The sequence below is a fragment of the Stenotrophomonas sp. STEN087 genome, from assembly GCF_056759115.1.
In genome coordinates this window covers 1-57,069 of the sequence record NZ_JBRRCR010000001.1, presented here as the reverse complement: position 1 = coordinate 57,069, position 57,069 = coordinate 1, and the positions used below count along the sequence as shown (strand labels likewise).

General features: G+C 64.9%; 48 protein-coding genes and 1 pseudogene (1 of these 49 only partly in view). 30 read left to right on the top strand and 19 right to left on the bottom strand.

The features are described from left to right. On the bottom strand, nt 1-534 hold the 5' portion of the coding sequence (locus ACVOK1_RS00245; RefSeq protein WP_481560651.1) for a TetR/AcrR family transcriptional regulator. 123 nt of this gene lie to the left of the window's left edge; 534 of the gene's 657 nt are visible here — the first part of the coding sequence; the start codon lies at nt 532-534; its stop codon lies beyond the left edge, outside the window. 347 nt (nt 535-881) lie between these two features. Here ACVOK1_RS00245 and ACVOK1_RS00240 point away from each other — a divergent pair, with 347 nt between their 5' ends. Next, the gene (locus ACVOK1_RS00240; RefSeq protein WP_481560741.1) at nt 882-2,981 is read left to right on the top strand and encodes a TonB-dependent receptor; all 2,100 of its coding nucleotides are present in this window, start codon (nt 882-884) and stop codon (nt 2,979-2,981) included. A gap of 55 nt (nt 2,982-3,036) precedes the next feature. On the opposite strand, the gene ACVOK1_RS00235 is transcribed toward ACVOK1_RS00240, so the two are convergent. The 5 genes from ACVOK1_RS00235 to ACVOK1_RS00215 all read right to left on the bottom strand — a co-directional run bounded on the left by ACVOK1_RS00235 (nt 3,037) and on the right by ACVOK1_RS00215 (nt 6,998). Next, complete coding sequence (locus ACVOK1_RS00235; protein ID WP_481560650.1) at nt 3,037-3,432, bottom strand: hypothetical protein; 396 nt, start codon at nt 3,430-3,432, stop codon at nt 3,037-3,039. 117 nt (nt 3,433-3,549) lie between these two features. Continuing rightward, entirely contained in the window at nt 3,550-4,233 is a 684-nt protein-coding gene (locus ACVOK1_RS00230; protein ID WP_481560649.1) for a type 1 glutamine amidotransferase domain-containing protein, read from the bottom strand. Between the two features lie 99 nt (nt 4,234-4,332). Beyond that, nucleotides 4,333-4,938: a TetR/AcrR family transcriptional regulator gene (locus tag ACVOK1_RS00225; protein WP_200751080.1), complete on the bottom strand. Its 606-nt coding sequence runs from the start codon at nt 4,936-4,938 to the stop codon at nt 4,333-4,335. Nucleotides 4,939-5,069: 131 nt separating this feature from the next. Continuing rightward, entirely contained in the window at nt 5,070-5,948 is an 879-nt protein-coding gene (locus ACVOK1_RS00220) for a LysR family transcriptional regulator (RefSeq protein ID WP_481560648.1), read from the bottom strand. A gap of 15 nt (nt 5,949-5,963) precedes the next feature. Next, complete coding sequence (locus ACVOK1_RS00215) at nt 5,964-6,998, bottom strand: YeiH family protein (protein ID WP_481560647.1); 1,035 nt, start codon at nt 6,996-6,998, stop codon at nt 5,964-5,966. 166 nt (nt 6,999-7,164) lie between these two features. Between ACVOK1_RS00215 and ACVOK1_RS00210 the strand changes: the two genes are divergently transcribed. The 8 genes from ACVOK1_RS00210 (at nt 7,165) to ACVOK1_RS00175 (ending at nt 15,717) form a co-directional block, all read left to right on the top strand. Next, the gene (locus ACVOK1_RS00210) at nt 7,165-8,352 is read left to right on the top strand and encodes a YbfB/YjiJ family MFS transporter (RefSeq protein WP_481560646.1); all 1,188 of its coding nucleotides are present in this window, start codon (nt 7,165-7,167) and stop codon (nt 8,350-8,352) included. Nucleotides 8,353-8,513: 161 nt separating this feature from the next. After that, nucleotides 8,514-8,762, top strand: a complete 249-nt coding sequence (locus ACVOK1_RS00205; RefSeq protein WP_108768908.1) for a hypothetical protein — start codon at nt 8,514-8,516, stop codon at nt 8,760-8,762. Between the two features lie 83 nt (nt 8,763-8,845). Continuing rightward, complete coding sequence (locus ACVOK1_RS00200) at nt 8,846-9,136, top strand: hypothetical protein (RefSeq protein ID WP_481560645.1); 291 nt, start codon at nt 8,846-8,848, stop codon at nt 9,134-9,136. A gap of 6 nt (nt 9,137-9,142) precedes the next feature. Then, on the top strand, nt 9,143-9,787 hold the full coding sequence (locus ACVOK1_RS00195; protein WP_481560644.1) for a hypothetical protein: 645 nt from the start codon (nt 9,143-9,145) through the stop codon (nt 9,785-9,787). 145 nt (nt 9,788-9,932) lie between these two features. Then, nucleotides 9,933-10,730 (top strand): DUF4198 domain-containing protein, encoded by a 798-nt coding sequence (locus ACVOK1_RS00190; RefSeq protein WP_481560643.1) that lies wholly within the window; start codon nt 9,933-9,935, stop codon nt 10,728-10,730. 30 nt (nt 10,731-10,760) lie between these two features. Then, nucleotides 10,761-11,666, top strand: coding sequence for an EF-hand domain-containing protein (locus ACVOK1_RS00185; RefSeq protein WP_481560642.1), 906 nt, complete (start codon nt 10,761-10,763; stop codon nt 11,664-11,666). Nucleotides 11,667-11,778: 112 nt separating this feature from the next. Then, entirely contained in the window at nt 11,779-13,230 is a 1,452-nt protein-coding gene (locus ACVOK1_RS00180) for a DUF2271 domain-containing protein (protein ID WP_481560641.1), read from the top strand. Nucleotides 13,231-13,356: 126 nt separating this feature from the next. Then, nucleotides 13,357-15,717 carry a TonB-dependent hemoglobin/transferrin/lactoferrin family receptor gene (locus ACVOK1_RS00175; RefSeq protein ID WP_481560640.1) on the top strand — a complete coding sequence of 787 codons (2,361 nt, stop codon included), beginning with the start codon at nt 13,357-13,359 and terminating at the stop codon, nt 15,715-15,717. A 156-nt stretch (nt 15,718-15,873) separates the two neighbouring features. On the opposite strand, the pseudogene ACVOK1_RS00170 reads toward ACVOK1_RS00175, so the two are convergent. Next, nucleotides 15,874-16,839 (bottom strand): annotated as a pseudogene (locus tag ACVOK1_RS00170) (AMP-binding protein); the annotation flags it as partial. Further along, entirely contained in the window at nt 16,770-17,222 is a 453-nt protein-coding gene (locus ACVOK1_RS00165) for a triple tyrosine motif-containing protein (protein ID WP_481560740.1), read from the bottom strand. The gene ACVOK1_RS00165 and the pseudogene ACVOK1_RS00170, both read right to left, overlap by 70 nt. A gap of 2,032 nt (nt 17,223-19,254) precedes the next feature. Here ACVOK1_RS00165 and ACVOK1_RS00160 point away from each other — a divergent pair. From ACVOK1_RS00160 to ACVOK1_RS00140, 5 genes are all read left to right on the top strand, one after another. Then, on the top strand, nt 19,255-19,596 hold the full coding sequence (locus tag ACVOK1_RS00160; RefSeq protein ID WP_108768896.1) for a hypothetical protein: 342 nt from the start codon (nt 19,255-19,257) through the stop codon (nt 19,594-19,596). An 80-nt stretch (nt 19,597-19,676) separates the two neighbouring features. Next, nucleotides 19,677-21,008: an alginate export family protein gene (locus ACVOK1_RS00155; protein ID WP_481560639.1), complete on the top strand. Its 1,332-nt coding sequence runs from the start codon at nt 19,677-19,679 to the stop codon at nt 21,006-21,008. Then, complete coding sequence (locus ACVOK1_RS00150; protein ID WP_481560638.1) at nt 21,002-22,645, top strand: MFS transporter; 1,644 nt, start codon at nt 21,002-21,004, stop codon at nt 22,643-22,645. Before ACVOK1_RS00155 ends, ACVOK1_RS00150 begins: the two co-directional genes overlap by 7 nt. A gap of 526 nt (nt 22,646-23,171) precedes the next feature. After that, a complete protein-coding gene (locus ACVOK1_RS00145) occupies nt 23,172-24,125 on the top strand; it encodes an alpha/beta fold hydrolase (RefSeq protein ID WP_481560637.1) in 954 nt (317 codons plus the stop codon). A gap of 88 nt (nt 24,126-24,213) precedes the next feature. Further along, nucleotides 24,214-24,639: a hypothetical protein gene (locus tag ACVOK1_RS00140; protein WP_481560636.1), complete on the top strand. Its 426-nt coding sequence runs from the start codon at nt 24,214-24,216 to the stop codon at nt 24,637-24,639. Between the two features lie 55 nt (nt 24,640-24,694). Here the strand turns inward: ACVOK1_RS00140 and ACVOK1_RS00135 are convergent, their stop codons facing one another. Continuing rightward, nucleotides 24,695-25,255, bottom strand: coding sequence for a fasciclin domain-containing protein (locus ACVOK1_RS00135; protein ID WP_200751050.1), 561 nt, complete (start codon nt 25,253-25,255; stop codon nt 24,695-24,697). A gap of 312 nt (nt 25,256-25,567) precedes the next feature. On the opposite strand from ACVOK1_RS00135, the gene ACVOK1_RS00130 reads away from it, so the two are divergent. The 6 genes from ACVOK1_RS00130 (at nt 25,568) to ACVOK1_RS00105 (ending at nt 31,743) form a co-directional block, all read left to right on the top strand. Then, on the top strand, nt 25,568-26,935 hold the full coding sequence (locus ACVOK1_RS00130; RefSeq protein ID WP_481560635.1) for a putative bifunctional diguanylate cyclase/phosphodiesterase: 1,368 nt from the start codon (nt 25,568-25,570) through the stop codon (nt 26,933-26,935). Between the two features lie 62 nt (nt 26,936-26,997). Continuing rightward, on the top strand, nt 26,998-28,257 hold the full coding sequence (locus tag ACVOK1_RS00125; RefSeq protein WP_481560634.1) for an SHOCT domain-containing protein: 1,260 nt from the start codon (nt 26,998-27,000) through the stop codon (nt 28,255-28,257). Nucleotides 28,258-28,476: 219 nt separating this feature from the next. Then, a complete protein-coding gene (locus ACVOK1_RS00120; protein ID WP_481560633.1) occupies nt 28,477-29,775 on the top strand; it encodes a chloride channel protein in 1,299 nt (432 codons plus the stop codon). A 290-nt stretch (nt 29,776-30,065) separates the two neighbouring features. Next, nucleotides 30,066-30,425 carry an HVO_A0114 family putative DNA-binding protein gene (locus ACVOK1_RS00115; protein ID WP_481560632.1) on the top strand — a complete coding sequence of 120 codons (360 nt, stop codon included), beginning with the start codon at nt 30,066-30,068 and terminating at the stop codon, nt 30,423-30,425. Between the two features lie 98 nt (nt 30,426-30,523). Next, nucleotides 30,524-31,336: a serine hydrolase domain-containing protein gene (locus tag ACVOK1_RS00110; protein ID WP_481560631.1), complete on the top strand. Its 813-nt coding sequence runs from the start codon at nt 30,524-30,526 to the stop codon at nt 31,334-31,336. Next, nucleotides 31,333-31,743, top strand: coding sequence for a hypothetical protein (locus ACVOK1_RS00105; protein ID WP_481560630.1), 411 nt, complete (start codon nt 31,333-31,335; stop codon nt 31,741-31,743). Before ACVOK1_RS00110 ends, ACVOK1_RS00105 begins: the two co-directional genes overlap by 4 nt. 38 nt (nt 31,744-31,781) lie before the next feature. Here ACVOK1_RS00105 and ACVOK1_RS00100 read toward each other — a convergent pair whose 3' ends face one another. Then, nucleotides 31,782-32,669 carry a LysR family transcriptional regulator gene (locus ACVOK1_RS00100; RefSeq protein ID WP_481560629.1) on the bottom strand — a complete coding sequence of 296 codons (888 nt, stop codon included), beginning with the start codon at nt 32,667-32,669 and terminating at the stop codon, nt 31,782-31,784. 147 nt (nt 32,670-32,816) lie between these two features. On the opposite strand from ACVOK1_RS00100, the gene ACVOK1_RS00095 reads away from it, so the two are divergent. Together ACVOK1_RS00095 and ACVOK1_RS00090 are read left to right on the top strand one after the other, a co-directional pair. Further along, nucleotides 32,817-33,542, top strand: coding sequence for an SDR family oxidoreductase (locus ACVOK1_RS00095; RefSeq protein ID WP_481560628.1), 726 nt, complete (start codon nt 32,817-32,819; stop codon nt 33,540-33,542). A 34-nt stretch (nt 33,543-33,576) separates the two neighbouring features. Then, nucleotides 33,577-34,992 carry an MFS transporter gene (locus ACVOK1_RS00090; protein WP_481560627.1) on the top strand — a complete coding sequence of 472 codons (1,416 nt, stop codon included), beginning with the start codon at nt 33,577-33,579 and terminating at the stop codon, nt 34,990-34,992. A 50-nt stretch (nt 34,993-35,042) separates the two neighbouring features. Here ACVOK1_RS00090 and ACVOK1_RS00085 read toward each other — a convergent pair whose 3' ends face one another. Continuing rightward, nucleotides 35,043-35,807 (bottom strand): EAL domain-containing protein, encoded by a 765-nt coding sequence (locus ACVOK1_RS00085; RefSeq protein ID WP_481560626.1) that lies wholly within the window; start codon nt 35,805-35,807, stop codon nt 35,043-35,045. A 94-nt stretch (nt 35,808-35,901) separates the two neighbouring features. Further along, nucleotides 35,902-37,473: a cryptochrome/photolyase family protein gene (locus ACVOK1_RS00080; RefSeq protein WP_481560624.1), complete on the bottom strand. Its 1,572-nt coding sequence runs from the start codon at nt 37,471-37,473 to the stop codon at nt 35,902-35,904. A gap of 109 nt (nt 37,474-37,582) precedes the next feature. On the opposite strand from ACVOK1_RS00080, the gene ACVOK1_RS00075 reads away from it, so the two are divergent. The 3 genes from ACVOK1_RS00075 to ACVOK1_RS00065 all read left to right on the top strand — a co-directional run bounded on the left by ACVOK1_RS00075 (nt 37,583) and on the right by ACVOK1_RS00065 (nt 39,578). Beyond that, entirely contained in the window at nt 37,583-37,729 is a 147-nt protein-coding gene (locus ACVOK1_RS00075) for a DUF2256 domain-containing protein (RefSeq protein ID WP_481560623.1), read from the top strand. Between the two features lie 89 nt (nt 37,730-37,818). Further along, nucleotides 37,819-38,916 carry a hypothetical protein gene (locus ACVOK1_RS00070; protein WP_481560622.1) on the top strand — a complete coding sequence of 366 codons (1,098 nt, stop codon included), beginning with the start codon at nt 37,819-37,821 and terminating at the stop codon, nt 38,914-38,916. A 215-nt stretch (nt 38,917-39,131) separates the two neighbouring features. Further along, nucleotides 39,132-39,578, top strand: coding sequence for a nucleoside 2-deoxyribosyltransferase domain-containing protein (locus tag ACVOK1_RS00065; RefSeq protein ID WP_481560621.1), 447 nt, complete (start codon nt 39,132-39,134; stop codon nt 39,576-39,578). Between the two features lie 68 nt (nt 39,579-39,646). On the opposite strand, the gene ACVOK1_RS00060 is transcribed toward ACVOK1_RS00065, so the two are convergent. After that, nucleotides 39,647-40,147 (bottom strand): hypothetical protein, encoded by a 501-nt coding sequence (locus ACVOK1_RS00060; protein WP_481560620.1) that lies wholly within the window; start codon nt 40,145-40,147, stop codon nt 39,647-39,649. Between the two features lie 164 nt (nt 40,148-40,311). Here ACVOK1_RS00060 and ACVOK1_RS00055 point away from each other — a divergent pair, with 164 nt between their 5' ends. Continuing rightward, complete coding sequence (locus ACVOK1_RS00055; protein ID WP_481560619.1) at nt 40,312-41,037, top strand: hypothetical protein; 726 nt, start codon at nt 40,312-40,314, stop codon at nt 41,035-41,037. A 37-nt stretch (nt 41,038-41,074) separates the two neighbouring features. Here the strand turns inward: ACVOK1_RS00055 and ACVOK1_RS00050 are convergent, their stop codons facing one another. Then, entirely contained in the window at nt 41,075-42,106 is a 1,032-nt protein-coding gene (locus ACVOK1_RS00050; RefSeq protein WP_481560618.1) for an MDR family NADP-dependent oxidoreductase, read from the bottom strand. Between the two features lie 88 nt (nt 42,107-42,194). Here ACVOK1_RS00050 and ACVOK1_RS00045 point away from each other — a divergent pair, with 88 nt between their 5' ends. Next, nucleotides 42,195-42,827: a TetR/AcrR family transcriptional regulator gene (locus ACVOK1_RS00045; protein ID WP_481560617.1), complete on the top strand. Its 633-nt coding sequence runs from the start codon at nt 42,195-42,197 to the stop codon at nt 42,825-42,827. 204 nt (nt 42,828-43,031) lie between these two features. Here the strand turns inward: ACVOK1_RS00045 and ACVOK1_RS00040 are convergent, their stop codons facing one another. Both ACVOK1_RS00040 and ACVOK1_RS00035 read right to left on the bottom strand, forming a co-directional pair. After that, nucleotides 43,032-43,508 (bottom strand): hypothetical protein, encoded by a 477-nt coding sequence (locus ACVOK1_RS00040; protein WP_481560616.1) that lies wholly within the window; start codon nt 43,506-43,508, stop codon nt 43,032-43,034. 57 nt (nt 43,509-43,565) lie between these two features. Beyond that, on the bottom strand, nt 43,566-44,366 hold the full coding sequence (locus ACVOK1_RS00035) for a hypothetical protein (RefSeq protein WP_481560615.1): 801 nt from the start codon (nt 44,364-44,366) through the stop codon (nt 43,566-43,568). 151 nt (nt 44,367-44,517) lie between these two features. Between ACVOK1_RS00035 and ACVOK1_RS00030 the strand changes: the two genes are divergently transcribed. The 3 genes from ACVOK1_RS00030 (at nt 44,518) to ACVOK1_RS00020 (ending at nt 55,171) form a co-directional block, all read left to right on the top strand. Then, complete coding sequence (locus ACVOK1_RS00030) at nt 44,518-45,726, top strand: hypothetical protein (RefSeq protein ID WP_481560614.1); 1,209 nt, start codon at nt 44,518-44,520, stop codon at nt 45,724-45,726. 257 nt (nt 45,727-45,983) lie between these two features. Beyond that, complete coding sequence (locus ACVOK1_RS00025) at nt 45,984-49,043, top strand: hypothetical protein (RefSeq protein WP_481560613.1); 3,060 nt, start codon at nt 45,984-45,986, stop codon at nt 49,041-49,043. After that, entirely contained in the window at nt 49,040-55,171 is a 6,132-nt protein-coding gene (locus ACVOK1_RS00020) for a DEAD/DEAH box helicase (RefSeq protein WP_481560612.1), read from the top strand. Before ACVOK1_RS00025 ends, ACVOK1_RS00020 begins: the two co-directional genes overlap by 4 nt. 76 nt (nt 55,172-55,247) lie before the next feature. Here ACVOK1_RS00020 and ACVOK1_RS00015 read toward each other — a convergent pair whose 3' ends face one another. From ACVOK1_RS00015 to ACVOK1_RS00005, 3 genes are all read right to left on the bottom strand, one after another. Continuing rightward, entirely contained in the window at nt 55,248-55,826 is a 579-nt protein-coding gene (locus tag ACVOK1_RS00015; protein ID WP_481560611.1) for a histidine phosphatase family protein, read from the bottom strand. A gap of 103 nt (nt 55,827-55,929) precedes the next feature. Continuing rightward, nucleotides 55,930-56,055 carry a hypothetical protein gene (locus tag ACVOK1_RS00010; RefSeq protein ID WP_481560610.1) on the bottom strand — a complete coding sequence of 42 codons (126 nt, stop codon included), beginning with the start codon at nt 56,053-56,055 and terminating at the stop codon, nt 55,930-55,932. A 262-nt stretch (nt 56,056-56,317) separates the two neighbouring features. Further along, nucleotides 56,318-56,674: a hypothetical protein gene (locus tag ACVOK1_RS00005; protein WP_481560609.1), complete on the bottom strand. Its 357-nt coding sequence runs from the start codon at nt 56,672-56,674 to the stop codon at nt 56,318-56,320. Nucleotides 56,675-57,069 lie beyond the last annotated feature (395 nt).

The window sequence follows — 57,069 nt, the reverse complement described above, 5'->3', positions numbered from 1 at the left end:
GTCGGCATCACGCGCGCGCTCACCGTCTGACAGCCCGTCTTCCCGCGTGCTGGCGTACAGCGTCTCGGCAACCGCGACGCAATGGAATGCCACGGTCGACAGCAGCCAGCGTGCCTGCTGTGCCGGCAGGCCATAGGCGGCGGCAACAGACGCCTGATGCTCGGCGATGCGCCCGCTCATCGAAGGCGAGGCCAGCGAGCGCCGCAGCAGGTAAGGCGTAAGGCCGGGGTTGGCGATGACAAGGTCCCGCAGCGAGGCGATGAAGACGATCAGATAGTCGGGCAGGGCCTGCCCGTTGGCGGCATCCACCGGCGGCATCTGCCAGCCGTCGAAGATGGCCTCGGCCACGGCACCTTTCAGCGCTTCCAGGTTGGAGATGTGGTTGTAGAGGGTCATGTGGGTGACCCCCAGCGACGCGGCCAGACCGACAAAGGTCAGGTCACGCAGGCCCATGGCCATCCCGGTCTCGACGATGCGTGCATGGCTGAGTTTCTTCGGGCGCCCGCGTGCGGGGGCCTGTTCGCTGTCCTTCATCGACCTTCCATTGTTGCGGGCGCGGCCACGCGGCGACCTTGCCGGTTGGCTTGACCATTTAGTTTATAGCAATGATAATTAATCGCATCGCGCGGCACATCGCCTGCGCCAGGGCGTGATCGTAGCAATCGCGTCCACCCGCTCCCAGCCAGGCATCGGCCCAGCCAACAACCTCCGCCTGCGTCAGCACTCCCTCGATCGTCGGGCTCCGCGCCACGGCGCAGGCCTCGTCATGCCCAGGAACACCAATGACGTCCGATGTCCGTTGCTTTGCTCCCTTCTCCTGCCTGCGCAGGCGTGCCGCTACTCCGCTGCTGTTCGTCCTTGGCGGTCTGCTCATCATTCCCATGCCTTCCGCGCTGGCCCAGGCCATTGCGTTGGCCAACGACCGTTCGGCCGAGGTCTCCACCCTGGATTCGGTCAACGTCCGCGAGACCAAGGCCGTCACCGATCCCTATGCCGGCGGCCAGGTCGCGGCTGGCGGTCGCATGGGGCTGCTCGGCAACCGGGATTTCATGGATACGCCGTTCAACACCATCAGTTACACCGAGGCCTACATCGCCGATCGCCAGGCGCGTGACATCACATCGGTCATTGCCGCTGCCGATCCGACGGTGTTCACCAACAACGCTTCGGGCGCATGGAGCGAGAACTATTCGATCCGCGGCTTTGCCTCCAGCACGACGGACATGACCGTGGATGGGATGTTCGGGATGGCGCCGTTCTACCGCACCTCGCCGGAGATGTTCGAGCGCATCGACGTGCTGAAGGGACCGTCGGCGCTGCTCAACGGCATGCCGCCGAGCGGTTCGGTGGGCGGCACCATCAACCTGATTCCCAAGCGCGCAGCAGATGCGCCGCTGACCCGGGTAAGCATGGACTACGGCTCGGACGCGCAGTTCGGCGGTCACGTGGATGTCGGCCGCCGCTTCGGCAGCAGCAAGCAGTGGGGCGTGCGTTTCAACGGTGTGTATCGTGATGGCGAGGGTGCCATCCGCCACCAGGACAAGGCTTACCAGCTGGGGTCGCTGGCTCTGGACTGGCGCGGCGAGCGCAGCCGTGCATCGCTGGATGTCTACAGCGCCGAGGATCTCATCCACGGCCCGACCCGCGGCGTGAGCCTGGATGTGGGCGTGGCCGTGCCGAGGCCGCCGCGTGCCGATGTGTTGATCAACCCGGTGTGGGGCAGGGTGGAGAGCCGTGACAAGGGAGCGATCGCGCGCGGTGAGTTCGACTTCAATGATCACCTGATGGGCTATGCCGCCTTCGGTGCCAGCGAGACGAACTACAGTTACAACGGCGCCATCAGTGCCCTGGTGCTCAACGACGCCGGCGACTTCCGCACCACCGTGGCCCAGCTGGCATTCCATACCCGCAAGCAGTCGGCGGATGTGGGGGGGCGTGGCAGTTTCCAGACCGGTCCGGTCAGCCACCAGGTGGCGGCCAATGCGACCGCCTACCAGCACAAGCAGGACGACTACGGCCGCCGCAGCGTACCCGAGGCCAGCTGGGTGACCAATCTGTACGCCCCGACCTGGAACGAGGCGCCGCCGTTCATCACCCCGCACATCATGCATACCGAGGTGAAGCTGCGCAGCGTGGGCGTGGCCGACACGATGGGGTTTGCCGGGGATCGCCTGCAGGTGACCCTGGGGGTACGCCGCCAGCAGGTGCAGAGTGATGCGTTCGACATCAACACCGGTGCACTGTCTTCGCGCTACAAGCAGAGCGCCACCACGCCTGCCGCCGCGGTGCTGTTCAAGCTGGGCCGCAAGGTGTCGGTGTATGCCAACAGCATCGAGGGCCTGAGCCAGGGCGCGACCGCGCCCACCACCGCGGCCAATGCCGGTGAGGTGTTTCCGCCGTTCAAGACCCGGCAGAAAGAGCTGGGCCTGAAGCTGGACGCGGGGCGCTTTGCGCATTCCTTCAGTCTGTTCGAGATCAAGCGGCCCAATGGCTATACCGACCCCGTCTCGAACATCTATTCGTTTGGCGGCGAGCAGCGCAACCGCGGCGCGGACTGGAGCTTCTTCGGCTCGCCGCTGGAGGGCGTGCGACTGATGGGTGGCGTGGCCTATGTGCAGCCCAAGCTCACCCGCACCCAGAGCGGCATCAATGAAGGGAAGCTGGCCACCGGCCTGCCGAAGGTGCAGGGCAAGGTGGGCGCCGAATGGGACCTGCCGATGCTGGAAGGTGTCAGCATCAATGGGGGCATCACGTCCATGTCCCGGCAGTTCATCAGCGCCGACAACACGCAGTGGGTGGCCGGGCACACCGTGTATGACCTCGGCGCGCGCTACAGCACGCGGCTCTCGGGTCGTCCGCTGACACTGCGCGGCACGGTCAACAACCTGACCAATACCGCTTACTGGGGGCAGCCACTGCTGTCCAGCCTGGCGCTGGGTGCACCGCGGACCTATACGCTGTCGGCGACCATCGATTTCTGAGGGTGGCGCGCCCATCCGGCAGCGTCGCGTTGCCGGATGGATGCGCGCGCAGGCCTCAGAGCCTGCCTTCGGCCGCGTAACGGGCGGCGCCCCGGTCCACCAGCGCCTGCAGCTCCTGCAGCAGTGGCTCGTCACAGCGGTCGAAGTTGAAGCAGGACTTGCCCTGCATGCGCTGCTTCAGCGCAGGGCTGATGCCCGCCAGCAGTTCGGAATGGTCATAGACGGGCATCAGGTGGAAGGCGTGCTTGCGCCCGGATACCTTCACCGCGCCGAAGAACTGCGCCTTGCCATTGGCGGCCGGCGTGCGGCAGTTGGCGTAGAAGTGCTGATCTGTGTCGTGGACCACGAGCAGGCCATCGCGATGACGCAGCAGCATCTGGCGCAGGGCGCTGAACAGATCGGGCGGTTCCGTCTCGGTGGACGTTGTGGGTGTCGCCTGGGTGCGCTTCATGGGAACTGCCCGGTGTGGGGAACGTTCTGGGAAATACGCAGCGTGCCTCTGCGCGCACCGTAGCACGGCGAAGTGAAGCGGTCCGGGTGTGAGCGCCGGACCGCTCCTTCATGGCGCTCAGGCCTTGGCGACTGCCTGGATCAGCACCGCGGCGGCTTCTGCCGACGAGCCCGGGTTCTGGCCCGTCACCAGCAGGCCATCGCGGCGCACGTACGAACCCCAGTCCGGGCCCTTGCTGTAGTTACCGCCCAGGTCCTTCAGCATGTCCTCCACCAGGAAGGGCACGACCTGGGTCAGGCCCACTGCGTCCTCCTCGGTGTTGGCAAAGCCGGTGACCTGCTTGCCGGCGACCAAGGGCTTGCCATCGGGCGCCTTGACCTGGCGCAGCACGCCCGGTGCGTGGCAGACCAGGCCGACCGGCTTGCCGCTGGCAACGAACGATTCGATCAGCGCGATCGAGTGGGCATCATTGGCCAGATCCCACAGCGGACCGTGGCCGCCGGGGTAGAACACGGTATCGAAGTCGGCAGCGTCGACGCTGTCCAGGCGTACGGTCGCGGCCAGCTGCGCCTTGGCGTCGGCGTCGGCCTCGAAGCGGTGGGTCAGTTCGGTCTGGAACGCCCGCTCGTTGCTCTTCGGGTCCAGCGGCGGCTGGCCGCCCTTGGGCGAGGCCAGCACGATCTCCGCGCCCGCATCCTTGAAGGCGTAGTAGGGGGCGGCCAGTTCTTCCAGCCAGAAGCCGGTCTTGTGCCCGGTGTCGCCGAGCTGGTCGTGCGAGGTCAGAACGATGAGGACTTTCATGGTGGTGCTCCTGTTGGAAGGGTGATGCAGTAGACCGGTCGTCTAGCGGTCGGTCGTAAAAAAACACTCCGCAGGGAGTGTGTCGGATGCACCCCTCACTCAGCGTGAGGGATGCAGGATCTGTCGGGTGGTAAGCCGCGCGTTCTCGAAGGGCTGCGGGCCGCGCACGATCTTGACCATGATGCTGGCGCCCAGCCACAGCTGGTAGAGGCTTTGTGCAAGCGCGGCTGCATCACCGTTGCTGGCCAGAGAGCCGTCGGCCTGGCCACCTTCGATCGCCCGGGTCAGGCGCTCGATGATGCCGGCCGTGCCACTGCGCAGGGCCGCTCGCATGGCCGGCGAGAGGTCAGCCACTTCGGCGCCCAGCTTCACCGCCAGGCACTTGCCCTGGCAGTCCTCGAAGGACTGGCTCTCCATCCAGGCGGCAAAGTAGCGCTCCAGCTGCTCGGCCTTGTTCTGGCCGGCGCTGCCGAAGATCTGGTCCATCTCGGCCAGGTACTCGTCGAAGTAGTCCTGCAGCAGGGCTTCGCCGAAGGCCTCCTTGGAGCCGAAGTAGTGGTAGAACGAGCCCTTCGGCACGCCCGCGGCGGTCAGCACCTCGTTCAGGCCGACCGCCGAGAAGCCCTTGCCGCCCATGGTGCGGCGGCCGCTGGCCAGGATCTTCTGGCGGACGTCGGTGCCTGCAATGTCGGGAGCGGGGTTCATGGGAGCCACGATACTCCCGATTAGACCGGTCGTCTAGTTCTACCTCAGGCGCGTGCGCTTGCCCAGCTTTTGTAGAGTCGAGCCATGCTCGACTCAGGCCCTGCAGCCGAGCATGGGCTCGGCTCTGCAGATCAGCCTTTGCGCACCCGCTGCAGGAAGGCCTCGACCGCCGGCACCTGGTAGGCCCCCTCGCGGCGCAGGATGCTGAGCGGCCGTTGCAGGCCCAGCGCCCGCACCGGAAGCCGGACCAGACTGCCGTCCTGCAGGTCACGCACCACGCTGATGCTGGGCAGCCAGGCAATGCCGCCGCCGTGGATCGCGGCCTGCTTCAGCGCCTCGGTATTGCCGAACTCCACGATGCTGCCGGTCTGTACATCCAGCTGCTCCAGCAGCTCGCCGATCAGCTCGCGGGTGCCCGAGCCGGGCTCACGCATCAGCAGCGGCAATCCGTTGATGTCGGCCGGGTTGGCGCGTCTGCGCCTGGCCAAGGGATGCTGCGCACCCACCACGGGAATCAGTTCGTCGCGGCTGAATTCCTCCGCAACCACGCCTTCGACGCGGATCGGGCCTTCCACGAAACCCACGGTGAAACGCAGGTCCGCCACGCCCTGTGCAACCTGTTCGGTGTTGCCGACGAACAGGGAAATGCCCACCTGCGGGAACAGGGTGCGGAACTGTGCGACGAAACGCGGCAGCACATAGGTGCCGATGGTGTTGCTGGCGCCCATCGACAGCTGCCCGGCGCGGGCATCGGCGAAATCACGCATCGCCGCCTGCGCGCTGTCGGCCACCGCGAACAACCGCGCCGAGTAGGCATGCAGCACCTTGCCCGGTTCGGTCAGCCGCATGCCGCGCGGCAGCCGCTCGAACAGCACCACCCCCAGGCGCCCCTCGAAATCCTTCAGCTCCCTCGACAGCGCCGGTTGGGACACGCGTACGCGGATCGCAGCGGCGGAGATGCTGCCGGTCTCGGCGATGGCGTGGAAGATGGCCAGGTGATGGAGGTTCATGCGCGCGGGTTTCGGTCAGAGCTGCCCGATAAAGTACTGCACCACGAGGCTGCTGGTCGCCACGGCCACCCACACACCTAGGCCAAGCGCGATGGGGCGGATGCCGGTGGCGGCCATGCGCCGCAGGTTGGCGGAAAGGCCGATGGCGGACAGCGCGAACACGATCAACACTTCAGCCAGGGTACGCAGCACCGGCAGCGCGGCTTCAGGTACCCAGCCCGCGGTACGCAGGCCCGACGCCACCAGGAACCACAGGATGAACCACGGGAAGATCGCGCCGAGATTGAAGCCGCCCGCACTGCCTGCCGTGTTGCTGCGGCGCTTGGCCAAGGCCGCCATCACCACGGTCAGCACCAGGCAGACCGGGATGATCAGGGTCGAGCGGGTCAGCTTGACGATGGTCGCGTAGCCACCTGCCAGATCACTGTAGGCGTAGCCGGCGGCCACCACCGACGAGGTGTCATTGATGGCCGTGCCCGCCCACAGGCCGAAGCCCAGGTCACTCATGTGCATCAGGTGGCCGAGCAGCGGGAACAGCAGCACCGCCACCAGGTTGAACAGGAAGATGGTGGAGATCGAGAACGCCGTATCGTGGTCGTCGGGCTTGAGGATGGGCGTGACCGCGGCAATCGCCGAGCCACCGCAGATCGCCGTACCCACGCCGATCAGCACGGTCATCTTGCCGTCCACGCGCAGCCAGCGGCCGAGCAGCCAGGCGCTGAGGAAGGCCACCGACATCGTCACCAGGGTCACCGACAGGGATGACATGCCGGTCTTCAGCACCTCGCCCAGGCTGAGTCCGAAGCCCAGCGCGATGATCGACCACTGCAGCACCTGTTTGCCGCCGAAGCGGATGCCGGCATCGAAGCGGCTGCCTGGCGCGAGCAGGTTCTTCAGCACGATGCCGAGGACGATGCCGAACACCGGACCGCCCACCAGTGGTAGCCAGTGCCCCAGCACGAGTGCGACGGCGGCGACGGCGGCCGTCAGCAGCAGGCCGGCGTAATGGTGCTGGATCCAGGACGGGGTGGGGGAGAGCGGGCGGTTCATTTCAGCAGTTGCGTGGGATGGGATGGCCAGTGTGGTCGCCCGCCAGCCATGCATCCAATACAAATAATGCAGTCATTCCATATCGAAATGGCATGGCATCGGCTGCGGCCCAGCGCTGTACCATCGGCAGCGCCCCCCGGATCCGGCGAAGACGGCACACGATGCGATGAACCAAGCTGCTGTTGATGGAAACACCACGCCGTTTCGGGTCATCTTCGCTGGCATCTGCGCGCTGGTGCTGACCGTCGGCCTCGCCCGATTCGCCTACACGCCGATGCTGCCGATCATGAAGGCGCAGGCCGGCTTGGACTACGTCGCCGCCGGTTGGCTGGCTGCCATCAACTACGCCGGCTACATGGCCGGCACGCTGCTGGCGGCATCGGCGGGCGATCTCCGCCGGAAGTACGTGCTCTACCGCATCGGCCTGGTGGTGGCCGTGGCCAGTACCGTGGCCATGGGACTGACCCGCGACCCGGTGGCTTGGGGCGTGCTGCGGTTCCTGTCGGGGCTGTCCAGCGTGGCCGGGCTGCTGCTGGCATCTGGCCTGGTATTGAACTGGCTGCTGCAGCGCGGGCGGCGCCCGGACCTGGGCCTGCACTTTACCGGCATGGGGCTGGGAATCGTGGTGTCCGGTGCGGCGGTGGTGTTGACCCTGCCTGCGCTGACCTGGTCGGGGCAGTGGATCGCCTTGGGCGTGCTGGGCCTGCTGTTCTTCGTGCCGGCCTGGCTGTGGATGCCCGCACCGGCATCCGCGCCCAGCACCGCGGTTGCGCAGGGTGCAGCTCCACCGGCCACGTCCGCCGCGTGGATGCGCCTGCTCAACGCGGCCTATGTCTGCGCGGGCTTCGGCTTCGTCATCGGCGCCACCTTCATCGTCGCCATCCTTGAAAAGCTGCCCGTGCTGCAGGGCAGGGGCGGCTGGGTCTGGGTTGTCGTCGGCGTGGCCGCGCTGCCGTCCACCTTTGCCTGGGACCGCATCGCCCGCCGCTTCGGTGCCACCCGGGCACTGCTGCTGGCCTACATAATGCAGGGCATCGGCATGCTGCTGCCTGCGGTCTCGTCCGGCACGGCCATCAATCTGTTGTCGGCAGCGCTGTTCGGCGCCACCTTCGTCGGCATCGTCAGCCTCACCCTGGCGCTGGTTGGCCGCCATGTGCCGTCCAATCCCTCCAAGGCCATGGCGCGCATCACCCTCGGCTATGGCGTGGCACAGATCATCGGTCCGGTCATCGCCGGGTACATGGCCAGGGCGACCGGCAGCTACCAGGGCGCGCTGCTGGCCACGGCGGTACTGATGGGCTGCGGGGCGCTGCTGCTGTATGTGGCGGATCGCAGGGAGCGCGGTCACGCTTGACGGCCAGCGCAGTCGACGCTGAAGATCGGCACCACGCGCCGACGCTCAAGGATTGAACATGTCTGGCTTCATCGGGGACCTGCTGGAAGGCATCGCGGATTTCTTCATCGATGTCTGGATGCTGCGCGCGTAGCGCTCCATATCTGGGCCGAGGCGATCCAATGAACATTCTCTGGGCCACGGCAGCCGCCATCGCACTGGCATGCGCCGGGTTCCTGGCCTGGCGCGGGTCGGTCGGCGGTAGCGGGCTGTTCCAGGCATTTCTACTCGGCGCGGCAGCGTCCATCGCCTGCGTCATCCTGTCGGTTGCGATGGGCGGGCCCAGGCGAAGGCTTGTCGCCGGCCTGCTGCTGGCCGGCTACGGGCTGGCATTGATCGGCTTCCTGGTCGCCGTCGGCAATGTTCGCTGAGGGGCGGCGGCGCGGTCACGCTTGACGGCCAGCGCAGTCGAAGCTGAAGATCGGCACCACGCGCCGACGCTCAAGGATTGAACATGTCTGGCTTCATCGGGGGCCTGCTGGAAGGCATCGCGGACTTCTTCATCGATGTCTGGATGCTGCGCCGCCATCGCACGGTGAAGGGGCGGCCGTCGAACCGCTGGGATGAGGACGCGGCCGATGTCGTGGTGTTCAACGGCTGGGTGATCGCGGTTTCGGTCGCGGTACTGGTTGCCAGCGTCGTGATGTTCTTCGTGCTGAAGCTGCCGGTCTGGATCAGCCTGCTGCCCATTGCCGCCGGTGCCGTGTATGTCGGCTACCGGTGGATGGCGCTGGTGCGCGCATAGCATGCCATGACGATCGCGCGTCCCACGACGGCGGCCACGGCGCTGGCCGCACTGCTCACGGCGGTCGCGCTGGCTGGATGTGGCGACGGATCGACGAGATACCGCATCGACGGTGCGCATGGTCGCTTCTGCGTGCCCGATGCCATCAACATCAGCCTGGCCGCTGCTACCGTGGACGGTGCGGTGGATGGCAGCTTCGCGATCACCAGCCACTGTCGCGAGGATGGCGACGCCTGCATCGACCCTGACGTTCTGATTTCGTCCGCCGTCCATTCGAAGCGTAGTTTCAGCGGACGGCGCTTTGTGGACTTTGGGCCAGGTGCCTATATCCACGACATCGCCGTTTCCCGGTCAGGCGAGGCCCAGCGCCTGGATGACGGGCTCCTCGCCATTCCCGATCCAGGCGAGCGCGACGCGTGGTTCATCTGGCGCCAGCACGGCAGGCCGCATGCGGCCGTGGAGGGAGACGACGAACTGATGGCCTCCTGCTCCTTCGCGCCGATGCACCAGCGCTATTCCTGTCAACGCATGCTGCGCGGACCCGACTACACGGCGAACTACGCCTACATGGCCGAGAATCACCTGCCCACGTCATTCGCATCGCGGGACAAGCGCGTGCTGAAGATCATCGATGGACTGAGGTGCGAATAGCTGCGGTCGGGACACGTCCCGGGAGACAGCGATACATTTCGCCAGATTTCACCAATTGATAACTAATCTCATTGGCATAGCATTCCGTCCGCCAGCCCCGGACCTTCGTCTCGCCAGCGCCCACGCTCACCGACACGAAGGTCCCATGAAGACTCTTTCCCTGCTCGCCGCCGCAGCGCTGGCGATGGCTGCATCCCTGCCGGCACACGCCCATACGCCCTACCTGGTGCCCAGCAACTTCGCGCCGCGGGCAGGGCAGACCGTTGCCATCGACGCCTCGTTCGCCGAGACCTTCTTCGTCCCTGAAACCGCGTTCGATGACAGCCAGTTCACCGTGACCGGCCCGGATGGCAAGCAGGCGCCGCTGGCCTCGCAGGTGATGAAGACCCGCACCGTGGCCGAGTACACGCTGCCAGCAGGCACGGGCACCTACCGCCTCAGTACGGGCCAGCGCCTGGGCGCGCTGTTCCGCACCTGGGAACAGAATGGCAAGCGCGAGAGTTCGCGCGACCCGGCGGTGAAGATTCCGGCCGGTGCCAAGGTGATCTCCGATTTCCAGTCGCTCACCCAGGCCGACAGCTACGTCACCGTCGGCAATCCCGACCGCGCCGCGCTGGCGCCGCGCAACAAGGGCGTAGAGCTGGTACCGGTCACCCATCCCAACGATCTGTACGTGGGCGGGACCTTCGATTTCATCGTGCAGTACGACGGCAAGCCGCTGGCCGACCACGCCGTGGAAGTCACCGAGGCGGTGTGGAGCTCGGACCGCACGCCGCAGGTGGTCAGCCTGAAGAGTGATGCCGCCGGGCACGTGCGCTTGCCGCTGTCCGCAGCCGGCACCTGGATCGCGCTGACCCGCCACCGCACCGCTGCGCCCGCCGGCGCGCCGGTGGCCGAGTACAGCAACAGCGTCACGCTCTCGTTCCGCGTGCTGAATCCCTGATTTCCCCGTAACACCGCCTTCGAGGTCGACATGAAAACCACCGTGCTTGCCAGTGCGTGCGTTGCCGCGCTGCTGCTTTCTTCCGCTGTCTCCGCACAGACCGCGCCCGCCCCGCGTCCGCTGGTGGGAGGCCACGGCAACAACGTGCTGGCATTCATCGCCGAGCACGATGACAACGGCGATGGCCGGGTGACCTGGGAAGAGTTCGAGACCTTCCGCCGCACCCGCTTCGATGCCACCGATACCGACAAGAACGGCACCATCGAAGAAGCCGAGTACGTGGCCGAGTTCGATGCCCGCGTGGCCGCCGAGATCGAGCGCGAACGCGCCGCCCAGGCCGAGCAGACCAAGGCCCGTTTCGCTGCGCTGGACACCGACGAGAATGGCCAGGTCTCGCGCGCCGAGTTCGATGCCGCCGGTGAGAAGACCTGGCAGGGTGGGCAGAAGGCGCTGGCCAGCAAGGGCGCGGATGCCAAGGCCGCACCGCAGCGCGAAGCGAAGACCGCGGCCGGCGCGCAGCGCTTCGACAACCAGCAGCGCAGCCGCCTGGGTATGCCGACCAGCCACACCGCGGCCGGCTTCCTCGAGCTGTACGACGAGAACGGTGACGGCAAGGTCGACCGCGCCGAGTACCAGCGCGTGCGCGATGCGCAGTTCGCTCGCACCGACAGCAGTGGCGATGGCCAGCTGAGCCTGGATGAGTACCTGGCCGAGTTCGAGACCCGCGTGGACCGCCGCATCGATGCCCTGGACCAGGGCGGCGACCGCCAGGTGCACGTGCGCTTTGGCGTGCTGGACGGTGACAAGGATGGCCACATGAACTTCGCCGAGTACCAGGTGTCGGGCAAGCGACTGTTCGAAACCGCCGACCGCGACAAGGATGGCGTGGTCGATGCGGCCGACGCCAAGGTGCCAGCACCCGCACCGCGCCGTTGATTGCCCGGGTCACCCCGCGCGGGTGACCCGTCGTTGCAACCGTTGTTCTTTCTGCTGACCGGGCCGCCTGCATCAGGTGGTCCGGGAGGCCCCGTGCCTGATCGAGCCCTCGATGACGTCCCTTTCCAACCTGCTGTTGGCGACCTGCGTGACGCTGTGCGGACTGCATGCCGGCAGCGCCAGCGCTGCCGAACTGCACTGCGATGATGTGCTCGGCACCTCGCTGGACCTGCGCATCGACGCGCCTGCAGCGCAGGCGGCGGCTGCCCAGCAGGCGGCGCTGGCCGAGATCGAGCGACTGGATGCCGTGCTCAGCCGCTGGCGCGCGGACAGCGAGCTCAGTCGCTTCAATGCCAGCAGCGGACCCCAGCAGCTTTCCGGCGATCTGCGCGCCGTGCTGCGTCTGTGCGAGGAATGGCGGGCACGTACCGAAGGGCTTTTCAGCTGCCGCTTGGGTACGCTGGCACAGCGCTGGCGGCAGGCCCAGGAGAGCGGCGTGCTGCCGACGCGCGAGGAGCTGCGTGCTTTGGCTTCGGCTGCGGCCAATGCCGACGTCAGCCTTGATGACCGCGCGCCGGTGACCCGTCCGCAAGCGGTAGTGTTCGATGTCGATGCCCTCGCCAAGGGTTACATCATCGATCGCGCTCTCGCCGCCGCGCGTGCAGCGGTACCTGCCGCCACCGCGATCGCTCTGGATATCGGCGGCGATGCCCGTTACCGGCAGGCCAGCGGGGCAGGGCAGCCCTGGCCGGTGGGCGTGGCCGATGCCCGCGCACCGCGTGACAACCGGCCCGTGCTCGCCACCGTGGCGCTGCGCTCGCAGGCCATCGCGGCCAGCGGCCATGCGACTCGGGGCTACACGGTGGGCCGTCGCCAGTACAGCCACATTCTCGACCCCTGGTCGGGCTGGCCCATGCAGTTCGCACCGTCGGCGACGGTGGTGGCGCCCGATGCCAGCAGCGCCGATGCGCTGGCCACTGCGCTGTCGGTGATGCCGATCCGCTCCGGGCTGGAACTGGCCGATGCGATGGCGGACGTCGCCGCACTCATCCTCAGCGACACCGGTACTGCCTTCGCCTCGCAGCGTTGGCCGTCCTTGCTGGTGGCCACCGACGGTGCAGCCGCTGCGCCCGAACAGCTGGTCATCGACTACCAGGTGCCGCAGCTTGAAAGTGAGCGCTATCACGCGCCCTATCTGGCGATGTGGATCGCCCGCGAGGATGGCAGCCCGGTGCGCCAGCTGCTGGTGCTGGGCGAGCGCTCCCGCTATCTGCAGGATCTGCCGCAGTGGTGGCGCCGCTACGGCCGCGACGATCTGCCGGCCATCCAGGGCATCGCCCGGCCGACCCGCATGCCCGGTCGCTATTCGGTGGCCTGGGATGGTCGCGATGATCGCGGCCAGGCGCTGCCGCCGGGTGCGTACCGCGTGCAGGTCGAGGCCGCGCGGCAGGGCGGGGGGCACGAATTCCTGTCCGTGCCGATCGATACCGGCCAGGGCGGCGGTCTCCCCGCCAAGGCGCAGGGCAGCAGCGAGATCGGCAGCCTGCAGGTCTCCAGGCCCTAGCCACACCCCATTCCCGATTACTCCCAGCAACGCAGACCGCGCCGCACCCCGGCGCTCCGCAGCCAGGAACGCCCCGGGCCACATCGCCCACGGGCACAACCACCTTCCACAACTGCGGAGTTCCCGATGAAACTGCAACCCTCACTGCTGGCCCTTGCCGTCGCCACCAGCCTCGCCGTGCCGGCCCTCGCCCGTGCGGCCGCGCTTGAAGCCGACAGCACCCTCGACACCATCCAGGTGACCGAGACGCGCAAGAAATCCGACAACCAGAAGGTCACCACGCTGTCGGCCAAGAACCTGCAGCAGCAGGGCGCGCAGAGCATGGAGGACGCCATCCGGTACGTGCCCGGCGTGGAAATGGTCGATCTCGGTCGCGCCGGTTTCAACGGCTTCAACATCCGCGGCATGGAAGCCGACCGCGTGTCCATCACCCTGGACGGCCTGAGCTTCCCGCAGAGCATGGACCCGGGCACCTACCAGCCCTATGAATTCTTCCGTTCCGGCCGCGGCAGCGTCGATCTGGAAGCAGTGAAGACGGTGGAGATCATCAAGGGCGCCGACGCGATCACCGCCGGCAGCGGTGCGCTCAGCGGCGCGGTGATGTTCACCACCAAGGACCCGGCCGATTTCCTCAAGGCCAGCGGCAACGACAGCTTCGGTTCGGTGAAGTACGGCTACACCGGTTCCAGCGACGAGAACATGGGTTCGCTGACCCTGGCCAACCGCACCGGCAGGTTCGAGTCGCTGCTGGTCTACACCAAGCGCGATGGCCACGAGACCGAATCCTGGTACGACACCACCATCGATCGCCTTGGCCCGGGCCGCCGCACGCCCGATCCGGTCGACCGCGAGAGCGACAACCTGCTGTTCAAGGTCAACTTCCTGGCCACCGACACCCAGACCCTGGGTGTGGTGTATGAGCGCGCGCGCTCCACCAACGATCTCGACAACTGGACCCGCAGCGATGGTACCGGTTCGTACTTCTTCCGCAGCGCCGAAGACCGCAGCGATCGCGACCGCTACGGCCTGAAGTACACCTGGCGCGCGGACAACGCGCTGTTCGACAGCATGGAAGCCACCGCCGACTACCAGAAGAACTACATCCAGGGCCAGACCAACGTGCTGGTGGCCAACGGCACCGCGGCCACCTATGGCACCCGCTGCTCGACCACCGATCCGTGCTCGCGCCAGGAAAACCGCTGGGACACGCAGAAGCGCAACCGCGTCGCCCTGGACTTCGACAAGAGCCTTGAAGCCGCCGGCCTGCGCCATGACATCGTCTACGGTGCCGCCTGGCAGCAGGCGAAAATCCACTGGAACTCCGTGGACTCGCGCTGGGGCAACGATGGCAGCCTGTTCACCCGCGATACCGATCCGTCGCTGTGGCCGGACACCCGCGAGACCGACCTGACCGCCTACGTGCGTGACCGCGTGCGCCTGCTCGACGACCGCCTCAGCCTGACCGGCGGCCTGCGCTACGACAGCTACAAGTACACCCCGGAGACCTCGGCCGGTAGCAATGGCCAGTCGGGCTACGAGGACGACGCAGGCAGCGTCGGCGTCTCCAAGTTCTCTTCGCCAACCTGGAACCTGGGCGCCGAATTCAAGTTCACCGACACCCAGTCGCTGTGGGTGCAGGGCGGCCGCGGCTTCCGCGCGCCGGGCGTGAATGACATGTACGGCAGCGCGTCCAGCACCGACTACACCCGCGTGTCCTTCGGCGCCACGGTGTCGTTGCCCGATGGCAGGAGCAACCCGGACCTGGATGCCGAGCGCAGCCTGAACCTGGAAATGGGCTGGCGCTTCCAGAGCGATCGCCTGCGCGTGGGCGTGTCGGTGTTCCGTGACAAGTACAGCAACTTCATCGACACCGCCCAGTACCTGGCCGACGAAGGCATCCAGTACCGCAACAGCCGCGGCGTGGTCAGCAACGGCTACACCTACACCATGCCGATCAACCGCGGCGACGTGGAAGTGAAGGGCGTGGAAGCCGAGGGCATGTGGCTGCTGGCCGATGACTGGCTGGCCCGCGTGGCCTACTCGTACAACGAAGGCACCGACAACGACGGCGAGCCGCTGGCCAGCATCATCCCGGCCAAGGCCGTGGGCGGCCTGACCTACAACGCGCCGTCGCGCCGCTGGAGCGTCACCGCCAACATCACCCACCAGCAGCGCAAGGACCCGTCGGACTACGGCAAGAGCATCACCAACGGCAGCTACGGCGTTGAAGTGGTGCCGGTCTACGCCTACAAAGCGCGCGAGTACACCCTGCTGGACGTGTTCGGCAGCTACGCCATCACCCCGAAGATCAACCTGACCGCCGGCGTCTACAACGTGCTCAACAAGGAGTACTACCTGTGGAACCGCGTGCGTACGGCGGGTGCCGGTACCGCGATCTTCCAGGGTGCAACCAGCCCTGATGGCATCGGCCGCTGGTCGCAGCCGGGCCGCAACGTGCGCTTCACCCTGAGCTACGACTTCCTGTAAGCAGGGCAGGGGTCGGATCCCTTTCCGCAGGAAAGGGCTCCGACCCCGTTGCACAAGAATCATCCACGCGCGGCGTGGATCTACTGAGGGAGTTCCGCCTTGGTAGATCCACGCCATGCGTGGATGAACCGGCCGGTCCACGCGGTTTGGTTGGCGTCAGACGGTGCTTGGATCATGTAGACCGCGCAGCTTCTTCTTGTTGATCTTGCCCACGCTGGTCCGTTCCAGCGACTCCACGAACGCAACCCGTTCGGGAATCGCATAGCGCGAAAGATCACCGGCACGGCTGCGCGCGGCGATCAGCTCGATGATCTCGGCTTCGCTCACCTCGCGTCCCGCATGCCGCACCACCAGGGGCAGGGGACGCTCGCCCCATTTCGTGTCGGCGATACCGATCACCGCCACCTCGTTCACCGCCGGGTGCAGGGCGATGATGTCCTCCAGCGCCAGCGAGGAGATCCACTCGCCACCGGTCTTGATCACATCCTTGATGCGGTCGGTCACCCGCAGGTAGCCACCGGCATCGATGTTGCCGATATCCCCGGTGTGCAGGTAACCACCGGCCCACAGCGCGGCCGATGCATCAGGGTTGTGCAGGTAGCCCTGGGTCAGCCAGGGCGCGCGCACCACCACTTCACCGGTGGCGACACCGTCGTGGGCCACGTCCTGCATCTCCGGATCGACGATGCGCAGATCCACCAGCGGCACCGGAATGCCCGCCTTGGTCCGCAGCGAGAGTTCCTCCTCCGCATCGTCCAGCGCGTCCACATCGATCTGCGCCAGCGTCAACAGCGGGCAGGTCTCGGACATGCCATACCCCCCGAAGATGTCGACGCCCAGCGCCAGCGCACGCTGCGCCAGTGCCCGTGGCAGGGCCGCGCCGCCGATGATCACCTTCCACTGGCTCAGGTCGATCTGTGCCGCGCTGGGGTGTTCCAGCAGCATGTGCAGGATGGTAGGCACGCAGTGGGAGAACGTCACCTTCTCGCGGTCGATCAGGGCCAGCAGGTTGCCGGGCAGGTAGCGGCCCGGATAGACCTGCTTGATGCCCATCAGGGTCGCCACGTAGGGCACGCCCCACGCATGCACATGGAACATCGGGGTGATCGGCATGCCTCGCTGGCCGCGATGACCTCGAACGTATAGGTGCCCGGGCCGAGATTGGTGTAGTAGGCGGTGGTGGCACTGCCGGCATCGCGCCAGCCCGCATCGACGCGGGACAAGCGGTAGCGGTAACGATTGCGTTCCGGCCGCGCGAGGGACTGGGCGATGAAATCGATCTGCAGCTGGGTGATGCCGGCGGGGATCGTCGCGCCGTCCGCCAGCGGCGCCTGCTCATCGCCATAGTGGACGTTGCCGATGCTGGTGACCGGCGCCGAGCGGCTGCGGTTCGGTTTCAGGGTGTCCAGCCATGCCAGGCCCTGGTTGGTGCCCAGCCACAGCAGGCCATCCGGCGCAAGCTGGGCGGTGGGCAGCGGCCCGCTCTGCAGCGCAACGCCCGGCATGCCATCGACATCATCGAACAGGCGCGGGGAGACCACGACGCCCTGGGTCGCGCTTTCCAGTGCGGTGGAAAGATCGAGCCGCACAAGGCCGCGGCCGCCATTGAGCCAGAGCTGCCGTGAGCGATCCACCACGATGCCGGTGATGCCTTCCAGCACGCCGGCAATATCGGTGCGGACGGCGCTGAACGCCGAAGCGCCACGGCGGATGGCCAGGCCTTTCTCACCTGCGACCAGCAGCAGGTTACCCTCCGCCAGGATCGCGGTGATCGGCCCGACGTCCAGGCCGTCCTTCTTGCCCAGGGTCTGCAGCCGCGTACCGTCGTAGAGCGCGACGGCGCCATCGGCAAACCCGGCGATGAGGCCGCCGCGACCATCCGGCGCCAAGGCGCTGCAGCTGTTGCGCTGCAGGTCTACCGGGCTGAGCCACGCGCCGTTGTCGTAGTGGCTGAGCAGGGTGCCCTGCACGCAGGCCCATGCTTCGTGCGCATTGGGGAAATACAGCGCCTGCGGCTGCAGGCCTTCGGCCGTACCCGGGAACGGGATGCGTTGCAGTTCGCGCCCGCGCCGCAGCACCAGGTTGGTCCATTCAAACTGCCAGAACGGTGTGCGGTTGGCGAGCGCCGCGGCCTGCAGGCCGGCGCGCGACAGGTCCACCGTCTGCCGCTGCAGCGCGTAGGGCACGGGATCTTCGCCATAGCCGAGCAGGTCGCCCGCGGAATTGCGGCTGACCACACGATACGGATCGTTCGGCCCCTCGGTGAGCGTGCGAACGCTCTGCGCGCGGAAGCGGCTGAGGCCGAGATTGGTGCCGATCCAGATGTTGCCTTCGCGATCCTCGAACACCGGCACCGCAGCTGGCGAGGTCAGGCCCTGGGCGACGTTGAAGGTTTCCATCGCCACCGCGGTCTTGCCGTCGAAGATTACCCGTGCGGTGCCGCCGATGCCGTCGATGCCGCGCATCGGCGCCCACATCACGCCATCGGAGGTGAAGACGAGGCGGCTGGCAACGATATCGGGAAGGCGGCGCGCCTCACGCTCGGTCTCCGGCAGCATGCCGTGGGCATCGGCAATCGGCATCGTGCCGCGGCCGCGGTCGGCCAGCCAGATTTCGCCGGACGGACTCTCGGCCAGCGTGGACATCTGTGCAACGCCGATGCCGGTGGCGATGAATCGCGCGCCGCCCTTGGGGATGTACCAGACCTGCTGCCCCACCAGTGCCCAGAAGGTGCCGCGTGAGTCATTCAGCAGCCAATGGCCACGTCGCTCGGGCACGCCCATCGAGGCCGGCAGCTTCTCCCAGCGGCCGTTGATGAAGCGGCGAAGGCCCTGTTCCACGGCGGCCCAAAGCACACCCTGGTCGTCATAAGCAAAGCTGGAGACCACGCCGGGGGGCACGCCTTCGGCGCGCTGGTACGTTTTCAGGTGTCGCCCGCCGGTGAGGTGGCCGATGCCGGCGTGGTAGTAGCCGATCCACATGCTGCCCGGGCGGTCGGCAAACAGGGTGATCATGTTCAGCGAGGGCGCATCGGCGCCGGCCACGCTTTCCTGGCGCTCGAAGCGCTGGCCATCGAAGGTGTAGAGACCCGAGCCGGTGGCCAGCCAGAGCTTGCCGGTTTCGTCCTGCTGGATATCCCAGATATCGCCCGGTGCGCCCTGACCGGCCCGCCACGCGGTGTGGTTGTAACCGCTGAAACCCACGTGGACCGGCGGATGCTGCGTGGCCCAGGCAACGGAACACACGGCCAGCAGCGCGCTCAGGATGAGCACCCGGATGGCGCGGCGGGTGACGGCGCGGCAGAGGATCATGCGGAAATACTGCGGGGATGCGGCGAGGTAGGGGAGGGCTCCCGGTGCGCGGACAGCGGCCAGCCAGCAGGAGCGGGGCGAGCTTAGCACCCGGTTGCAGAGGGCAGCCATAACGCATTGGCAGTAGCTGCCGGTGCCGCGCATGGGCGCGATATACCCCGTTCGGGGCAGGCGGAAACCGATTACACCGGCTACTAATGCGCTTCATGGCTCAGGGGGAGCGATCTTGCAGCGGCTTTACGTGATGTTCCCTGACAGGGCGCCCGGCATCGGGCTGCTCTGGATGCGCCTGTGCCTGGCCGCGTCGCTGTGCCTGTCGATCGGCGATGACCCGTGGCACACCGCCGTCTCGCTGCTGGTCTCGGCGCTGGTCGCGGCCGGATGGCTCACCCTGTTCGCCGTGCTGCTGGCAACCGGCGTGATGCTTTGGAGCGGGCCGTTGACCGCTCTGGTCCTGCTTCCGCTGGGCCTGTTGCTACTTGGGCCGGGCGCGTATTCCCTCGATGCCTGCTCCTTTGGCCGGCGCGTGATCGACCTAGTTGGCGCCGCACGTAACCCGAAAGAGTAATCAACGCGGCCATCCAACAGGGCTACGCCGCCACGCGAAGCACCGTCAAGCTGTGCTGCCCCCACGAACCCCTGCGGTCGATGGCCCACACCGTTCCCTCCGAAGCCACGCGGCCAGCGAAGGCTGCCCGCCAGTGTGCGGTACTTCTGCCCCTGGCCCTGCTGGCCACGCCGTCACTGGCGCTGGCCTGTGATGGCGGCGCCTGCACCGACGTCGGCGATGGCCAGCTGCAGCTGGATGCCTCGCTGCGCCTGCGCGGCATGTACTACGACCCGACCCGGTTCGGCATCGGCGAAAGCGAGGACGGCTACGGACTGCTGCGCGCCCTCGCATCGGCGCGGTACCGCCAGGACAACTGGCAGACCATGCTGCAGCTGGGCGCCCATGCCGAAGAAGGCAAGGCCGGCGGCCCAGGCAAGACCGACCGCGGTGCGCTGGACATCCAGCAGGCGTACTGGCGCTGGGAAAACAACGGCATGCATGTGCAGCTGGGCCGGCAGGAAGCCGGCTATGGCAGCTCGCGGCTGCTGTCGGTGCGAGACGGGCCGAACATCCGCCTTGCGTTCGACGGTGCACGCGTCGGTTGGGCCGGTCGCCTGGGCAAGCTGGACCTGATGGCGCTGCGCGCGGTCGAGAACCGCCCGGGCGCTTTCGATGACCGCGGTGAACATGGTGCGCACCTGTGGGGTGCCTACGTCACCACCGCCCGCGGCCACGGCCCAGGCCAGTGGGACCTGTACCTGCTCGACTACCGCCGGGAGGCGGGCCGCTTCGCCGCTGGCAGCGGCATCGAGCGCCGGCAGACAGTAGGTGCACGCTGGTTCGCCCGCGCAGGTGGCCTGGACTGGAACACCGAACTGGTCGCGCAGGGTGGCGAGCTGCGCACGGCGGCGGCCGACCTGGACATCCGTGCCTGGACTGTCGCTACCGATACCGGCTGGCAGTGGCAGAACGTGCCGCTGCAGCCGCGGGCGGGCGTCAAGGCGGACATCGCCAGCGGCGATGGCAACCTGCACGATGGTCGCCTGGGCACGTTCAATGCGTTGTACCCGAAGTCGGCTTACTTCAGCGAAGCCAGCCTGCTGGCCCCGGCCAACCTGATGGACATCCAACCCACGCTGGCCCTGCGCCTGCATGAAAAGGTGACCACCGAACTGGGCGTGCAGCTGGCCTGGAAGCACCGCCGCGCCGATGCGGTCTACACCACGCCGGCGCCGCTGGTGGCACTGCCCGGTACGGCGGGCGGCCCCCGTCGCATCGGCCATCAATACAAATCCGAAACACGCTGGCAGGCCAGCGAATACTGGCAATGGCAGCTGCAGCTGGCCTGGATGGATGCGGGTCCTGCGCTGAAGCAGGCCGGTGGCCAGGACACGCTGTTCGCCTCAATCGTTGGAGCATGGCAATGGTGAATGCAACCGCATCACAGAACTCTTCCCAGGCCGGCGCCTGGTCCCCGCTGAAGATCGGCATGTTCCGATCGCTGTGGCTGGCCATCCTGGCCAGCAACATCGGCACCTGGGTCAATGACGTAGCCGCGGCCTGGGTCATGGCCGAGCGCACCGGCTCGCCGTTGATGGTGGCTCTGGTGCAGTCCGCCACCACGGTGCCGATCGTGCTGCTGGCGCTGGCCGCCGGCACGCTCGCCGACATCGTCGACCGCCGCAGGTACCTGATAGTCACCCAGGGCTGGATGCTGCTGGTGGCACTGGTGATGGCCGTGCTGACCCACCTGCAGATGCTCAGCCCGGAACTGCTGGTGCTGCTGACGTTCTGCATGGGCTGCGGCGCGGCGATGGCGATGCCGGCCCAGGCCGCGATCGTGTCCGAACTGGTGCCGCAGCCGATGCTGGCGTCGGCGGTGGCACTCAACTCGATCGGCATCAACATCGCGCGCTCGATCGGCCCGGCCATCGGCGGCGTCATCGTGTCCCAGCTCGGTGCCATGTACGCGTTTGCCTTCAACGCCATCACCTTTGCCGCCATGCTGGCGGTGGTGTGGGCGTGGAAGCGCGACGCGACCGCGTCCAGCCTGCCGCCGGAAGGCTTCGGTGCCGGCCTTAAGGCAGGCATCCGTTACGCCACCAAGGCCGGCAAGCTGCAGGCGGTGCTGATCAAGTCGGTCGGCTTCTTCTTCTTTGCCGCCGCCGCCAACGCGCTGCTGCCGGTAGTGGTGCGCGGCCAGATGCACGGCGGGGCAGGGCAGTACGGCATGTTGCTGGGCTGCATCGGCATCGGCGCGGTCGGTGGCGCACTGCTGCTGCCCAAGCTGCGTGCCAAACTCGACCGCGACATGCTGGTGCTGCTGGCCACGCTCGCCCTGGCAGGCAGCCTGGTGGGCCTGGCGCTGCTGCGCAGCTGGTATCTGCTGCCGCCGGTGATGATGATCAATGGTTTTGCCTGGATCACCGTGCTGTCCTCGCTGCAGATCGCAGCGCAGACGTCGGTGCCGGCCTGGGTGCGTGCGCGCGCCCTGGCGCTGTACATCATGATCTTCTCGGCCGGCATGGCCGCCGGTGGCCTGAGCTGGGGCGCACTGGCGCAGCAGACCTCGCCGGAGCTGGCCCTGCTGGTGGCCGCCATCGGTGCGGCGGTCGGTGGCCTGCTGGTGTGGCGCGTGCGCATTGCCGGCACCGAGGAACTGAACCTGCGTCCGGCCGGGCACTGGCCCGCGCCGGAGCTGTCGGTGGCCGTCTCGCATGATCGCGGCCCGGTGCTGGTCACCCTCGAGTACCGCATCGACGACGCAGACCGCGCGACCTTCCACAAGCACATGCATCAGCTGGGCATCATCCGCCGCCGCGATGGTGCGGTGGTCTGGGGTGTGGTCGAGGATGTCGCCAGCCCGGGCATCCACCTGGAGTATTTCGTTGCGGCGTCCTGGCTGGAGCATCTGCGCCAGCACGAACGCATCACCGCCGACGACAAGCAGATCCAGGAAGCGCTGCGGGCGCTGCACAAGGGCGAACGTGCCCCCGTGGTCCGCCACTTCGTAGGCGGTGGCGATGCCCCGGTGACCCTGCCGGCACACCACCACCAGGACATCTGACAACGCCGTTGTCTGCAGCGATGCGTTAGACCGCAGGGCGCCCCAACGTGCGCCCTGCGCACATGAGCCCTTCCGGAACTCTCCGATGCAGTCCCTGGCAACCCACACATCCACTGGCCTCATGCAGCTGGTCGACGAGGCGCTGCGCTCGAAGTCACTGCCCGAGCTGCAGACCTGGGGCCTGCACCGCGGGCTGACCTGCAGCGGATCGGTGCACCACGAAGACGCCGGCACCATCCGCGGGCGGATCGGCGAAGGCTACTTCGAACTGCTCTGGGAAAAGCCGAAGCCGCCGGCCCGTTGCGCCTGCATCGCCATGTCCTGCGCGCTGTGGGGGCCAACCGGGTTCTGGTGCTGGAGAAAGGGCGCATCGCCGCCAGTGGTTGCGACGCAGCCGCCTGCACGCGGCGCTGATCCGCACATCGGTGCAAGACGATCTATCAAGTATTGCGGACCATGCATCACCGAAACGCCCGGGCATCGGCGCACAGTACGTCCCACACCCCCCACCCAAGCGAGCTCCCCCATGAAAACGATCACCCGCACCCTGGCCGCTGCCGCGCTGGCCCTGTCGGTCCAGGCCGGCCTGTCCGCCCAGGCTGCCGAACCGGCCACGCCGGCCGCCGTCACCAGCATCGCGCGCACCGCCAGCTACATCACCACCGCCGATGGCGTGCAGCTGTACTACAAGGACTGGGGCCCGAAGGACGGCCCGATCGTCACTTTCAGCCACGGCTGGCCGCTGAACTCGGACAGCTGGGAATCGCAGATGATCTTCCTGGCCAACCACGGCTACCGGGTGATCGCGCACGACCGTCGGGGCCATGGCCGTTCCAGCCAGCCCTGGGATGGCAACGACATGGATCACTACGCCGACGACCTGGCTACTGTGATCAACACCCTCGACCTGCACGACGTGACCTTGGTCGGCTTCTCCACCGGTGGCGGCGAAGTGGCGCGCTACATCGGCCGCCATGGTACCGGCCGGCTCAAGAAGGCCGTGCTGATCAGCTCGGTGCCGCCCTTCATGCTGAAGACCGCCGACAACCCGAACGGCCTGCCGATCGAAGTGTTCGACGGCATCCGCAAGGCGCAGATGGACAACCGCGCGCAGCTTTACAAGGACATCCCGTCGGGCCCGTTCTACGGCTTCAACCGCCCGGGCGCGAAGGTCTCGCAGGGCCTGATCGACGCCTGGTGGGCGCAGGGCATGCAGGGTGGCCACAAGAACACCTACGACTCGATCGCCGCGTTCTCGGCCACCGACTTCCGCGCCGACCTGAAGAAGTTCGACGTGCCGACGCTGGTCATCCACGGTGATGACGACCAGATCGTGCCGATCGACATCTCCGGCCGCCAGTCGGCCAAGCTCATCAAGGGTGCGAAGCTGATCGTGTACCCGGGTGCGCCGCACGGCCTGACCGACACCCACAAGGACAAGGTCAACCAGGACCTGCTGACCTTCCTGCAGGAAAAGTAAGCGACAGGGGCCCCGGTTCTGCCGGGGTCCTCTGCTTTCCATCGCCGACGTCGCAGACCGTGAGACCGCCCTCCGTATTCTCTGGGCCATGCTTACCTCCTCTGCACATCACGGCTTCCAGCGCGCACCCACCCCGTCCGGCTGGGTGCAGACCGGCGAGCGCTGGGCGTTGTGGTGGAACGCGCGCGAAGTGGCCGCGGTCATCCCGGACGGGCGGCCCGGCGTCCGCCTCTGGATGAAGGGGCAGAAGATGTGGCAGACCAAGGATGTGCGTGCCGCCAGCATCCGCCAGGGCAAACGCTTCGCCGAGCGCTGGTGTGCCGCGCGGTTGTACCCCGAGCTGCCGTTGCGCGAAGCGGTTGCCAGGCTGGTGGAGACCGCGCCGCATGATCAGGCCCTGCCGTTACCGCCGAAAGAGCGCCAGCAGGTACGTCGTCTCGCCGACGCGGGCGGCCGGGATATTGAACGCATCAAGGAAGCACTGGACGCACGCCGGCCGCAGCAGGCGCACTGAGTGCTGTTGCCGCAGAGCGGAGCCCATGCATGAGCACGGGCCCCGCCGGCGGGTGTCACTTCGGCATCAGCACGCTGTCGACCACGTGCACCACGCCGTTGGACTGCATGACATCAGCGGTCGTCACCGAGGCCTTGCCACCCTTGGCATCGATCACCCAGACCTTGCCGTCCTGCAGCTTCACCGTCAGCGGCTCGCCCTGCACGGTCTTCAGCGTGCTGGTGCCACCGTGGCTGCGGGCGGCGGCGGTCAGCTGGGTCGAGGTGTAGGTGCCCGATACCACGTGGTAGGTCAGCAGCTTGGTCAGCTTGGCCTTGTTTTCAGGCTTCAGCAGCGTATCCACGGTACCGGCCGGCAGTTTTTCGAAGGCTTCGTTGGCGGGTGCGAACACGGTGAACGGGCCCTTGCCGCTCAGCGTATCGACCAGGCCGGCAGCCTTCACCGCAGCCACCAGAGTGCTGAGGTTCTTGGCCGTGGAGGCATTTTCCACGATGGTCTTGTTGGCATACATCGGTGCACCGCCCACCATCGGGTTGTCGGCGGCAAACACTGCAGGTGCGGTACAGGCGACCGCGATACCCGCGGCAATGGCAAGACGCTGGATCTGGCTACGCATGTTCGTATCCTCACTGGACGAGGCCGTTTGGCCTCTTGATGAATGCAGGGGTGCCTGCGGATAACGCGCCAGTGGCAGCTGTTGCAGCGCGTTGTGCCTACCTCTACGTGTCATCGAGGCCGGTTGGATGCGGCGGATTTCAAGCGTCTTTTGAATGGTTCAACGACGTTGACGAGGCGTGACGAGAATCAGCGGGCGCAGGGCGGGGCCGCGCCAGAAAATCGACACTATTTGGCCCGGGCGCGGGCTTTGCTACCCTTCGTCCGGGGCGCGACCACGCGCGCTCCGGATGCCAAGAGGATGCTTCGGTAGATGCCCAACAGAGCAGCGCGGAAATGGCAGGGCCTGCCGAAGTTCCAGGAGGCACCGCGCCGCAGGAAGATCGGCACTATTTTGAAGCTGGCCGGCGTCTCATGCATTCTCCTGGGACTGGGCTGGACGGCGTGCTACCTCTACGTTGGTCGCGCCGAGTTGGCCGCGCCCTTCCTTGGCGTGATGGCGGTCGGCATTCTCGCCTTGGCCCGCAGCCGTCGCGCCGATGCCACGTCTTTGCTGATGGTCGCTCACGGCGTCTTCCTGTCGGTGGTGGGCGTGGCGGTGATCGATGCGCCCATTGCCTGGGTGCCGCGCTCGGGGCACCTGTTCCTGCTTCCGCTTGCGGCGGGCGCTGCCTTCACCTTCGACGCGCGCGAGCGCTACGGTTCACTGGTGTTCCCGCTGGCCTGCCTGGCCACGTTCGCGGCATTCGCCATCGGTGCGCTGGATTTCCTGGCCCCCGGCACGTCGCCGCCAATTGAAGTGCGCGTGTGGGGCGCTCGCTCCAACACGGTCATCGCGATGACCCTGCTGGCTGCGATATTTGCGATCTACCGCAAGGACATCGGCAACCGGCTGCGCCTGGAGCGCGAGCTGGGTCGTTCAGTGCGCAACGGTGAGATCGAAGTGCACTACCAGCCGCAGGTGCGCGGCAATGGTGTGGTGACCGGCGTGGAAGCGCTGGTGCGCTGGCGGCGTCCTTCGGGCGAACTGCTGCCGCCGGGTGCCTTCATTGCGCAGGCCGAGGAAAGTGGCGCGATCCGTGACATCGGGCTTGAAGTGCTGCGCCAGGCCTGCGACCTGCTGGCGCAGTGGGCCAGCCAGGCAGAGACCCGCGACCTGCGGGTTGCCGTCAACATCAGCCCCATCCAGTTGCTGGACGACGGTTTCGTCGCAGCCATCAGTGCCGTCATCCGCGAGGCGGGGGTAAACCCGGCGTTGATCGAGCTGGAGCTCACCGAATCGGCGCTGTCGGCGGAGACCGCTGAGACGATCGAGAAGATGAAGGCGCTGGAGGCATTGGGCGTGACCTGGGCGCTGGACGACTTCGGCACCGGTTTCTCCGGCCTGTCCACGCTACGCACGCTGCCGGTACGCAAGCTGAAGATCGACCGCAACTTCGTTGACGAAGCCACCACCCAGGAACGCGCGCAGCACCTGCTGGGCAAGATCGTGGAGATTTCCCAGGTGATGGGCATGAGCGCGCTGGCCGAAGGCGTGGAAACCAGCGCGCAGCGTGACCTGCTGGTGGGTTTGGGTTGTGATCACTTCCAGGGCTATCTGTTTGCAAAGCCGATGCCGAAGGCGGAACTGGCCAGCTGGCTGAGAGGCCACTGTCTGGTGGTGCCCCGCAGCGCTGGCTAGAGCCCTCAGCTGCAGCAGGTGAGATAGCCCGCGTCCGCAGCTACAATCGCGCAGCACACGAGGTGCGATTGATTTATCAGGGGGAGTTTGTGTTCAAGGATGTTTTCCACTATTCGGTTCTCCTGGCGTCGGCTCTTGCCGTGTCTGGTACCTGCGCGGCGCAGAGTGGCAAAGAAGTAAAGGCGCTTGCCAAAGAGGCGGCGCAGACACTCCGGGCTGGCGGCGAGCCGATGGACAGGTGCGACCTGGGCGCTCGGCTGGATGACGCTGCCGTCGTGGTCGGTACGTACAACACCGAGGTACTGAGGCTGGGCGATCGGCTTCTTTCCGTCAATGGCAAGGAAATCACCGGGCAGGCTACCTCCACGGCGGTTGCCATCCTCAAGACCCTCTCACCGGGCTCCACCATCCCGCTCGCGATCGAGCGCAATGGTGCGAAGAGCGAAGTTCCGCTGGTCTGCGGTAATTCCCGGCCCCGCATCGAAAACCTGCTGGCCGGCCTGGATGCCGCTGCGCGTGGCAAGCCGCAGGAGTGCGCCGCCATCCTTGGAGAGCGCGACGATCAGGGCGCTTTCGGTTCGGAGATGCGGTTCCGCTGCCTTGCAGCCACCAAAGGCACCCAGGAGCGCCAGCTTGCGGGAGCCCGCTACGTCGCGCTGCAGGATGCCATCGCCGAAGCACACTGGAGCCGGCCGATGCGCGAGCGCGTGCTTGGCTCGTTGCGCCGTGGGCAAGCGCAGATCACTCAGGCGATGGGGGCTGACCGCTATCGGACGCTTGTCCGGGCAACCGAGCAGTGGCCGGGCGGAGAGACGCTTTACAAAGACTCCGAACCGGATTTCGCGATGTATCGCCAGGTGACCGAGCGCGCGGTACGCGCAAGGTTGATCGACCCGGATTCCGCCCGTATCGACATGCCCTACGGCTTCCTCGAGGGAGCCTGGCGGCCGATGTTCCAGAAGGAAGTCGAAGGCTATTGGACCTGCGGTACCGTCAATGCCAGGAACCGCATGGGCGGCTATGCCGGCACCAGTCCCTTTGTTGTGGTCCTTGGCGAGAGCGGGGTGGTCAAGTACCTGGAACTTGGCAACGGTGGGGACTACGACATCCTGGCCACGCAGTGCGCCAAGGGAGCGCAGCTCCTGCCGCCAGCTCCGGTGGAGACAGCGGCAGCCAGGGCGACGCCGGCCAGCAGCGGGGCCGCGTCCTCATTGGCTGACGAGCTGAAGAAACTGTCAGACCTGAAGGCCAGCGGCGTGCTCAGCGAGGCCGAGTTTGAGGCCGCAAAACAGCGCATCCTGGCGCCCGAACCCAAGTCCTGACGGAGCCACTGCGCCCGCCGCTCACGCGCCCCAGCGGTCTCCATTGGCCGCTGGGATGTCGGCCGGATGATCATCCGGGACTGTCGGACGTCGGGCTGTAACGCCAAGCACTGGTAGTGGCTGGCGCCAGATGTTTCCGGCCCAGCCACCCCATGCCGCAAGGTCATCCGCCACGGCGGCACCTTTCCCGGGCCCGCCAGACTGACCATACTGGTCCGCATGAACCCGTTCCGCCGCATCCAGGCCTCTCTGGCCGGCCACCTGCGCAGCGAGGCCTGGCGTCGCCGGGCCGCGCTGTGGATCGGCGCAGTAGCCGTCGCGCTGGTCGCGATCCTGTTCGCCAAGGCCAGCGATGCTGCGTTCGGTCTGTTCCAGCGCGCCATCGACCACTCGCCGTGGTGGGCGCTGCTGCTTACACCGGGCATCTTCGCGCTACTGGCCTGGTTGACCAGCGGCGCCCTGCGCCCGACCCGGGGCAGCGGCATTCCCCAGGTCATCGCCGCGCTGGAAAAGCCCGATGAGACCTTCCGCCAGGTCAATCTCTCGCCCGGCGTTTCCGCCGGCAAGCTCCTGTTGACCTCGCTTTCGCTGCTCGGTGGCGCATCGGTCGGCCGCGAGGGGCCCACCGTCCACGTCGGCGCCAGCCTGATGTATCTGTTCGGCCGCTGGTTCGGCTTCAAGGATCCCAAAGAGCTGTCGCACTTCCTGCTCGCAGGCGGTGCGGCCGGTATCGCGGCGGCGTTCAACACCCCCTTGGCAGGCATCGTGTTCGCCATTGAAGAGCTGAGTGGGCGCTTCGAGCATCGGTTCTCGGGCACGCTTTTGACCGCGGTCATCGTGGGCGGTGTGGTTTCGCTGGGCCTGCTGGGCAATTACACCTACTTCGGCCACGTGACCGCGCGCATGCCGTTGGGCCAGGCCTGGTTGGCCATCCTGATGTGTGGGGTGGTGGCCGGCCTGCTGGGCGGGGTGTTCGCCCGCATGGTGCTGGCCAGCGTTGCCGGTCGGCCGCGCTGGTTGGGCATGCTGCGGCAACGGCACCCGGTGCTGCTCGCCGCAGGGTGCGGGCTGGTGGTGGTCGGCTTGGCTGCGGCGTTCGGCGATGGTGCGTATGGCACCGGTTATGAGCAGGCACGCAGCCTGGTGCAGGGCCACGCCGAGGTGGGCCACGAGTTCGGCCTGATGAAACTACTCGCCAACCTGGCCTCGTACATTGCAGGCATTCCCGGCGGCCTGTTCTCGCCGGCACTGGCCGTGGGCGCCGGCATCGGCCACAACCTGGCCGCACTGATGCCCGCGGTCGATCCGCGCGCCTTCGTACTACTGGGCATGTGCGCCTACCTCACCGGCGTGACCCAAGCACCGCTGACGTCGGCGGTGATCTCGCTTGAGCTGACCGACAGCGGTGACCTGCTGCTGCCCATCCTGGCCACGGTGCTGATCGCCCGCGCCGTGTCCGGTCTGGTGTGCCCGGTGCCGATCTATCGCGGCCTGGCCGAACAGCTGCTTGTGAAGTGAAGCCCCGCCTGAGCGGGGCTTCATCGGGTGACTTCACATCCGGCTTGGCGCTACGGATCGCCGAAGGCTTTCATCCTGCGTGGCGAATGGCATCAAGCGCCACTGCCGGATCTGCTTCGGCATACTCTCCGGCCGATGCTCGGTAGTGCTGGCCGCTGGCCGCTGGCCGCTGGCCGCTGGCCGGCAAGCCATCAGCACACGTCTAACTGAAGCATGCGGTTGCGCGGTTTGTTCAATCCCACCCCGCGGCGGAACGCGAAACTAAGACGCCTCTCCAAGCGCTTGCTTCGATGAACGAGCCAGACGTCACTGACATCCACCCAGCGGCCACCTACCGGCGATGCATCATCGGCGGCGAACGCGAAGGGAGATCCTCGCCGCCTCAGTACGAGCCAGGCACGGTCTCGTTCTCATCGCTGTCCTCGTTGGCGGCGGTGTTGAGCGATGAGAACCGCCGCCTCCTGCACATGTTGTACCGGGTCAAGCCGCAGTCCCTGACCGAGCTTGCCGATTTGAGCGGGCGCAAGGTGCCGAGCCTCTCGCGCACGCTGAAGATGATGGAGAGCTACGGTATCGTTGAGTTGAAGCGGGAAGGGGTCGCGGTGGTACCTTCAGCCTTGGCCACCCGATTCACCGTGATCCTGGATTGAGGCGCGTCGGGCACGTTGCCACTGGGGCGCTTCCCTGAGCCCGTTTGCGGGTACAGTCAGCAGCTCTGCGCGGCATCTGCCGCCCAAAAGCGAGCAACATGAAAAGACTGGCCGCCCTGCTGCTTCTCCCAGCGCTCCTGCTTGCCGGTTCAGTCGGCGCCGCTCCCGCAGCACCGCAGGCCGTGCACGCAGAACGGCTCAACGCATTCCTCGACCAGGTGGAAGACAGCAACGCCGGTATCGGCAGCGTGTCCATCTTCAGGAATGGCCACGAGGTTTACGCGCGCAGCTTCGGCCAGAAGGAGCTGACTGGCGTCAGCTACAACGCCGATACCAAGTATCAGATCGCGTCCGTCACCAAAATGGTCACGGCGATCCTCGCCTTCAAACCGATTGAAGAAGGGCGCCTCAGCCTGGATGACAGGCTGTCGACGTGGTTCCCGGACATGCCGCCGGCCCAGGCAATCACCATCGCCAATCTGCTCGAGCGCACCAGCGGCCTGGGAAACTTCGCCATCAAGGACAGCACGGTCTGGGTGGTGGACAGGGTCAGCGAGCCGGCCATTCTTGATGAGATCAGGAAGCAGGGCGTCTCATTTGCGGCGGGGCAGGACACTGCCTATTCCAACTCCGCGTATCTGCTGTTGAGGATGATCCTGGATAAACAATCCGGCCGCACCTACGCCGAGATGGTGGCCGAGGACGCAGCGTTTCCCTATGGCGAGCGCCACTTCCTCGTCCATGGCGGCGATGTGCTGGGCTCGCACTCGCGGGTGATCTACAACCCGGATGACGGAACGGCCATTGCCTATTCCACCAATGGCGAGCGCATCCCCACCAATGACTTTCTCGCCACGATCGTGGGTCTGGCACCCACGGTAGTGCCGGCCGCTGGCCGGCAAAGCCCATGATGCCCCTCATCGCGACCGCCGCTGACTGGAAGAACGAACCGCTACCGGAGCGTCACACAACCCTGGCGCTGGACTTCCGAGTCGACGCCACCGAATCGGAGTGCGTACGAAAGGGGCTCATTCCCTTGGAGATGGAGGACAAGTGGTTCCTCTACTACACAGGGGAAACGCTCCACATGCACCGCAGCTGGACCGGCTTCTGCATCGCCCGGGTGCACTTCGTACCGGATGGCGATGGGCTGCGCGCGACCAGCGCCGAGGTCAACCGCGACCCTGATCAGTACACTGCCAGCGATGACCAAGCGGATATCGCGCTTATCGAGCGCATGGTGCGCGGGATGGAGGCTTCACAGCTGTACGCCGAACAGCGGCGGATATGCTTCGACAAGCCGACCCACATGCAGTGATCGCAGAAACCGACTCACATTCATGCAGCGTTGCCCCATCAATCGGGCAGGGCAGACAATGCTGTCATCCCTGAACTGTGCGGCAGCATCTTCTCGGCGATCTCCAGCAGCGCCCGCAGCCGATCCATATGGCGCAGATCCTGGTGGTAGCCCACCCAGATGTCACGCCCGGGTGGCTGCCCGAACTCGTCAATTCGATGCAACCCGCCCACCTGCTCACCCAGCGGACGAGGCAGCACCGCAACACCAAGGCCGCGGGCGCACATCTGCGCCTGGACGCTGCGGCTGGTGCTGGTGAACACTGGTTTCGACTGCGGGAAGGTCTCGATCAGCCACGTCACGTCAGGGAAGTGGGCCTGCGCCGAGTTCATCAGAATCAGCCGTGCCGCACGCGGGTCATCCTCCACCGCGCGCACCGTCGGCTCTGATCCATACAGCCCATAGGGCATGGTCATCAGTCGGCGCTGGACGATATCCGGCTCACCGAACGGAACGATGCGAAACGCCACATCCGCCTCGCGGCGGGACAGATCGAGCAGCCGGTAGCTGGCGATGACCTCCGGCACCACGCCCGGGTGGCGCTGCGCCAGCTCGGCCAGACTGGGCGCCAGCACATAGGCGGCAAACCAGTCGGCCGAAGAGATCCGCAGGGTTCCCTCCAGCCGCTCCTGGCGTCCCGCCAGGCGCCTTTCCATCGCAAGTGCGGACGCCTCCATCGACTCCGCCAGTGCAAGCACCGTATCGCCAGCATCGGTCAGGACCAGACCGTCCTTGGTTCTGCGGAACAGTGGCTGCTCAGCTTCGTCTTCCAGCACCTTGACCCGCCTGCCCACCGTGGGATGGCTGACGCCCAGGCTGCGCGCGGCCTCCCCAAGCGACCTGCCACGAACCACCGCCAGAAATATTCGGATATCACTCCATTCCATCGCCGACGTCCAACCGTTCAAAAATGTACGAAAACTATGCAGCAATGGCAGTGCCCAGACAATCCTGCAGGGATCAACATGCACTCCCGCCCCACACCGGGGCCATCAGAACCGGAGTTGCACGCAATGGGTACGTTGAATGGAAAGGTGGCGCTGGTCACCGGCGCGTCGAAGGGCATCGGCGCAGGCATCGCCCGCCGCTTGGCCCACGACGGCGCCCACGTGGTGGTCAATTACGCATCCGCCGAAGGTGCGGCCGCGGCCGTGGTCGCTGAGATCGCAGCGGCGGGTGGCAAGGCCGTGGCAGTGCGCGCCGACATCCGCAGCAAGGCACAGGTGGACGCACTGATCGCAGCGACGGTTGAAACGTTTGGCAGCTTGGACATCGTGGTCAACAACGCCGGCATGTACCAGTTCGCAAAGGTCGAGGAAACGACCGAAGCACTGTATCGCCAGCAGTTCGACCTCAACGTGCTGGGTACGCTGCTGGTGACCGGGGCCGCCGTACCGTTCCTTGGCGAGGGCAGCAGCATCGTCAATATCGGCTCGGTTGTCACCCGCGTGCTGCCGGCAGAGAGCGCGATCTATACCGGCACCAAGGGCGCCATCGATGCCATTACCGGCGTCTTGTCCCGTGAACTGGGCCCGCGCGGCATCCGTGTCAACTCGGTCAATCCCGGGCTGATCGAGACCGAGGGCACGCATGCCAATGGCGTGATGGGATCGGACTTCCAGACCTGGAACGAGCAGCAGACACCGCTGGGACGGATCGGCCAGGCGGCCGACATCGCCTCGATCGTTGCCTTCCTCGCATCGGCGGACGCGGGCTGGGTGACGGGCGAAACCATTCTCGGCTCGGGCGGCATGCGCTGATACGCGCAGGTCTGAATGACCCAAGGAGAAACCGATGAGCGTGGATCAGACCCCGGTCGTGCATGACGCGCGGCGCTGGCCAGCCCTGGCGGTGCTGTTGACAGGCACGCTGTTGCCGCCGCTGGACTTCTTCATCGTCAACGTAGCGCTGCCTACCATCCGGACCGATCTGCATGCATCAGCAGATGTCACCCAACTGGTCGTGTCGGTATATGCCATGGCGTACGCCGTCACGCTCATCCTGGGTGGGCGCCTGGGTGACATCCATGGCCGTCGCCGCGCCTTTGTCGGTGGCATGCTGGGGTTCGGGCTTGCGTCGGCCATCTGCGGGCTGGCGGACTCCGCCGCCATGCTGGTGGCCGGCAGGTTGCTGCAGGGCATTTCCGCGGCAGTCATGGCGCCGCAGTCGCTCGCTTCCATCCACGCGTTGTTTCCGTCGACAGAGAAGGGGCGCGCGTTGGGGCTGTATGGCGCCACCTTCGGTATCGCATCGGTTGGCGGCCAGTTGCTCGGCGGGTGGCTGGTCTCAATGAATGTGCTCGATCTCGGCTGGCGCAGCGTTTTCCTCATCAACCTTCCGGTCATGGTGGTTGCCGTTCCCGCAGCCCTGCTGCTGGTTCGCGAGACGCGGGCAGAACATGCGCGGACGATGGATTACCGGGGCGCGCTGCTGATGGCGCTCGGCGCACTGGCTTTGGTGGTTCCCCTCATTGAAGGCCGCGAGCGAGGCTGGCCTTGGTGGAGCCTGGTTCTGCTGGCAGCCAGTCCGGCACTGATCGCGGCATTCTGGCGGTACCAGAAACATCTGGAGCGCATGGGCGCATCACCCCTGGTGCCACCCTCTGCCCTCACCATCGCCTCGGGTTTACCACGCGGACTGCTTGCCGCTGTGTGCTTCTATGCCTTGGCCGCATTCTTCCTGACGTTCGCGGTGTACCAGCAAGCTGGGCTGCATCGCGACGTGCTTTCCGCAGGCCTGGCCATCCTGCCACTGGGCATCGGGCAACTGCTTGGCCCGAGCTGTGGGATTCGCCTATCGCGTTGGCTGGGTGCGCGGGTTGCGGCGCTCGGCATGGGCCTGGAAGCGCTGGCTCTCCTGGTAGTTGCCGGCCTCGCCGTCGCCGGCATGCCAGGCTGGCTTGTCGGGCCGCTGCTCCTGCTGGGCATCGGGCAGGGCATTGCCTTGCCGGCACTGGTACGCCTCAATGTCGACCGGGTGGAGCCGCGCTGGGCAGGCCTCGCCGCTGGCGCGATCACCGCGGCCATGCAGATGGGTGCCGCGCTTTCCGTCGCGCTGGTGGGCGGGGTGTTCTTCGCACTGGCGCCGGATGGGGCAGGGGGCCGCCAGGTCAGCATCGCCTTTGCGGTGGCGTGTGTGATGATCGCCATCGCGATGGCGACCGCCGCGCATCTCAGCATTGCACGTCCCCGAGGGAACGGCGTCCAGTAGATCCACGCCATGCGTGGATGGGCCTGCGAGATGAAAAATGAGCCGGAACCTCAGTCCAGCCAGGGAATCTGTGCCTCTGTCACGATCCCCTCCAGTACGGGCCGGGCAAACCGGTAGCCCTGCATAAGCCGGATGCCCAGATGGGCCAGGCAGCGCGCCTCTTCGCTGGTCTCGATGCCCTCGGCGATGACATCGATGCCAAGCTCGCCGCACATGCCAACCACGCCGGCCACGATGGACCGGCGCGGAAGGCTCTGGTCGATGCCGCGCACCAGGGCCATATCCAGCTTGACGATGTCGGGCTGGAAATCGGCCAGCAGATTCAGCCCGGCAAACCCGGCGCCGAAGTCATCGATGGCCGTCTTGAAACCGATGCGTTTGTATTCCGTGAGAATCTGCGCCAGCCATTTGCCATCGTCGATCTTCTCGCCCTCCACCGTCTCGAAGATGATCCGTTCGATCGGGAAACCATACCGGCGAGCAGCCTCCAGCGTGGAGCGTATGCACACCTCGGGCCGATAGATCGCGTTGGGCAGGAAGTTGATCGACAGATGCGACTGCATCTGCAGCATGGCTGCAATCCGTATCGCCTTTTCTCGGCAGGACTGGTCAAAGGAGTATTGGTTCTCGGCAACCACCTGGGAAAGCACCGAATGGGCAGACTCGCCGGCCGGACCTCGTACCAGCGCTTCCTGCGCGAAGATCCTGCGTACACGGATGTCCACGATAGGCTGGAATGCGTAGCTGAACTCAAATGGCAACGGCGCCGCATCCCGGCAGAGGGCACATCCGGCAGGTCGGTCAGGCGAGGGCATGCGTGCCACCTCATACGGCAGGAGCCATCAGCCTACTGGCGGCCGCGACAAGGCGGAGTGCAGGTGCATAAAGGCGCTGAACGCTTCAGTGCGGCTACAACGCGGCCAGGTTACGAAGGAGAGCATCAGCCTGCTGGCCAATGGCCTCGCGCTTGCTGGCGGGCATCCGCGCCAGCTGCCGGTAGGGCATCTCCAGGCGAGGGTTTCCACTCAGTTGATCCGCATTCCGTGCCAGGAAATCCCAATACAGCGCATTGAACGGGCAGGCCCTTGGCCCGGTGGGCTGGTCGTGGCGATACAGGCATCGGCCGCAATGGCCGCCCATGCGGTGCAGATAGGCGGCGGCGGAGATATAGGGCTTGGTCGCCAGCAGGCCCCCATCGGCGAACTGGCTCATGCCCACAGTGTTGGGCAGCTCTACCCACTCGAACGCGTCGATGTAGATGCCCAGATACCACTGGTGCAGGGCGTGCGGATCCAACCCGGCGAGCAGAGCAAAGTTGCCGATCACCATCAGCCGCTCGATATGGTGGGCGTGGGCATTGGCCAGCGAGCGGCCGATCGCAGCGCGCACGCACGCCATGCGCGTGTTGCCGGTCCAGAACCATTCCGGCAAAGGACGGGCATGGCCGAAGCTGTTGTTGTGCTCGTAGTCCGGCATCTGTGCCCAGTACACGCCGCGGACATACTCGCGCCATCCCAGAATCTGGCGGATGAAGCCCTCCACCGAGGCGAGCGGCGCACGACCTTCACGCCCCGCCAGCCCCACCCGGGCAATCACCTCCCGGGGCGAGAGCATCTTCACGTTCAGGGCAAACGACAGCAGCGAATGGAACAGGCGCGACGCCTGCGCGCTGATCGCATCCTGGTAGTCGCCAAAATGCGGCAGGCCATGTTCAATGAAGGCGTCGAGCTGCTGCAGTGCCTCGGCCCGGTCCAACGGCCAACGCAGTGCATGCGCATTGGGTTCGCCAAAGCTGGCCACGCCGGCATCACCGATCATCTGCCACAGCGCGCTGTGATCGTGGGTGGGTCGCAGGTCCGGCGGTTCGGGCGGGTCGCCCGGCCACGGCTTGCGGTTCTCCGCATCGAAGTTCCAGCGGCCGCCCAACGGCGTGCCATCGGGCGCCAGCAGTACGCCATGGCGCTGCCGCATGTAGCGGTAGAACACCTCCATCGTCCAGCGCTCGCTACCTCGGTTGCCGAAGAACTGCGCCACTTCGTTGCGAGTGGTCAGGAAATGCTCGCTGTCCACGCAACGTACCGAGATGGCCTGCTGTGCCGCGTACTGGCGCAGCTGCTGATCCAATCGCCATTCGTCCGGCGCCTGGTATTCCAGCTGGCTGGGCCCGTGCTGCTGCAGCAGCAGGCTCAGATTGGCGGGTAATGATTGCCGGTTTGCAGGGTCATCGATGGTCAAGTAGCAGACCCGGTGCCCCGCCTCACGCAACTGCTCGGCAAAGCGGCGCATCGCAGCGAAGATGGCCAGGATCTTCTGCGCGTGATGCAGCACATAATCCGTTTCCTGGCGGATCTCCATCAGCACATACACCACATCGTCCGACCGTTCGGCAAACCACGGGTGGGCAGGATTGAGCTGGTCGCCCAGCACCAGGCGCAGGCAGGTTACAGGCGGCATCAGTGGCGCGGGCGAGGGCAGGGACATCGGGTTCATGGCGGAAGGGGTGTTGATTACCTGAACGTCTACGCGGCGGAGGCCGCCCTGGATGCATCCGATTCCGCGCTCACCGCGTAGGCGAGGGACTATGGCAAAGATGAAAAAGCGAGCAGACCTGCCGCAGAAAATCTGCGCGACCTGTGGCCGGCCATTCGCCTGGCGCCGCAAATGGGCGCGTGATTGGGAGCACGTGCGTTACTGTTCGGACCGTTGCCGTGATCAGCGTGGGCGGCCGGGCGCCTAGCCGAACCTCGGCGTCAGACGCGGCCTTCATCGCGAAGACAGCAGAATAGCGCGCTTTCCCCGCAGAACAGGGAGGCAGGTGGCGCCATCGTGAGAGTCCTTTCCTTTATTGCCGCCACGGTGCTGGCAGGTACCGCACTTCAGGCCAGCGCATCAGAACGCGGCCCGGATGCGGCACCTTATTTCGAGCCCGGCGGCGCCGTGCGTTTCAATTATGGTTGGCTCGATTACGCGCCCACCAGTCGCCTTCAGCTGGAGCTGCTGCAGGCAGACTTTGATGCGGGAACCGGCCCATTCTCAATCTCCGCCCAGTACCGCTGGTACGACGGCTTCCACGCTGTGCACCATGCCTATGCCGGCTGGCAGTTCTCCGAGCAGACCCAGCTGAAGGCCGGCATCCAGCAAGTGCCGTTCGGGTTGCTTCCCACGGCATCGCAGAGTTTCTGGTTCGGGTCAGGCTATTATCTGGGTATCGAGGATGACTACGATCCCGGGTTGGTGCTGACCCACACCCGTGGCGACACCACGTGGCATGTCGGTTGGTTTTCCGGTGACGAGTACGGTTCCGGCGCCCGCTACGGCCGCTATTCGTTCGATGTGGCGCAGACCGATGCACTGCCGTATCGCGAGCGGCAGCGGCTGCATGCACGGGTAGAGCAGACGCGCAGCTGGGCAGGGGGCGATCTGCTGCTGGGCGCGTCAGCCTTTGCAGGCAAGGTGCAGAACACGCAGACTCGCCGCCATCACGGCCACCAGGGTGCAGCCGTGCACGCACAGTGGAAGCGCGATGGCTGGACAACGCAGCTCCAGTGGGCGCGGTATCGCTATGACATTCCCGGCGAGCGCATTGCGATGTCGGCATTCGAAGCGCCCTTCGAGATTGCAGCGCAGGCCGATGTGCCAAGTGCGAATGTGGCTTACTCGTTCACGCGTAAGGGCAGGCTCGATGACCTGACCTGCTACAACAACCTCAGCATGACGCGGCCGGTGGGGCATGGCGCCGGCATCCGCGACTCATGGCAGAACGTTACCGGCTGCAGCCTGCAGAAGGGCGTCATGACCACCTACGTCGACTGGATCGCCGGTCGCAACATGTGGTTTGCCGGTGGCGATGGCATCGGCGTCAACGATGGCGGCCCCTCGCAATGGCATTCCCGCCTGAACGTGAACATCGGCTTCTATTTCTGACGAAACGCACCGGCCCCGTAGAGTCGAGCTTGCTCGACTCGCATCCGGTTCCGCTGTCATCAATAGATGCAACAATGCCGTCTACCCTTCCGCACCGCACTCCCATGAAACACCGGCTTGCCCTTCTGCTGTCCCTCATCGTACCCATGACCTGTTGGGCGGCCCCCTCGCAGACCGTGACCTCACCCGCGCCGCTTCCGCCATCGGACGGGCGGGTGACCGTGTTCCTGGCCGGCAGCATCGAGATGGGCAAGGCCGGCGATTGGCAGGCACAGGTTCAGCAGGCGCTGGCGGATGACGGCGTGCTGATGCTCAACCCGCGGCGGGAGGACTGGAATCCCGCATGGAAGCCCAGCGCCGACGACTCTAATTTCCGCCAGCAGGTCCAGTGGGAGCTTGCCGCGCTGGAGAAGGCGGACATCGTGCTGATGTACTTCGCCCCAGGCACGCAGAGCCCCATCACGCTGCTGGAATTCGGGCTGTATGCGCGTTCCGGGAAGCTGCTGGTTGCCGCCCCGGAAGGGTTCTGGCGCAAAGGCAACCTGGACATCACTGGCGACCGCTATGGCGTGCCGCGTTATGACAGCCTGGCCGAGCTGATCGAAGCAGTGCGCGCGCGTATCCAACAGCGCCGCCCGGTAGATTTGAACTTGCTCGACTGAGCCATCTGCCCGCTACGGGACGCGGCACCGAACAGCACCCGAGCCTGCCGCTTCGCCGCCCATCGACTCTACGCCTCCGGCTTACCCGCAGCTGCCGGGTGGTTACCCGATTCCTGCCCCGGAGGCCGCCGACGCGCCTCGGCGACAAGGCGATGGAATGCATGGATGGCGATCGTGCCGCGAACACTTACGAGCGTCATCACGGCGGACACGACCAGCGCGGGCACCGACACATCGCCCATTGCCGCCCTCACAAACGCCCCCAGCAATCCAATCACACTGATTATCAGCGTACCCACGGCCACCAGCGGAATACGTTTGTAGATGCCAACCGCCAAGGGAACATACATGCAGGTGGTCAGCCCCAGGCCTGCTGCAATGAAGGTCCCATGGCCCTGGATGGCGAACAGCATCACCAGGGCTGCAGCAAGCGAGATGACGCTCAGCACGGCAAGCATCAGCCACATGTACTTGATGGGGCGAGTGATCGAACCTGGAATCTCAATGACCCAGCTGTCTGCCGGTTGGCCTGGGAGGGGCGGGGTTGCTCGGTACGGGTCCTGATCCATGAGGGAGCGGTTCCGGTTGAAGGCCGTCGAAGTCTAGCGTTGGCGCGAGCTACCGGAAATCGGACTTTCCCTACGCTGGGGCCAGGCCAGTAGAGTCGAGCTTTCTCGACCCCGCAGACTCCACACCACTAATATTCCCCCACCCGCAAGGAACGCCACCCACCATGGGCAATGCAATGGACACGCAGTATCTGGACGACACCCCCACGATGGCCCAGCCGACGGACGAAGGGCTGACCTTTCACTGGCTGTACGCGCGTGTGCAGGGTTTGGAGGGCACGACCATCTACCCCAAGGCCGGCGTGGTTGAGAAATGGTCGTACCGTGTAGGCGTGGGGGCGGCGCTAATCGGACTGGTCAGCGGCCTGCTGCTCGTTCGCTGGATACCTGCGATCGTGCTTCTGCCGGTGGCGCTTACCTGCCTGGTTGTGGAAATCGGAGGCTTCCTGGTTGGCGGACTCCTGAGTTTGCGCAGGGAGTACCGCCAGTACTCCCAGCCCCGGTTGTCCCACGCCAGGGAAATGGACAACGATTTCCTGCATTGGCAGTCTGTCGTCGCCGGACTATCCATGTTTCCGCGCGAAGATAGAGAGCAGCGTCTCCGCTACGTCAGTGCGCTGCGCACCCGCGTGACCGAGCGCATGGGCATCATGTACGGAGGGCTGCAGCGCCTCGGTCCATTTCCGCTCCTGATCGCGCTGTACCTGCAGTTCCGCAACTGGCGCTGGGGCGACTGGACGGGGGTCTTCGACATCGGCTGGGCGGGCGCCATCCTGATCTTCGCCCTGGTGCTGCTGTACCTGCTTGGGTGGGTGCTGATCGCCCAGCGAATTCGCCTCGACACCTATGTCTCGTTGCTGGAAGCCTCCCTCCAGGAACCCGCAAAGTAGAGTCGAGCTTGCTCGACTCCCTAGCTGGCCTCGTCTCCTACAGCTCTACCAGGACCACACCTGTAAGGCGCCCGGCACACGCATCCTGCAGGGCGGTTATCGCGCTCTCAATACCCTTGAAGGTCGCAGAGGGCAGGTGGATGCTTCCCTCACGTTTCCACGTCTTCAGATCGCGCAGCCAGCATTCAAACGCCTCGGGCGAATGATCCGCGCTATAGCCGCGCAGCGTCATGTCCTTGAAGATGAGGTGGAACGTGTCCAATGTCACCGGCGCCTGCAATGACGCCTTGTCTTCGTTCAACTCGGCGGTCAGCGCCCCGAGCAGGACGCCACGGGCGCCATCGCGTGCAAGTTTGACGGCCGCCGCGAGCTGCTCGCCGCCAACCATGTCCACGATGACATCGATACCCTCGGGTGCGGCGTCTGCCAGCTGGTCGATCATCGGGCCGCCGTCGCGGGTGACGACCGCATCGTATCCCAGCGTCTCCTGCATCCATCCAGCCTTCCTGAGACTGCTCGTGCTGCCGACCACACGCGTGGCGCCCAGCAGTCGGGCGATCTGTCCCGCCATCGAGCCGATGGCTCCAGCGCCGCTGGTGACGAAGACCGTGTCGCCATCCTTTACCTTGATAGCGCGGGTGAGCGCGGCATACGCCGTCCAGCCGTGGCCGAGATAGGCCGCCGGATCCGGTTCGCTGCAATCAATGAGCCTGCAGTCGTCTTCGTGCAGCAGGGCATGTTCACGCCAACCGAGCGGATGCATCACAAAGCTGCCGACCGCAATGTCGCAGACCGAGCCCGCCTGGACCACTTCCCCGATCGCGCCATCCGCCAGCGTGTCGCCCGGCTTTAGTGGCGGGAACGGAATTCCCTCGGCAGCCATTGCATCCTCCTGCGCCATCAGCCGCGTCGAGATGGATACACGGAACCAGCGATTGCGGATCACAACCTCATGCGGACCGGGAGCGGGAATGGGGGTTTCAACGACGTTGAAGTCGCCCGGGTCGATTTCACCCCGGACATGGCGGACGAGCTTCACTTCACGGGTATGGGATGGGTTTGCAGACACGATGGGCGCTCCAGATCAAAAAGTGCGCTCTCTTCTGGCGGAGCCACAGAATGTGAGCGTATGCTCATGTTATCGATGGAGCTCGTACATGAATACTCGCATTCCCCCGGCAACCCGCAGCATGCGCAAGGCCCCGAGACAGCAGCGTTCCCAGAGCACGGTGGAGTGCATTGTCGAAGCGGGCGCTCGCGTTCTGGCGGAGCGGGGCTGGGCCAGATTCACGACCAACGAGGTAGCGCGCACCGCCGGCGTCAGCATTGGGTCGCTGTATCAGTATTTTCCAAACAACCTGGCGATTGCCGAAGCCATCCGCAAACGACATCTCGACGAGATCCTGCAGCTGCTCCCCGACATCGAGGATCAGGCGGAGGCCATTTCGCTCGAGCAGTCCATTGGCCGCTTGATTGACGGAGTCATCGCCATTCGCGCGAAGAACCAGGACCTGCACCGAATTCTTCTCGACGAAGTGCCGCTCGCGCCGAGGGAGTTCTACGAAACCTTCGAGCGCGAGTATCACAGGCGCTATGAAACACTCATCCGGGCGGCGGCATCGCCAGGCGATACCGGTGCGGACCATGAGGTCGCGGCGCGAATTCTCGCGGATGCGCTGGAAGGCATCGTCCACTCCGCCGCCCGCCGGAATGACCTCCTGTCGCCCGCTGCGAAAAGAGAAGCGACACGAATGATGCGGTCCTACCTGCAGGCGCGAAAGAAGGGCTGACTACACCCAGGTCTTCGATGCTGCGCTCAGGGAACCCCGGCATGACGTAACTTGGGCCGTGCTGCGACCGAGAGCCGTCGCCGCCACGAAGAGACGGGGGGCTGCCACCCTTGCAACTCAAGGGTGGGGAAGGGGCCGGGGGAAACCGTGACCGGCCCAGGGGTCGAACCTGCGCGGGCCGCCGCAACCGCCCGGCCCGCCTTCTCAGTCCCCAGAGAACACATCAAGCGCCTTGTCCGCCAAGTCGCTGTTCTTGAGAAGCAATGCGACGCCGGCCGCCGCACCAATGATGGCTATGGTCGACAAGACCGCAAACCCGCGCTGGGTGTTGCTGCGGTCTGAACGAAGTCCGTTACGCTGCTCGCGTTGCGCCTTCACCTCTTCGCTGCGCTCGGCCCGGACTTTTTCCCGCTCGCGCTCGGATCTGGCTTGCTTCAGCGCCGTTTCGTAGAAGCTTTGGGTGTGTTGCTCTGCCGCGCGATCGGTCGCTTCCTCGGAGGCCCATCCCTTACCGCTGGCCTTGGCCGTGGCTTTCAACGCGTTCGCGCCGCGCGGGTCCTGCTCGACCTTCGCACTGGCACTGCGCCTACCGGTATCGGAACTCTTCTTGCCCCTGGCTGCCCCCCGGGCAGCACTACCAACTCGGCCAACGGTTCCGTCCTGCTTGCCTGATCTGCTCATCATCCCTGCTCCCGTGGCGATGGAGCGATTATGCACCTAACCATCACGCAGGCAACCTCAAGGGTCCAGCGGCAACCAGAGACTTTTGGGCTTTACTGTGTCGAGCAGGAAGACACCTGCCGCCTCACTCTCGTCGTTGCGCGGCCACACGTGGTCCTGGCCATCTTCGTACCAGAACATGCCGCTGCCACCGCCACCGTAGTGTCGCAGCTCGCCCTGCTCATCAAACGTGGCGCGGCTCCGTCCGGCAATAGCCGAAACCAGTACTGGCGCATTGCAGGCGCGTGCCCAGGCCCTTAGCGGTCCTGTCCAGTAAGGTCTCCGCAGGTCGGCCCCAAACGTACTGACCACGATCGGGCACGAGGGGCCTGCGCCCAGCGCCACTGCCTCGCCCAGCATCCGCCCTGCAAGACCATCCGGATCATTCCAAGGCACGCAGACGTCTGCACAGATAAGCGGAATGATCCGATGTCCGTTCCACTCCCATCGCACCAACGTCTCACCCGGCAGGAACGCCTCGCCTGACCAGGGAACCCGTTTGAAATACTGCGCCTGCACCTTCCCTTCATGAACAAGGAAGCTGGCGTTGCGTAGATGGCCCCCTTCCGTGACGTAGCCGCCGACGATGAATGCCATGGGGTGTGGTCGCAGAGCCTCCAAAGAAGCAATGGCTATCTCAATCGATTGCGCGCTTGTGGCGTCATCGACGAAGAACGGATAGCTTTCGGGGAACACAGCAAGATGCGCGTCGTGACTGGCAGCCATCCCCAGCAGCTGTGCGATGCGCCCGGCGGGCACTCTGGCGCCCGCACACGCTTCCACTTCCCGCGCATCCAGTTGGACAAGTGCGACTCTCATGGCAACGCCTCCGTCAAATGTTTGACGCATGGCAGTGATCCTTTCGGAACACTTCGGATGATTGGTGCCATGCAGATGCCGGGAATATATGCCGAGCAGCGGAACCTGCCTATGTATACTGCCGCGATTGCAGAAATGGAGTTCGACGCAGATGGAGTACAACCCGTACCGGGTAGAGGTTGAGAAGCTCTCCGCAGAGCATGCGCGGGGGCGGCAATCTCTCAATCAGGTGACCAGCGAATGCCAGCGCTACGACCGGTACGACCTTGCCAGTGTTCAGTCCAAGGCTGATGTGGTGAAACAGGTTCTACCCCAGCGGGCGGCCAAGCTGAAGGAGCTTTCCGATCGTCTGCAGAGGGCCAGCGCGCGGATGACCGACCTGGGCAATCGGTCATCGATTGGCATCAACCCGCTCTTCTGGTTCTCCGCTGAGCGCAAGCAGCTGGTTCAGCAGCACGAAGAATCGATGCGGCTCTGTACTGCATTGATGCAGGAGACGAAGGACGCTCAGGCGGCCCATGAAAAGGCGCGAGAGTTCTCAAGCCAGGTCAGCAGCTCGATTGCATGGTATACGGCGTTCGACCGCAAGAAGGCCGATGATCGCGGAGTGACGTTGCAGCGCCGCATAGCGGAGATCGATGCAGCCCTTCCGGCACTGAGAAGCAAGTGTGCGGAGCTCGACAGGGAACTCGCGCCATTGCTGCTTGATCTCAGCACACAAGAGTCTCGCCGGTGTGAAGCCGAGGGGCGGATGGCTTCGGCAGAGCGATACGATGGCCGCCTCAATCGTGCCGGAAATAGTTACGAAAAACGCATTGTCCACGAAGAATGCCGGGCCGAGCTAGGCAATGGCAGCCCCTCCCACGTGCGTGAAAAGTCGCGTCGCGAGAAGGAATCGGCCGAGCGCAGCATTGCCAAGATCAAAAGACAGCTCGAGCTCGTTGCAAAACGTCAGTCGCGCCGAATCAATCGACTGGTTTTCGACGGAAAGAATCTCTGCCACGACAGGCAAGGCACTTTCGTTGGCCTTGGCCCACTTGCTGCGGTCATGAGGGCGCTCCGAACCGACTCAAAAAAGATCTTCGTCTTCGACGAGACCATCCGTACCCGGCACGGGCTCGACGAACGGCGAATTCGCGACGTCCTTGGACCAGGCGCCGTTGTCCACATCGTAAATGGCACGGCAGACGAGACCGTGCTGAACCTTGCACCAGATGAGCATGACTACGTTGTCAGCAATGATCGCTTCGTTGAGTACCGATCAAAGGCCCCAGTAAGATATGGCCGGATCTTCACGCACGAAATCGTGGGCAAGCACGTGATGATCAAGGATCTGGATGTCTCGGCATCGTTCGCCTGATAAACTGCATGGCGTGAATCGATAGCCCTGCCGGCAAGCGAAGACAACATTCTTTCGTGAAGCCGCTTGGCAGCCAGGCTGATGACACGCGCGCCTGCAGTAGAGCCCACATGAAAAACAGCACGGTCGGCAGCGGACTGCTCGCCGGCGCTCAAAGGCTTCAGGTCCTACGACTGCGCCGCCGGCAATGACTACTCAACTGCCCGAAATCTGTGTAATCCTTGGAGCGTAGCAAGGAAGCGCCTGAGGGGGCGGCGATGAAGGGAATCAAAATGCTCGGCACGGAGCCGGTCGATGGTCGGCCGCTGTACCGCTACAAGGCAGGTCTCTGGGCACTTTCGGCCCTTGAAGCCTCGATCAATAATCCGCTGGTCCCGAGAAGGACACTGATCCAGGCGCTTGCGCCCGTTGCGGCCGCACGCTTTGCCTCCAACTATGTCGAAGGGTCACCCTCTTGGAACCATTGCGGCGAGGAGATTCTGCGGCTCTACAAGCGGAAGGAAACGCGCTTTCGCGAGCTGATGGTTGAGAGCTTCGGCTTCTACCGCATACCTGTCGTCAGCCGGCCCGGTGCCGACCTTCTGCTCGAGACAGTCATCGGCCAAGCCGGACTGCCGAGTGGCATGATCCGGCAAGGCAAGCCCCTACGGAGAATCCTGGACAAGCTCATGCAGTACGAGGTTGCTGGAGGGGGTGATTCCGAGGCAGTTGCACTGGCTCTCATCGACACAGCTGACGCAAGAAGTGAACTCCGCAAGGCCTATGAACGCACAGAACACCTGCCAGGCCTGTGCATCGACCTTGTTCGCGCAGTCCTCAAGCTCACCACGGATGCGCAGTGGGAGGGTGGGGCGCTGGACAGAATCTGGAGCATGCCGGGGTGGATGCAGGCCCTGCCATTCCGTGTTGAGGAAGAGGCGGCAAAGGAGATCGTTGGGCATCTGCTCAACGTGGCGCTGGCTGCGACCGAAGGTGCTGCTTGTGCCATCGAGCGAATCATGTCGCGGCGACATGGCACATGGATTCTCAACACCCGCGCGATGATCGACGGCGCAGGCTTCGAAGCAGCCGGAGAGGTGCCAGGGCTTGTTGCTGTCCACTATGCGATTGCGGGAGAGCCTGTCGGCGAGGCTTTCAAGGCAAGACGAAGAGACGGAGGCAGGTTCTTTCAGGCGAGCGCGGTCCAGGACCTTTCCGAGAATGTTTACGACCGCGCGGTTTCACTTGTCATCAGCGACGCCGGCACGTACCGGCGCCTGGACTGTATCGGTGGCGAACCGCTCGACGAACGTTGCGTATGGGTCTTCGAGCCTGGAGATGGCGATCCCGTTTATCGCTCTCCGGCACCGGTCAGGCTCCGCACGCGCACACTGCTGGCTGCAGCACCCGAGGGCACTATCGTGAGCGGAGAGGCGACAGCCCTGGGCGAGAAACTGATGGTGAATGGCTCGACACGACCGCTCTGGAGCGTCTCCGGCAAGGCCGTCTTTACGGCTGCGGACGGAGACTTCGCCGTTGTTGAATCAGGCTATACAGGTCCGCAAGGCTATCTCGACTTCTCCGGACGCACTCCACACTTCCGCGTGAGGGGCTATTCAACAGTCTTTGTTGGAGATGCCAACCCCCGAAAGCTCGGCGGACTTTCAGGCCGTATTCAATGGCGCAGGGCGGGAGACAGTGCATGGCTGGGCCAATCGGCCAGAGGCGCCAGTGGCGATATGCAATTCCGTCTGGTTGATGACACCGGTGCAGTGATTGCCGAGCGCCGACGGGTTCTCGTGCTTCCTCAAGGCCTCGATCACCGCACTACCAGCCGGCACCTGTCGCTGTCCTTGCCAGCCGGCGTCACGATTGCCGGCCACGCTACGGCGGCCGACGGAACCTGCACGATCGAATTCGCAGGCACCAGCCTGCTCACCGTCACACTGCTGTTTGCAGGCACCAGGGCGGATCTGCTCTTCGAATGCCCAAAGCCGGCTTCATTCGTTGACCTGGCAAGTGGCGAGGAAACTGCGACTGGAATGCGCCGCGTGAGTTCGATCGCCGCGGGCAGAATCGTGGCCCAGGCCGGCACGGCATTGCACAACCGTCTCGAGGTGAGGCGGGCCAGCGCGTCCTGGAACGCCGTCCACAGCCTCTCCTTGCGTGCCAACCGCCTGCCACTTTCTGAAGTGAACGGCTTCCTTGAGGCACTCTCATTCGATCCGCGCGCAAGAACCCATGCACTCAAGGTCCAGTTCCCCAATGGGCCCGGAATCGAGATCGAACCTTATCGGATCAGGCGCATCGGCGCTGAAGTGACGGTGGAAGGCGCATCCGATGACGTGCGGGTTCAGCTGAGGGAACTTACTCACGTGACGGGCGATGAGCCAATCGAACTGCAGCGAAAGGACGGCCAGACCTGGCTGCTGCCTGACGCCACGCTTTTCCCTGGGGTCTACCTGGCGATTGATCCATCGCGCCAGGCCGCACCCTGCCTCGTGGTTCTGGGTGAAGACCAGGCCGACACTGCTTCGGAGTTTCTCCAGGCGGTGGGCATCAGCGAGTCGCACGCTCGATCTGCAGCCCTGATTGGGCTCTACCGGCGCATCACCGATGACCCGCACAGCGGAAAGTCTTCCGCGGAGCTGGATGTACTGCTGGGCTGGCTGGGCTCATTCCAGTTCTATCTGCGTTGGCTTGATCCGTTCCTTGTACTGGCAAAAGAACCGCTTCTGGCACTTCGGCTGCTCGCGCTGGCTCGCCTTCGCGGGTACACGGAGGCAGAGCAGGGGTTGCGCTGGGGCTTGGATGGGTTGCCTTTCTTCTGGCACGCGGCGCTCGCGCAGGCATCTGCAGAGCTGCTCGAATGGAGTAGAAGGCAATTTGGCGAAACCCAGACCACCGATGTGTCCTGCCTTCTCGCCAGCCTTCCGCTGGCGGGACGTGTTGGAGAGCTCCTCAAGCTGAGAGCGGCCTTTGGCCCTTGGAGTGATGCATGGCAGACGTCGGTGAGCGAGTGGTCTGACCGCCGGCAGCAGGAGCTGGAGTTTCGCGATCCTCCCGTGAGGGACGCAGCCGCGGAACTGTGGGAAAGGCTTTCCGTTCCAGGCATGGTCGACACGCTAAGGACCCGCTCAAGATGCATTACGCCAAGCGTGGATCTTGACCGGACATTCCTTCTTGCCCCGTATGAACTTGCCGTTGCCACCTGGTACCGGCACGACATGGATCAGTCGCTACGGGACAACCTGCTCTTTGCGCGCTACATGATCGACCCGATGCTCTTTGACGACGCTTACTGCTCGGCCATAGCACTGCTGGAGAATGCAGCTTGAATACCTACGAGAATCTGAAGACCCACCCTCTGCTGGAGCGCATTCCAAAGCGCCTTTCGGATGCCGTGATGAGCATGTACCGGCCGGCGGACGCGGGACTTCGGAACTGGCTGCAGTCATGGCTCGGCAGCTACGCAAACGAGGATGGCGCCGTGCTCGGGGTTCCACTCATCGAGTGCATGTATCGCTGGCAGAGTGGCGAAGCAACCCTGGACGACCTGCAACGGCAGGGCCTGCTGCATCCGCGCTTCATTGATGCATTGGACCAGGCGTCCGGCGATTACCACTTCCCGCGGAGCCGCAGGCCATTTGTGCACCAGCGCGCCGCGCTTGATTCAGTAGCGGCTGGCAAGTCTGTGCTGGTCTCGGCTGGTACCGGCGCAGGCAAGACCGAGTCGTTCCTGTTCCCGATCCTCAGCAGCCTGTGGGAGCAGACTGAAGAGCGGAAGGCCCCGTTGACAGGAGTGCAGGCGCTTTTCATCTACCCGCTCAATGCGCTGATCCGCAGCCAGAAGGAGCGCCTCGAGGCGTGGATGGAGCCGAGTGCAGGACAGCACCGGTTTGCGCTGTACAACGGTGACATGAAGCAAAGCTTGAAGGCTCATGAGCACGCAGCCTTCTCTTCCTGCGAGGTGCCTGACAGGAAGACGCTGCGACTGAGTCCACCGCCACTGCTGATCACCAACACAACGATGCTCGAACTGATGCTGATCAGGCCGGAGGATCGTCCAATTCTTGAAGCATCCTCAGGAAAGCTCCGCTGGATCGTGATTGACGAGGCGCACTCCTACACCGGAAGCGCCGCTGCCGAGCTGACGCTTCTGCTACGCCGCACGCTTCAAGCCTTCAACGTAAAGCCGTCGGATGTCCGATTCATCGCTACCTCAGCAACGATTGGTGACGCGAGCGATGAATCTACGCGCGCGCTCCGGAAGTTTCTGGCCGACCTGGCTGGATGCCCTGAGGATTCGGTTGAGGTGGTGCGCGGCCATCGCGAGATCCCGCAGATCACATCGGCAAGCGGCAAGGCACCAGCACTGGATGAACTGGAGCTGCTTTGCAAGGACGCAGGCACCAGCGCGGCAGACCTGCATATGGCGCTCCGCAGATCACCTGTTGCCATGTCGATCCGAGACCTCCTGACCAGAAAGTCAGCTGCCAACCTTAGGCAGATTGCGGATCATGCAGACCTGCCCACCCTCCAGGATGCAGCGCGCTGGATCGATGTAATCTCTTCCGGAAAGGTGGCGGACGAAGACCACGCAGACGGCCGCTTCCTGCCAATCAGAATCCATCTGTTCCAACGGACGATTTCCTCCGTCTGGTCATGCATCAACTCAGCCTGTTCCGGTCGCATGGACGCAGCGTTGGATGATTGGCGCTACGGGGCACTGTTCATGCAGTCGCACAAGGCCTGTCCGCATTGCAGGAGCATGGTCCTCGAGGTGTCGCTGTGCAACGACTGTGGTACCGCTGCGCTGCAGGGCGTGTTGTCTGCCGACAGGCGCTTTGTCCGTGCGGAAGCAGAGCGGGAGGACGAGTATCTTGCTGACGTGGAAGCGAATGACGATGACCAGTTGGAAGAAAGACTCTACAGCCGCGTCCTTGTCTGCAGCCCCGAGGACAACAGGGCAGGGGTGCCGACCGGAGAGGCTTTCTTCAACCCGCTGACAGGCGAGATTGCCTCGCTCGATGGCGAGATGCAGTTTGCAGGCATTGTCTGGAATCCCTACAGCAGAAAATCTTCCCCAGCGATGCATGATGTCGAGGCAGAACGGCCCTGCCGCTGTACAGGTTGTGGCAACGCGTTCACCGACCTGGACAAGAGCCGCCGGGCGATCCGTCTTACCGCGCCGTTCTCGCTCAACAACATCATCCCGGAACTGCTGGCCGCTGCACCGCCGGATCCGTCTGCAATGGGTGAGTCCGTCCTGATGGAAGGACGGCGACTGTTGACCTTCACAGACAGCCGCCAGGGAACCGCGCGCGGAGCGGCCAGGATGTACGACTCTGCACTCAGGGATTACATCCGCTACGTGGTCCCGCAGCTGTTGCCAAGGCCGTTGACGCTCGGGGAAATTGAGTTCAGCAGAGGCAAGGTTTTACAGATCCAAGCCGAGCTGGCACATGCTACCGCACCGCTGGAGCGTGAAGACCTTGCTTCGCAGCTGGAGAAGCACGAGGCCCGACTCAAGGGCAGCTACCCTCAGACCTGGCCGGAGATCCAGAGCAGGCTGGCGGACCAGCCTGAGATTGGTTCGACCATTGCGCCCTATTTTTCCGAGCTCATGGGGCCGACGACTGCCGGCACCGTCTCCCGCTTGCTGCTGCTGCGCGAGCTGTATCGCAGGCCCAAGCGGACAAACTCCCTGGAGACGCTTGGCTTGGTCTCGATCTGCTATCCCGGTATCGAGAAGATCACAGCGGGCCAGCTCCCGTCGGCATGGGTGGAGATTGGTGGCGATGTTGGTGAGTGGAAGAGCTTCCTGAAGATCTACATGGATTTTGTGATCCGTGAGAACGCCTGCGTCGAGCTTTCCGAGGATGAGAAGAACTGGATCGGAACGCGCTTCAGTCGCAAGTACCTGGTTGACCGGATAGAGAAGGGCGAGAAGAAGGGCAACAGGTTCCAGTGGCCCAAGCTTGACAGCGAGACCGGCAGCGGCGGTCGCGCACGTCTACCGCGCCTGCTGCGCGCTGCATTCCCCGGCATGCGCCCACAGCTTGTCAGCGAGGTGCTCGACGCTGCCAAGCGCAGCCTGATTTCCAGCGAGCACCTGCTGAACGTCGAGGGCAAAGGTCATTGCCTGCGCTGGTCAACCGTCTCCCTGTCGCGGCCGACTCAGCTCTGGCTATGCCCGGTCACCCGGCGCCTGCTGGACACGGTGCTGCGCGGGGTATCTCCCTATCACCAGGCTGACGGAGTGCCATTTGCATGTGAACCGGTCTCTCTGCCGGTCCCGCAATACACGTTCTGGCAGCGCGCCGGCGTTTCCGTGCCAGTGCCGGAGCGTGAGCAGTGGCTGGAGGAAAGTCGACGCAACCACCCGCTGGTCAGGCTCGGGCTCTGGCCTGAAGCACTTGACCGTGCGCTTGTTGGCACACGATTCTACGCGGCACGCGAACATTCCGCCCAGATTGATCAGCGCCAGCTCGACCGGCTGACCGCAGAGTTCCAGGCCGGGAATCTCAATGTGCTCAGCTGTTCCACTACCATGGAAATGGGTGTGGATATCGGAAGCCTCGCGGTCGTGGCCATGGCAAATCCCCCGCCAACGGTCGCCAACTACCTGCAGCGTGCGGGCCGCGCTGGCCGCCGCGGTGAAACGCGTGCATTGGCCTATACGGTATGCCGCGACGAGCCACGCTCGCTGGGCATTTTCAAGGACCCGGCCGGCTTCCTGGCGACCAGCATCAGGCCGCCAGTGGTGCAGCTTGGTAGCCCGGTCATCGTCCAGCGCCACCTCAATGCCTGGCTGCTGCGCGAGTTCATCTCCGCCCAGGGAAATGGCGGGGAAATCATGAAGATGACAGCCGGCGGCTTCTTCGGATTGGAGGCCCCAGTGAAAGAGCAAGCAGGATCCGATACGCGCGACCAAGCGCCGTTCCAGATGCTGATGGCTTTCCTTCAGGAAACGAGCAACTTCAAACCCGCCGCGCATGATGCCATCAGGGTCATGCTGGAGCGCTCCAGTCTTGCGGGTGTAGCCTTGCAGCCACTGCTCGAAGCGGCGAGGCAGGCATTCGAGTCTGCAGCGACGTCGTGGTATGCCGAGTGGGATTCAGCGAAGACCCATTGGGATGCAGTGCCGGCCACGCAGAAGGAGGCAAGAAATGCGCTCTCCTACCGGCTTGTGCGGATGGGTAAGGCCTACCTCCTGCAGTTTCTGACCATTCGCGGCGTCCTGCCGGCGCGCGGGTTCCCGGTGGATGTACGCGAGCTGCTGATCGTCAAGTCTGATGCTGGCCGAGGCGAGATGTCCGAGCGGGAGAGCCTGAGCAACCGTTCGCTCAGCCGCGAGCTTGCGGTCGCGCTGCGCGAGTATCAGCCAGGCGCCAACGTGGTGGTTGGAGGCGCAGTCTACAGGGTAGGGGGCCTCACCATGAACTGGCAGCGTCCTGCCGGGGCGATGGCGCCAGGAGAGATCCAGGATCTGCGCTGGCGCCTGATCTGTCAGTCCTGCAGTGAAGTAACCGACCGCCTCGAGCGCCCGGATGCCTGCTCGGTCTGCGGCCAGGTGGTGGACGACAACACCCCGGGGATATTCGAGTACATCGTACCGGCTGGCTTTGTCGTCCCGCTTGGCGCTAAACCCAACGATGATGTCTCCAGACCAACTTACATACCGGGTGAAATGCCTCGTTTCAGTGTCAGGAATGAAGACGGCAGCCATGTTATCCGTCGAGCGCTGGCCAGCCAGGCGGGCTGGTCTCGTGTTGGGCGCTCTGCGGAGGTCTATCACCACACGTTCGGGCAGGAGCATTCCGGCTTCTCGCTCTGCCTGGCATGTGGCTGGTGCGAGCCAGGTTCGGCCAGTCCGGAGAAGGGCGGCGGCTATCGGCATCGTCAACCTTTCACAGACCGCTGGTGCGAGCCAGCCCAGGAAAGCGGCTGGCTGGTAAAGCGACTCGGTGCGCTGGGCGCAACCACACGGACAGACGTGCTTGAGTACCTGCTGGTGCCGTCGGTGGACGGTGCGCCACTGTCAGATCAGGCAGTCGCCGCGACGCTGGCGGTCCTGTTGCGCAATGTTGCCGCCAGACGCCTTGGCATCGATCAGGGCGAACTGGGCTTTGCCGTGCAGAGGGTTCTGATGCAGGGCAACGCCGGGCTTGCAGTGATCATCTTTGACAGGGCCTCTGGCGGCGCGGGATACGTTTCAAGACTCGAGAACAATGTCGAAGAGCTTCTTTCGGAAGCCATTGTCGAGGCTGCCGCGTGCCCGGCCAGCTGTGATTCGGCGTGCCCGGAATGCCTGCTGTCACATGAGACCCGCGAGGGGGCAGATGTACTGGATCGCCACGCGGTCCAGAAGCTCCTGGGCGGCCAGTTCCGAGGCACGCTGCTCGTGCCTGACGAGGCCATGGCGCTGCTTGGCGAAGACGCTGGATGGGAAGCACGCAGCCTGACCGATGCTGTCAACTCAACCCTTTTGCTGTCCGCGGCTCCGGTGCTGACCCTTTACATTGGAGAGGAAGAAGACCTGGGTGAAAACAGCCTGATGCTGAAACTTGCCCGACGCACCCAGGACAGCCAGCCCACATCTGTGCGCAGTCTGGTGGTGCCGCGCACCCGGTTTGAAGGCGAGGCAACATTCCGTCGGCGCTGCGCGATTCTCGTGGAAGCAGGCGCGATTTCCTCTGTTGGCCTATGGAGTGAGCCAGAGGGCGGGTTTGTTCCGCGTGTGCTACTGGAGGGATCCAAAGGACGAAGCGGCTGGGCACAGGAGACCAGCACCGGTGCCTACATGCAGGGTCATTCCCCGGTGTTCCCGCAGGTCGAGTGGGTGCCAGCGGAAAGCCTGGCCGGCAACCTGCATGCGCATGTCAGCGCCTCTGTCTTTGATATCGTTCCGCACAAGCCACTGCAGCCGCGTCAGTTCTTCAATGAGCTGATTCTTCCTGCGCTGAATGAGCTTTGTGCGGACTTGCCCGCCATGCTGAAAGACAGTGTTGAGCGCATCGAGTACAGCGATCGTTACTTCCGCAGCTGCAGTAGCGCCGGCGTGTTTGCAGCGCTCATCAAGGGATTGACAGGCTATACGCACGGAGCCGGCCGCGAGGTGGAGATCACCACTATCTCGGTCATGAGCAGACCTTCTGGGCAGAGGCCTGCATTTACTGACTGGCAGAGCGATGTTTCGCGCGAACGCGACCTGCAGAAGCTTCTGCCTGACTTCAAACTCTCTACGATCGAGAAGTCCAGACAAGCCGTACCTCACCAGAGAACACTGCGAGTGCATTTCGACGACGGCCGGGCACTCACCCTCATGCTGGATCCCGGCGTCGATTATTGGGAAACGACCCGAGCGAATTCCATCGCACCAAAGTATTCCAATGTCCAGAATGGCGAAAGGCAGATTCTCATCGCTCGCATGGAGGGAGCTGCCGATCTGGCGCCAGCCTGACCCGAATGCGCACACGTTGGAGCCCCTGAAACAGGGGCTCCATCCTCAACGCGTCAGCACCCAGAAAGCCCCGGCCTCAGCCCGCGCGGATTCGATACTGCTGGCAGTGCTCAATTGGCTGCTTCAGATCCACTGTTCTAAAGTGGCGCATTGCCTTGGAATCCACCGGTCGCGCTGGATGCTGCTGGAGCCAGCGCACCATCTGCATGAACTGGCCATGGCAGAAGACAACAACCTCTCCACGGTCGCGCCACGTTGCATCAGCCAGCAAGCGCCTGGCCCGATCAACAAACTCCCGGAAGGTCTCTGCGCCAGGACCGTCGCGGTGGTCAGGGTCACTGAGATCCCAATACGCCAGTACCCACGAACGCCGGGAAGCGGCCGTCGTACCCACGCACTTCGGCGGCGACAGATAGGTGAACTCCTGTACGGAACCCGTGACTATCGGCATGCCAAACCGGCGGGCGAGTGGCTCCGCCGTTTGCCTGGCACGCACAAAAGGGGAGCTCACAATTGCCGCGGGCCGGCCGGTCCAATTTTCTGCAAGGTCCTCTGCCTGCCGAACCCCCAGATCTGTCAGGGCGATGCCATCCGGGCTATGGGTGGGGAGGCCAGCATTGGCCGCACTTTCCGCATGTCGTACCAGAATCATCATCTGCGAAGCTTAGCGGCACCACTCGGCGCGGACCAGCCACCAGATGCCTCCCTACAGGAGCCCGCAAAGTAGAGTCGAGCTTGCTCGACTACTCGTCGGCACGTCAGCGTTCATCATGCTCCAGCCAGATCCGGAACTCATCCCGCAGCTGCAGGACATCCGGCGCCAGCAGGTCCACACCCACCGGCAGGCTGATCACCAGCCCCGCCGGCGTGTTCTCCACCGCCATCACCGCCTGGCCCTGGTAACGGATATGGAACTAAGCGCCTGGCGCCTCGCTTGCATCCAGCGCGAATCCCGCCCTCTCTTTGGCATCGACGAACGCCTGCGCATGGCTCCGCAGAACCTCGAACTGCCGCGGCTGCAGCACCTCAAAGGTCTGAACCTGCGCGGGCGCAGGTCCAGCACAAACCGACATCGAAGACAGCAGCAGCGCGATCCCCAGTAGAGTCGAGCTCGCTCGACTGCTCCAGAATTTGCGATCAGCCACGTCAAGCCGCCGGCCGCACGCGTTCCTGGATGAAGACCGTCAGGGCAAGGCAGGCCATGGCCAGACCCTCCATCACCCGATCACCCACGTACTGATCCGGGTCGCCATTCTGGCGGGCGCGCTCGGCCGCCAGCAGGATCTCGTGGATGACGCGCTGGCCCGCCAAGGCGCAGTCGGCATCGGCAAGGGCCATCTGTCGGCCACGCAGCAGGTTTCGCTCGGGCCAGGGCTGGCCGTCGGACGCCGCACCGGCGCCGATGCTGTGCAGGATGGCGATGAGGCTGTTGGGGTCCAGGGCAGGGCCGGAAGCGGGCGCTTCCTGGATGGGCGTGGGGGCGGGGGAGTAGGGCTGGGTCATGGCGTGGCTCCTAACGTGCAGGCAGAAGCCGCCACCGATAAAGGTGGCGGACGATGCGTGGCTCGAAATCCGGTCTACGCTAGTACCGGCAGGCACAAGGCCTCCACGCACCGCCCGCCATAGCCGGCCGACGGATTGCCAGCCGGCACCACACAGGGTGATGCCGGCTGGCAAGCGTTTACTTCAGCGTAGAACCGGGGATTTCGAGGCCCCGACCACCCGTTTTCGGTGGCGTGGCTAGGATTACGCCCGGTTGTGCGCTGTGGGGTTCTACCCCGGGTTCACCCCCGTTTTCACGGACACTTACAAGAAGGCCGATCCAGGCCATGAGGAGTGTTCATGTCAAAGCGTAGGAAGTTCAGTGCCGAGTTCAAGCGTGGTGCGGTTGAGCAGGC

Coding starts and splice junctions, on each gene's coding strand:
- ACVOK1_RS00005 (WP_481560609.1), bottom strand. CDS start 56,674: ATGACCCAGCCCTACTCCCCCGCCCCCACGCCCATCCAGGAAGCGCCC.
- ACVOK1_RS00235 (WP_481560650.1), bottom strand. CDS start 3,432: ATGAAGCGCACCCAGGCGACACCCACAACGTCCACCGAGACGGAACCG.
- ACVOK1_RS00205 (WP_108768908.1), top strand. CDS start 8,514: ATGAACATTCTCTGGGCCACGGCAGCCGCCATCGCACTGGCATGCGCC.
- ACVOK1_RS00145 (WP_481560637.1), top strand. CDS start 23,172: ATGAAAACGATCACCCGCACCCTGGCCGCTGCCGCGCTGGCCCTGTCG.
- ACVOK1_RS00090 (WP_481560627.1), top strand. CDS start 33,577: ATGAGCGTGGATCAGACCCCGGTCGTGCATGACGCGCGGCGCTGGCCA.
- ACVOK1_RS00215 (WP_481560647.1), bottom strand. CDS start 6,998: ATGAACCGCCCGCTCTCCCCCACCCCGTCCTGGATCCAGCACCATTAC.
- ACVOK1_RS00150 (WP_481560638.1), top strand. CDS start 21,002: ATGGTGAATGCAACCGCATCACAGAACTCTTCCCAGGCCGGCGCCTGG.
- ACVOK1_RS00105 (WP_481560630.1), top strand. CDS start 31,333: ATGATGCCCCTCATCGCGACCGCCGCTGACTGGAAGAACGAACCGCTA.
- ACVOK1_RS00060 (WP_481560620.1), bottom strand. CDS start 40,147: ATGGATCAGGACCCGTACCGAGCAACCCCGCCCCTCCCAGGCCAACCG.
- ACVOK1_RS00010 (WP_481560610.1), bottom strand. CDS start 56,055: ATGGCGGTGGAGAACACGCCGGCGGGGCTGGTGATCAGCCTGCCGGTG.
- ACVOK1_RS00035 (WP_481560615.1), bottom strand. CDS start 44,366: ATGAGAGTCGCACTTGTCCAACTGGATGCGCGGGAAGTGGAAGCGTGT.
- ACVOK1_RS00135 (WP_200751050.1), bottom strand. CDS start 25,255: ATGCGTAGCCAGATCCAGCGTCTTGCCATTGCCGCGGGTATCGCGGTC.
- ACVOK1_RS00100 (WP_481560629.1), bottom strand. CDS start 32,669: ATGGAATGGAGTGATATCCGAATATTTCTGGCGGTGGTTCGTGGCAGG.
- ACVOK1_RS00015 (WP_481560611.1), bottom strand. CDS start 55,826: ATGATGATTCTGGTACGACATGCGGAAAGTGCGGCCAATGCTGGCCTC.
- ACVOK1_RS00225 (WP_200751080.1), bottom strand. CDS start 4,938: ATGAACCCCGCTCCCGACATTGCAGGCACCGACGTCCGCCAGAAGATC.
- ACVOK1_RS00240 (WP_481560741.1), top strand. CDS start 882: ATGCCTTCCGCGCTGGCCCAGGCCATTGCGTTGGCCAACGACCGTTCG.
- ACVOK1_RS00025 (WP_481560613.1), top strand. CDS start 45,984: ATGAAGGGAATCAAAATGCTCGGCACGGAGCCGGTCGATGGTCGGCCG.
- ACVOK1_RS00030 (WP_481560614.1), top strand. CDS start 44,518: ATGGAGTACAACCCGTACCGGGTAGAGGTTGAGAAGCTCTCCGCAGAG.
- ACVOK1_RS00230 (WP_481560649.1), bottom strand. CDS start 4,233: ATGAAAGTCCTCATCGTTCTGACCTCGCACGACCAGCTCGGCGACACC.
- ACVOK1_RS00115 (WP_481560632.1), top strand. CDS start 30,066: ATGAACGAGCCAGACGTCACTGACATCCACCCAGCGGCCACCTACCGG.
- ACVOK1_RS00120 (WP_481560633.1), top strand. CDS start 28,477: ATGAACCCGTTCCGCCGCATCCAGGCCTCTCTGGCCGGCCACCTGCGC.
- ACVOK1_RS00165 (WP_481560740.1), bottom strand. CDS start 17,222: ATGCCGGGCGTTGCGCTGCAGAGCGGGCCGCTGCCCACCGCCCAGCTT.
- ACVOK1_RS00200 (WP_481560645.1), top strand. CDS start 8,846: ATGTCTGGCTTCATCGGGGGCCTGCTGGAAGGCATCGCGGACTTCTTC.
- ACVOK1_RS00045 (WP_481560617.1), top strand. CDS start 42,195: ATGAATACTCGCATTCCCCCGGCAACCCGCAGCATGCGCAAGGCCCCG.
- ACVOK1_RS00080 (WP_481560624.1), bottom strand. CDS start 37,473: ATGTCCCTGCCCTCGCCCGCGCCACTGATGCCGCCTGTAACCTGCCTG.
- ACVOK1_RS00085 (WP_481560626.1), bottom strand. CDS start 35,807: ATGCCCTCGCCTGACCGACCTGCCGGATGTGCCCTCTGCCGGGATGCG.
- ACVOK1_RS00110 (WP_481560631.1), top strand. CDS start 30,524: ATGAAAAGACTGGCCGCCCTGCTGCTTCTCCCAGCGCTCCTGCTTGCC.
- ACVOK1_RS00175 (WP_481560640.1), top strand. CDS start 13,357: ATGAAACTGCAACCCTCACTGCTGGCCCTTGCCGTCGCCACCAGCCTC.
- ACVOK1_RS00210 (WP_481560646.1), top strand. CDS start 7,165: ATGAACCAAGCTGCTGTTGATGGAAACACCACGCCGTTTCGGGTCATC.
- ACVOK1_RS00155 (WP_481560639.1), top strand. CDS start 19,677: ATGGCCCACACCGTTCCCTCCGAAGCCACGCGGCCAGCGAAGGCTGCC.
- ACVOK1_RS00040 (WP_481560616.1), bottom strand. CDS start 43,508: ATGAGCAGATCAGGCAAGCAGGACGGAACCGTTGGCCGAGTTGGTAGT.
- ACVOK1_RS00130 (WP_481560635.1), top strand. CDS start 25,568: ATGCCCAACAGAGCAGCGCGGAAATGGCAGGGCCTGCCGAAGTTCCAG.
- ACVOK1_RS00195 (WP_481560644.1), top strand. CDS start 9,143: ATGACGATCGCGCGTCCCACGACGGCGGCCACGGCGCTGGCCGCACTG.
- ACVOK1_RS00190 (WP_481560643.1), top strand. CDS start 9,933: ATGAAGACTCTTTCCCTGCTCGCCGCCGCAGCGCTGGCGATGGCTGCA.
- ACVOK1_RS00075 (WP_481560623.1), top strand. CDS start 37,583: ATGAAAAAGCGAGCAGACCTGCCGCAGAAAATCTGCGCGACCTGTGGC.
- ACVOK1_RS00055 (WP_481560619.1), top strand. CDS start 40,312: ATGGGCAATGCAATGGACACGCAGTATCTGGACGACACCCCCACGATG.
- ACVOK1_RS00185 (WP_481560642.1), top strand. CDS start 10,761: ATGAAAACCACCGTGCTTGCCAGTGCGTGCGTTGCCGCGCTGCTGCTT.
- ACVOK1_RS00140 (WP_481560636.1), top strand. CDS start 24,214: ATGCTTACCTCCTCTGCACATCACGGCTTCCAGCGCGCACCCACCCCG.
- ACVOK1_RS00220 (WP_481560648.1), bottom strand. CDS start 5,948: ATGAACCTCCATCACCTGGCCATCTTCCACGCCATCGCCGAGACCGGC.
- ACVOK1_RS00180 (WP_481560641.1), top strand. CDS start 11,779: ATGACGTCCCTTTCCAACCTGCTGTTGGCGACCTGCGTGACGCTGTGC.